The organism is Actinoplanes sp. NPDC051346 (assembly GCF_040682215.1).
In the GTDB taxonomy this organism is placed as follows: Bacteria; Actinomycetota; Actinomycetes; order Mycobacteriales; family Micromonosporaceae; genus Actinoplanes.
The window spans coordinates 1-57,157 of record NZ_JBFBAJ010000021.1; the positions used below are offsets into that span (position 1 = coordinate 1).

52 protein-coding genes, 1 tRNA gene, 1 rRNA gene and 2 pseudogenes (1 of these 56 cut by a window edge) are annotated in these 57,157 nt (G+C 68.7%); 35 read left to right on the top strand and 21 right to left on the bottom strand.

Going from position 1 to position 57,157, the window contains the following annotated elements; all coding sequences use genetic code 11:
• Positions 1–88, top strand: a 5S ribosomal RNA gene (gene rrf, locus AB0M36_RS34520); the annotation flags it as partial.
• Positions 89–154: 66 nt separating this feature from the next.
• Here the strand turns inward: rrf and AB0M36_RS34525 are convergent.
• Positions 155–2,179 carry a hypothetical protein gene (locus AB0M36_RS34525; protein ID WP_364166421.1) on the bottom strand — a complete coding sequence of 675 codons (2,025 nt, stop codon included), beginning with the start codon at positions 2,177–2,179 and terminating at the stop codon, positions 155–157.
• Between AB0M36_RS34525 and AB0M36_RS34530 the strand changes: the two genes are divergently transcribed.
• The gene (locus AB0M36_RS34530; protein ID WP_364166607.1) at positions 2,138–3,160 is read left to right on the top strand and encodes a Replicase polyprotein 1ab; all 1,023 of its coding nucleotides are present in this window, start codon (positions 2,138–2,140) and stop codon (positions 3,158–3,160) included. The genes AB0M36_RS34525 and AB0M36_RS34530 overlap by 42 nt on opposite strands.
• Positions 3,157–4,155 carry an HAD-IIA family hydrolase gene (locus AB0M36_RS34535; RefSeq protein ID WP_364166423.1) on the top strand — a complete coding sequence of 333 codons (999 nt, stop codon included), beginning with the start codon at positions 3,157–3,159 and terminating at the stop codon, positions 4,153–4,155. The genes AB0M36_RS34530 and AB0M36_RS34535 overlap by 4 nt, the downstream gene beginning before the upstream one ends.
• 23 nt (positions 4,156–4,178) lie before the next feature.
• Here the strand turns inward: AB0M36_RS34535 and AB0M36_RS34540 are convergent, their stop codons facing one another.
• Positions 4,179–4,514, bottom strand: coding sequence for an SCP2 sterol-binding domain-containing protein (locus AB0M36_RS34540; protein WP_364166425.1), 336 nt, complete (start codon positions 4,512–4,514; stop codon positions 4,179–4,181).
• A 118-nt stretch (positions 4,515–4,632) separates the two neighbouring features.
• Between AB0M36_RS34540 and AB0M36_RS34545 the strand changes: the two are divergent.
• The 18 genes and pseudogenes from AB0M36_RS34545 to AB0M36_RS34630 form a co-directional block, all read left to right on the top strand.
• A pseudogene (locus AB0M36_RS34545) lies at positions 4,633–5,070 on the top strand (hypothetical protein); the annotation flags it as partial.
• A 452-nt stretch (positions 5,071–5,522) separates the two neighbouring features.
• Positions 5,523–5,855, top strand: a complete 333-nt coding sequence (locus AB0M36_RS34550) for a hypothetical protein (RefSeq protein WP_364166427.1) — start codon at positions 5,523–5,525, stop codon at positions 5,853–5,855.
• 28 nt (positions 5,856–5,883) lie between these two features.
• The gene (locus AB0M36_RS34555) at positions 5,884–6,738 is read left to right on the top strand and encodes a TlyA family RNA methyltransferase (RefSeq protein ID WP_364166428.1); all 855 of its coding nucleotides are present in this window, start codon (positions 5,884–5,886) and stop codon (positions 6,736–6,738) included.
• Positions 6,735–7,622 carry an NAD kinase gene (locus tag AB0M36_RS34560; RefSeq protein ID WP_364166430.1) on the top strand — a complete coding sequence of 296 codons (888 nt, stop codon included), beginning with the start codon at positions 6,735–6,737 and terminating at the stop codon, positions 7,620–7,622. Before AB0M36_RS34555 ends, AB0M36_RS34560 begins: the two co-directional genes overlap by 4 nt.
• Before the next feature lie 52 nt (positions 7,623–7,674).
• The gene (recN, locus tag AB0M36_RS34565) at positions 7,675–9,423 is read left to right on the top strand and encodes a DNA repair protein RecN (protein ID WP_364166432.1); all 1,749 of its coding nucleotides are present in this window, start codon (positions 7,675–7,677) and stop codon (positions 9,421–9,423) included.
• 74 nt (positions 9,424–9,497) lie between these two features.
• On the top strand, positions 9,498–10,679 hold the full coding sequence (gene steA / locus AB0M36_RS34570; protein ID WP_364166434.1) for a putative cytokinetic ring protein SteA: 1,182 nt from the start codon (positions 9,498–9,500) through the stop codon (positions 10,677–10,679).
• A 36-nt stretch (positions 10,680–10,715) separates the two neighbouring features.
• Positions 10,716–11,642: a copper transporter gene (locus AB0M36_RS34575; RefSeq protein WP_364166436.1), complete on the top strand. Its 927-nt coding sequence runs from the start codon at positions 10,716–10,718 to the stop codon at positions 11,640–11,642.
• A 100-nt stretch (positions 11,643–11,742) separates the two neighbouring features.
• Positions 11,743–12,606 (top strand): hypothetical protein, encoded by an 864-nt coding sequence (locus AB0M36_RS34580; RefSeq protein WP_364166438.1) that lies wholly within the window; start codon positions 11,743–11,745, stop codon positions 12,604–12,606.
• Positions 12,603–14,177, top strand: a complete 1,575-nt coding sequence (locus AB0M36_RS34585; protein WP_364166439.1) for a lipid II flippase MurJ — start codon at positions 12,603–12,605, stop codon at positions 14,175–14,177. Before AB0M36_RS34580 ends, AB0M36_RS34585 begins: the two co-directional genes overlap by 4 nt.
• Positions 14,174–15,304: a glycosyltransferase family 4 protein gene (locus AB0M36_RS34590; RefSeq protein WP_364166441.1), complete on the top strand. Its 1,131-nt coding sequence runs from the start codon at positions 14,174–14,176 to the stop codon at positions 15,302–15,304. Before AB0M36_RS34585 ends, AB0M36_RS34590 begins: the two co-directional genes overlap by 4 nt.
• A gap of 2 nt (positions 15,305–15,306) precedes the next feature.
• On the top strand, positions 15,307–17,562 hold the full coding sequence (locus AB0M36_RS34595; protein ID WP_364166443.1) for a hypothetical protein: 2,256 nt from the start codon (positions 15,307–15,309) through the stop codon (positions 17,560–17,562).
• Positions 17,563–17,693: 131 nt separating this feature from the next.
• Positions 17,694–19,418, top strand: coding sequence for a CTP synthase (locus AB0M36_RS34600; RefSeq protein WP_364166445.1), 1,725 nt, complete (start codon positions 17,694–17,696; stop codon positions 19,416–19,418).
• Entirely contained in the window at positions 19,415–20,014 is a 600-nt protein-coding gene (locus AB0M36_RS34605) for an NUDIX hydrolase (RefSeq protein ID WP_364166447.1), read from the top strand. Before AB0M36_RS34600 ends, AB0M36_RS34605 begins: the two co-directional genes overlap by 4 nt.
• Positions 20,015–20,134: 120 nt before the next feature.
• Positions 20,135–20,446, top strand: coding sequence for a hypothetical protein (locus tag AB0M36_RS34610; RefSeq protein WP_364166449.1), 312 nt, complete (start codon positions 20,135–20,137; stop codon positions 20,444–20,446).
• A 130-nt stretch (positions 20,447–20,576) separates the two neighbouring features.
• Positions 20,577–21,692 carry an alanine dehydrogenase gene (ald, locus tag AB0M36_RS34615; RefSeq protein ID WP_364166451.1) on the top strand — a complete coding sequence of 372 codons (1,116 nt, stop codon included), beginning with the start codon at positions 20,577–20,579 and terminating at the stop codon, positions 21,690–21,692.
• Complete coding sequence (locus tag AB0M36_RS34620; protein ID WP_364166608.1) at positions 21,689–22,618, top strand: site-specific tyrosine recombinase XerD; 930 nt, start codon at positions 21,689–21,691, stop codon at positions 22,616–22,618. The genes ald and AB0M36_RS34620 overlap by 4 nt, the downstream gene beginning before the upstream one ends.
• A gap of 113 nt (positions 22,619–22,731) precedes the next feature.
• Positions 22,732–23,664, top strand: a complete 933-nt coding sequence (locus AB0M36_RS34625; protein WP_364166453.1) for an AAA family ATPase — start codon at positions 22,732–22,734, stop codon at positions 23,662–23,664.
• Position 23,665: 1 nt separating this feature from the next.
• Positions 23,666–24,337, top strand: a complete 672-nt coding sequence (locus tag AB0M36_RS34630) for a hypothetical protein (RefSeq protein ID WP_364166455.1) — start codon at positions 23,666–23,668, stop codon at positions 24,335–24,337.
• 12 nt (positions 24,338–24,349) lie between these two features.
• On the opposite strand, the gene AB0M36_RS34635 is transcribed toward AB0M36_RS34630, so the two are convergent.
• A complete protein-coding gene (locus AB0M36_RS34635) occupies positions 24,350–25,168 on the bottom strand; it encodes a DUF72 domain-containing protein (RefSeq protein ID WP_364166610.1) in 819 nt (272 codons plus the stop codon).
• 442 nt (positions 25,169–25,610) lie between these two features.
• Here AB0M36_RS34635 and AB0M36_RS34640 point away from each other — a divergent pair, with 442 nt between their 5' ends.
• The 6 genes from AB0M36_RS34640 (at position 25,611) to AB0M36_RS34665 (ending at position 31,838) form a co-directional block, all read left to right on the top strand.
• Positions 25,611–26,846: a segregation/condensation protein A gene (locus AB0M36_RS34640; protein WP_364166456.1), complete on the top strand. Its 1,236-nt coding sequence runs from the start codon at positions 25,611–25,613 to the stop codon at positions 26,844–26,846.
• A 560-nt stretch (positions 26,847–27,406) separates the two neighbouring features.
• Complete coding sequence (scpB, locus tag AB0M36_RS34645) at positions 27,407–28,210, top strand: SMC-Scp complex subunit ScpB (RefSeq protein ID WP_364166612.1); 804 nt, start codon at positions 27,407–27,409, stop codon at positions 28,208–28,210.
• Positions 28,179–28,937 (top strand): pseudouridine synthase, encoded by a 759-nt coding sequence (locus tag AB0M36_RS34650; RefSeq protein WP_364166458.1) that lies wholly within the window; start codon positions 28,179–28,181, stop codon positions 28,935–28,937. The genes scpB and AB0M36_RS34650 overlap by 32 nt, the downstream gene beginning before the upstream one ends.
• A gap of 594 nt (positions 28,938–29,531) precedes the next feature.
• Positions 29,532–30,212 carry a (d)CMP kinase gene (cmk, locus tag AB0M36_RS34655; RefSeq protein WP_364166460.1) on the top strand — a complete coding sequence of 227 codons (681 nt, stop codon included), beginning with the start codon at positions 29,532–29,534 and terminating at the stop codon, positions 30,210–30,212.
• 35 nt (positions 30,213–30,247) lie between these two features.
• A complete protein-coding gene (gene der, locus AB0M36_RS34660) occupies positions 30,248–31,633 on the top strand; it encodes a ribosome biogenesis GTPase Der (RefSeq protein ID WP_364166615.1) in 1,386 nt (461 codons plus the stop codon).
• Between the two features lie 131 nt (positions 31,634–31,764).
• Positions 31,765–31,838: transfer RNA gene (locus tag AB0M36_RS34665), tRNA-Pro, on the top strand.
• A gap of 75 nt (positions 31,839–31,913) precedes the next feature.
• Here AB0M36_RS34665 and AB0M36_RS34670 read toward each other — a convergent pair.
• The 15 genes from AB0M36_RS34670 to AB0M36_RS34740 form a co-directional block, all read right to left on the bottom strand.
• The gene (locus tag AB0M36_RS34670) at positions 31,914–33,200 is read right to left on the bottom strand and encodes a tyrosine-type recombinase/integrase (protein ID WP_364166462.1); all 1,287 of its coding nucleotides are present in this window, start codon (positions 33,198–33,200) and stop codon (positions 31,914–31,916) included.
• Positions 33,200–33,406 (bottom strand): DNA-binding protein, encoded by a 207-nt coding sequence (locus tag AB0M36_RS34675; protein WP_364166464.1) that lies wholly within the window; start codon positions 33,404–33,406, stop codon positions 33,200–33,202. The genes AB0M36_RS34670 and AB0M36_RS34675 overlap by 1 nt, the downstream gene beginning before the upstream one ends.
• A gap of 62 nt (positions 33,407–33,468) precedes the next feature.
• Complete coding sequence (locus AB0M36_RS34680) at positions 33,469–35,076, bottom strand: replication initiator (RefSeq protein WP_364166465.1); 1,608 nt, start codon at positions 35,074–35,076, stop codon at positions 33,469–33,471.
• Entirely contained in the window at positions 35,073–35,357 is a 285-nt protein-coding gene (locus tag AB0M36_RS34685) for a hypothetical protein (RefSeq protein WP_364166466.1), read from the bottom strand. Before AB0M36_RS34685 ends, AB0M36_RS34680 begins: the two co-directional genes overlap by 4 nt.
• 98 nt (positions 35,358–35,455) lie before the next feature.
• Positions 35,456–36,346 (bottom strand): hypothetical protein, encoded by an 891-nt coding sequence (locus AB0M36_RS34690; RefSeq protein ID WP_364166467.1) that lies wholly within the window; start codon positions 36,344–36,346, stop codon positions 35,456–35,458.
• Positions 36,343–36,660, bottom strand: coding sequence for a hypothetical protein (locus AB0M36_RS34695; protein ID WP_364166469.1), 318 nt, complete (start codon positions 36,658–36,660; stop codon positions 36,343–36,345). The genes AB0M36_RS34690 and AB0M36_RS34695 overlap by 4 nt, the downstream gene beginning before the upstream one ends.
• Before the next feature lie 17 nt (positions 36,661–36,677).
• Positions 36,678–37,160: a Pycsar system effector family protein gene (locus tag AB0M36_RS34700; RefSeq protein ID WP_364166470.1), complete on the bottom strand. Its 483-nt coding sequence runs from the start codon at positions 37,158–37,160 to the stop codon at positions 36,678–36,680.
• Positions 37,157–37,351 carry a hypothetical protein gene (locus AB0M36_RS34705; RefSeq protein WP_364166472.1) on the bottom strand — a complete coding sequence of 65 codons (195 nt, stop codon included), beginning with the start codon at positions 37,349–37,351 and terminating at the stop codon, positions 37,157–37,159. The genes AB0M36_RS34700 and AB0M36_RS34705 overlap by 4 nt, the downstream gene beginning before the upstream one ends.
• Positions 37,348–37,695, bottom strand: coding sequence for an RRQRL motif-containing zinc-binding protein (locus AB0M36_RS34710; RefSeq protein WP_364166617.1), 348 nt, complete (start codon positions 37,693–37,695; stop codon positions 37,348–37,350). The genes AB0M36_RS34705 and AB0M36_RS34710 overlap by 4 nt, the downstream gene beginning before the upstream one ends.
• Before the next feature lie 767 nt (positions 37,696–38,462).
• Positions 38,463–38,654 carry a hypothetical protein gene (locus AB0M36_RS34715; RefSeq protein WP_364166474.1) on the bottom strand — a complete coding sequence of 64 codons (192 nt, stop codon included), beginning with the start codon at positions 38,652–38,654 and terminating at the stop codon, positions 38,463–38,465.
• Positions 38,651–39,190 carry a hypothetical protein gene (locus AB0M36_RS34720; RefSeq protein ID WP_364166476.1) on the bottom strand — a complete coding sequence of 180 codons (540 nt, stop codon included), beginning with the start codon at positions 39,188–39,190 and terminating at the stop codon, positions 38,651–38,653. The genes AB0M36_RS34715 and AB0M36_RS34720 overlap by 4 nt, the downstream gene beginning before the upstream one ends.
• A 113-nt stretch (positions 39,191–39,303) precedes the next feature.
• Positions 39,304–40,179 carry an FtsK/SpoIIIE domain-containing protein gene (locus AB0M36_RS34725; RefSeq protein WP_364166478.1) on the bottom strand — a complete coding sequence of 292 codons (876 nt, stop codon included), beginning with the start codon at positions 40,177–40,179 and terminating at the stop codon, positions 39,304–39,306.
• Entirely contained in the window at positions 40,176–40,541 is a 366-nt protein-coding gene (locus AB0M36_RS34730; RefSeq protein ID WP_364166480.1) for a hypothetical protein, read from the bottom strand. Before AB0M36_RS34730 ends, AB0M36_RS34725 begins: the two co-directional genes overlap by 4 nt.
• A 108-nt stretch (positions 40,542–40,649) precedes the next feature.
• Positions 40,650–41,591: a hypothetical protein gene (locus AB0M36_RS34735; RefSeq protein ID WP_364166482.1), complete on the bottom strand. Its 942-nt coding sequence runs from the start codon at positions 41,589–41,591 to the stop codon at positions 40,650–40,652.
• Between the two features lie 126 nt (positions 41,592–41,717).
• On the bottom strand, positions 41,718–42,059 hold the full coding sequence (locus tag AB0M36_RS34740; RefSeq protein WP_364166484.1) for a hypothetical protein: 342 nt from the start codon (positions 42,057–42,059) through the stop codon (positions 41,718–41,720).
• Between the two features lie 313 nt (positions 42,060–42,372).
• Here AB0M36_RS34740 and AB0M36_RS34745 point away from each other — a divergent pair, with 313 nt between their 5' ends.
• On the top strand, positions 42,373–43,698 hold the full coding sequence (locus tag AB0M36_RS34745; protein WP_364166486.1) for an XRE family transcriptional regulator: 1,326 nt from the start codon (positions 42,373–42,375) through the stop codon (positions 43,696–43,698).
• Here the strand turns inward: AB0M36_RS34745 and AB0M36_RS34750 are convergent.
• The gene (locus AB0M36_RS34750; RefSeq protein WP_364166488.1) at positions 43,695–44,597 is read right to left on the bottom strand and encodes an aminoglycoside phosphotransferase family protein; all 903 of its coding nucleotides are present in this window, start codon (positions 44,595–44,597) and stop codon (positions 43,695–43,697) included. The two genes, AB0M36_RS34745 and AB0M36_RS34750, sit on opposite strands and share 4 nt — an antisense overlap.
• 423 nt (positions 44,598–45,020) lie before the next feature.
• Here AB0M36_RS34750 and AB0M36_RS34755 point away from each other — a divergent pair, with 423 nt between their 5' ends.
• Positions 45,021–45,818, top strand: a complete 798-nt coding sequence (locus tag AB0M36_RS34755; protein WP_364166489.1) for a GntR family transcriptional regulator — start codon at positions 45,021–45,023, stop codon at positions 45,816–45,818.
• 143 nt (positions 45,819–45,961) lie between these two features.
• On the opposite strand, the gene AB0M36_RS34760 is transcribed toward AB0M36_RS34755, so the two are convergent.
• The gene (locus AB0M36_RS34760) at positions 45,962–48,592 is read right to left on the bottom strand and encodes an NB-ARC domain-containing protein (RefSeq protein ID WP_364166491.1); all 2,631 of its coding nucleotides are present in this window, start codon (positions 48,590–48,592) and stop codon (positions 45,962–45,964) included.
• Between the two features lie 1,865 nt (positions 48,593–50,457).
• Between AB0M36_RS34760 and AB0M36_RS34765 the strand changes: the two genes are divergently transcribed.
• The 4 genes from AB0M36_RS34765 (at position 50,458) to AB0M36_RS34780 (ending at position 54,091) form a co-directional block, all read left to right on the top strand.
• Positions 50,458–50,973 (top strand): phage integrase N-terminal SAM-like domain-containing protein, encoded by a 516-nt coding sequence (locus AB0M36_RS34765; protein ID WP_364166493.1) that lies wholly within the window; start codon positions 50,458–50,460, stop codon positions 50,971–50,973.
• A gap of 295 nt (positions 50,974–51,268) precedes the next feature.
• Positions 51,269–51,607: a hypothetical protein gene (locus tag AB0M36_RS34770; RefSeq protein WP_364166494.1), complete on the top strand. Its 339-nt coding sequence runs from the start codon at positions 51,269–51,271 to the stop codon at positions 51,605–51,607.
• Between the two features lie 661 nt (positions 51,608–52,268).
• Complete coding sequence (locus tag AB0M36_RS34775) at positions 52,269–53,186, top strand: hypothetical protein (protein WP_364166496.1); 918 nt, start codon at positions 52,269–52,271, stop codon at positions 53,184–53,186.
• Complete coding sequence (locus AB0M36_RS34780; protein WP_364166498.1) at positions 53,183–54,091, top strand: hypothetical protein; 909 nt, start codon at positions 53,183–53,185, stop codon at positions 54,089–54,091. Before AB0M36_RS34775 ends, AB0M36_RS34780 begins: the two co-directional genes overlap by 4 nt.
• 834 nt (positions 54,092–54,925) lie before the next feature.
• Here the strand turns inward: AB0M36_RS34780 and AB0M36_RS34785 are convergent.
• Positions 54,926–55,351: a GNAT family N-acetyltransferase gene (locus AB0M36_RS34785; protein WP_364166500.1), complete on the bottom strand. Its 426-nt coding sequence runs from the start codon at positions 55,349–55,351 to the stop codon at positions 54,926–54,928.
• A 485-nt stretch (positions 55,352–55,836) separates the two neighbouring features.
• Here AB0M36_RS34785 and AB0M36_RS34790 point away from each other — a divergent pair, with 485 nt between their 5' ends.
• Entirely contained in the window at positions 55,837–56,889 is a 1,053-nt protein-coding gene (locus tag AB0M36_RS34790) for a hypothetical protein (protein ID WP_364166502.1), read from the top strand.
• 60 nt (positions 56,890–56,949) lie between these two features.
• A pseudogene (locus tag AB0M36_RS34795) lies at positions 56,950–57,157 on the top strand (transposase) (its annotated part continues 74 nt past the right edge of the window); the annotation flags it as partial.

Sequence of the window (57,157 nt, forward strand, 5' to 3'; positions counted from 1 at the left end):
CGGTCTCATTCCGAACCCGGAAGCTAAGCCCTCCAGCGCCGATGGTACTGCACTCGGGAGGGTGTGGGAGAGTAGGACGCCGCCGGACTTAACGTACAGTCGAGGGCCTTCCCCTACGGGGGTTGGCCCTCGACTGCTTTTGCGTGTCCGGTGCCTAGTAGCGTGGTACGGACGCTCCCGCGACCAGCCGTTGTGCGTCGCGGTCCGTGCCCGGACCGACGTGTACCCGTTTGTACCCCTGTATGTGATGTGCTCCGGCGGCCGCCCACAGTGTGACGGCAACGCCGAACTCGGAAGGATTTGACCCGTGAACCCAGGACCGCAGGACGGCGGCAACCGCGACGACGAGGGCCGGCCACGCCGGGATCGCGACGGTGGCTCCGACGGCTACCCCCGCGGTGACCGAGGAGACCGGGGCGCCCCCCGCAGCGACGGCGGCAACCGCGACCGCGGCGGATACCAGGGCGGCGGCGACCGCGGCGGCTTCCGTGGCGGCGACCGCGACCGTGGCGGATTCCGTGGCGGCGACCGCCCCGGTTACCAGGGTGGCGGCGATCGCGGTGGTTTCCGTGGTGGCGACCGTCCGAGTGGCGACCGTGGTGGCTTCCGTGGTGGCGACCGTCCGAGTGGCGACCGTGGTGGCTTCCGTGGCGGTGACCGTCCGGGTTACCAGGGTGGCGGCGACCGTGGTGGTTTCCGTGGTGGCGACCGCGACCGTGGTTCGCAGGGCGACCGTGGCGGATTCCGTGGCGGCGACCGCCCGGGTTACCAGGGTGGCGGCGACCGTGGTGGTTTCCGTGGCGGTGACCGCGACCGTGGTTCGCAGGGCGACCGTGGCGGATTCCGTGGCGGCGACCGCCCGGGTTACCAGGGTGGCGGCGATCGCGGTGGTTTCCGTGGCGGTGACCGCGACCGTGGTTCGCAGGGCGACCGTGGCGGATTCCGTGGTGGCGACCGCCCGGGATATCAGGGTGGCGGCGATCGCGGTGGTTTCCGTGGTGGCGACCGTCCGAGTGGCGACCGTGGTGGCTTCCGTGGCGGTGACCGTCCGGGTTACCAGGGTGGCGGCAACCGGGGTGGTTTCCGTGGTGGCGACCGTCCGAGTGGTGGCGACCGGGGTGGTTTCCGTGGTGGCGACCGTCCGAGTGGTGGCGACCGGGGTGGTTTCCGTGGTGGCGACCGTCCGAGTGGCGACCGTGGTGGTTTCCGTGGTGGCGACCGTCCGAGTGGCGACCGTGGTGGCTTCCGTGGCGGCGACCGCCCGGGTTACCAGGGTGGCGGCGATCGCGGTGGTTTCCGTGGTGGCGACCGTCCGAGCGGCGGCGACCGGGGTGGCTTCCGTGGTGGCGACCGTCCGGGTTACCAGGGTGGCGGCGACCGCGGTGGATTCCGTGGTGGCGACCGGCCTGGATATCAGGGTGGCGACCGTTCGGGTGGCGGCGATCGTGGTGGCTTCCGCGGTGGTGACCGCCCGGGTTACCAGGGTGGCGGCGACCGGGGTGGCTTCCGCGGTGGTGACCGCGACCGTGGTTCGCAGGGCGACCGTGGCGGATTCCGTGGCGGCGACCGCCCGGGTTACCAAGGTGGCGGCGACCGGGGCGGATTCCGCGGTGGCGACCGTCCGAGCGGCGGCGACCGTGGCGGCTTCCGTGGCGGCGACCGTCCGGGTTACCAGGGTGGCGGCGACCGGGGTGGCTTCCGCGGTGGCGACCGGCCCGGAAACCGCAGTGACGGCTTCCGGAGCGATCGGGATCGGCCTTCCGGCGACCGGCCGCAGAGCGACCGGCCGCAGAGCGACCGGCCGCAGAGCGACCGTGGCGCGCGCGACGGTGGCTTCCGCCGCGACGATCGTGGACCCCGTGATGACCGCGCGCCGCGCTACGACCGTGGGCCGCGCGATGACCGTGGGCCGCGTGACGACCGTGGACCGCGTGACGACCGTGGGCCGCGCGATGACCGTGGGCCGCGCGACGATCGCGGATTCCGTGATGATCGTGGGCCGCGTTACGACCGGGGGCCGCGCGACGAGCAGGCCTCCCAGGATCCCCGCCGGGACGAGCAGCCCGTGTTCCAGGCGCCCGACATCCCGGAGGACATCGCGGCCAGCGACCTCGACAAGGAGGTGCGTGCCGAGCTGCTGAGCCTGTCGCGGGATACCGCTGACCGGGTCGCGCGGCACCTTGTCGCCGCGGGGACGATCATTGACGAGGACTCCGAGCTGGCGCTGCAGCACGCGGTTGCCGCGCGGCGGATGGCCTCGCGGATCGCCGTGGTGCGGGAGGCCGTGGGGTTGGCCGCGTACGCCGCCGGGGATTGGACGACCGCGATCGCTGAGCTGCGGACGTACCATCGAATGACGGGGCGGCAGACCCACCTGGCCGAGCTGGCCGACTGTGAGCGTGCCCTGGGGCGCCCGGAACGGGCGATCGATCTCTTCCGTGGCGCCGACCGGGAGACGCTCGACAAGGCCGGCGCGATCGAGCTGCTCATTGTGGCGGCCGGGGCGCGCGGCGACCTTGGCCAGCATGACGCCGCCGTGGCGATGCTTCAGGTCAAGGAGCTGACTTCGGACGACACCGCCGAGTGGGCGGCGCGGCTGCGGTATGCGTACGCCGACGCGTTGCTCGCGGCCGGACGGCGCGAGGAGGCGCGGGAGTGGTTCTCGCGGGCAGCGACCGCCGACGAGGACGACCTGACCGACGCCGCGGAGCGTTTGTTGGAGCTCGACGGCGTCACCATCGAGGGTGACGAGGACGACGAGAGCGACGACGACGAGTCTCCCGCTGACGCCAAGGCCGACGACGAAGACGCCGAGGACGACGTCAACGATGAGGATGACGCCGAGGACGAGGACGAGGACGAGGACGAGGACGCGGACGATCGGGCTGAGGCCGGGCGCGGCGAGGGCGATGGTGGCCGTGCCGATGACGGGGACCGTGACGGTGGGGTGGCCGGTCAGCTCGACGACCTCGATGAGGACGACGACGAGCCCGCGGACCGTGCCGAGGCCGGGACCGACGCCGGGACCGACGCCGACGCCGGGACCGACGCTGGGATCGGCGCGCGCGGGGACGTGGCTGACGGTGACGAGCCCGTGCGCGGCGGCGAGGCGCGCGAGGACCACGACGGCGAGTCGCGGGTGACGGGTGACCGGGCGTGACAGCTGCCCTCGTTGACGGGTATGACCTCGTCGTCTTCGATCTGGACGGCGTGGTCTACCTCATCGACAAGCCGATCGCCGGCGCCGCGGAGGCCGTCGAGCGGTTGCGGGCCGCCGGGACGCCGGTCGCGTACGCGACGAACAACGCGTCGCGGCGGGCGGCCGATGTCGCCGCGTTGCTCAGCGGGATGGGTGTGCCGGCGGTGGCCGACGAGGTGCTGACCTCGGCCGGGGCCGCCGCGGCGATGCTGGCCGCTCGGTTTCCGGCGGGCGCGCCGGTGTTGGTCGTGGGGGCCGACGCGCTGCGCGCCGAGGTGCGCGACGCCGGGCTCGTCCCGGTCGAGCGTGCCGACGAGGGCCCGGTGGCGGTCGTGCAGGGCTACGGCCCCGACGTGGGCTGGAAGGTCCTCGCCGAGGCGTCGCTCGCCGTCCGTGCCGGGGCACTGTGGATGGCGACCAACACCGACCGGACGCTGCCGAGCCCGCGTGGTCCGCTGCCCGGGAACGGTTCGCTGGTGTCGGTGCTGCGTACGGCTCTGGACAGGGAGCCGGACGTGGTCGTGGGTAAGCCCGCTCCGGCCCTCTTCGACACCGCGGCGTCGCTGGCGGGGTCGCGGCGTCCGCTGGTCGTCGGCGACCGGCTCGACACCGACATCGAGGGTGCGGTTCGCGCCGGGGTGGACAGCGTGCTCGTGCTCACCGGGGTGAGTGGGCCGGCCGACCTGCTCGCCGCGCCCGCGTCGCGTCGGCCGACGTATGTGTGCGCCGACCTTTCCGGGCTGTTCGGTTCCGCGGAGGCCGCCCGCATTCCCCACGACGGCGCAGGCGCCGGCGGTGGGGAAGCCGGCGGGTGGCGGCTGGCGGACGGGCGGCTGGAGGGCGCGGGTTCGCCCGTGGACGCGCTGCGGCTGCTGGCCGGGTCGGTGTGGAACGGCGGCGAGCCGCGGGCCGGCTCCGACGAGGCGGCCAAGCTGATCGGGGACTGGCTGGGATAGGCCGGCGCGCGGCGCGCGGCGCGCTACAGCAGCTTGCGGAGCTTGAGCAGGTCGAACGGGTTGGCCTTGACCTGCACCTGCCGCGAGGTGATCGCCCGGGTGACGTCGAGCTTGCCGGTCACCAGGGCGATCAGGTCGTCGCTGGCGGCGGTCAGGGCGATCTTGGCCTTGGGGTCGTCGCCGTCGGCGATGTCGATCAGGCGCCCGCCGGTGAGGCGGCCGTGGAAGGCCGTCTCCAGATCCGGGACCCGGCACGCGAGGGTGCGGTCGAGATCGAGCTTGCCACGGGTTTCGGCGTGGGCGTCGAGCCGGGCCGCAAGCTGATGCAACGCCTGACGGCAGTCGTCCACGCTGGCCACTTCGGCCCTCCTTCCGCGACACCCGATGTCGTTCCGCACGGTACCCGATGGCCGGACCGGGTATGCCCGGTAGCGTGACAGCAGCACGATCGTGGCGCGAGCGCGAGGGGAGAGGCTCATGCAGGACGCATGGCGGGCGTATCTGGAGATGGCGCTCGGCTTGACGGAGGCACCGCGGAAGAAGGCTCAGAAGGTCGCCGGTGAGCTACTGAGCAAGGGTGGCGCGACCGCGGGGCAGTTGCAGGGCCTGGTCGAGGACCTCTTGTCGACGGGTGTGGCCAACCGCGAGGCGCTGACCAACATCGTGCGCTACGAGGTGGACCGGGCCCTCGGGCTCGTCGGCCTCGCCACCGCCGACGAGGTCTCGGACCTGCACGCGCGGGTACGCGACCTCGAGAAGCAGCTGAAGGCCGCCCGGGCGCGCGCCGGTGCTCCCGAGGCCGACGTGACCCTTGCCGAGCCCGGCCCGCTGTCGGTCGTGCCGCCGGCGCAGAAGGCGGTGGTCAAGAAGGCGGTCGCCAAGAAGGCAGTCGCCAAGAAGACGGCGAAACCCGCCACGCCGAACGCGATGCCGGCCGCGGCGAGTCCCGTCGCCCCCGCGCGCAAGGCGGCGAAGAAGGCGGCCCCGGCGGCGGCAGTGCCGACGAAGGGCGCCAAGGCAGCCGGACCCGCGAAGGCGGCGACCGGGCCGACCAAGGGTGTCAAGGCGACGCCAGCGACCGTCGCTCCGGAAAAGGCCGTGCCCGCCAAGGCGACGAAGGTGGCGAAGGCCGCGCGTAAGGCCGCCAAGGCCACCGCGCCCACCACCGAGCCGGCCGGGACCGCCGCCGCACCGACCGCCTCGGTGAAGGCCGCCGCGGCCGAGACCGTGCTCCCGGCGACGAAGACCTCCTCCTCGAGGACCGCCAAGGCCAGCCCGGTCAAGGCCAACCCGAAGACCACTCCCGCGAAGAGCGCGCCGGCCCCGAAGACGACCGGCCCCGACACCGCGACGCCGGAGGTCATGCCGTGACGTATCCCAACCAGCAGCCCCCGCGCCCCGGCCCGCCGCCCGGCGGGTTCCGGCCCGCGCCGCCGCCCGGCGGGGGATTCCGGCCCGCGCCGCCCGCCGCCGGCGGGTTCCGTCCGGCGCCGCCGCCGGGACAGCACGCGGCTCCGCCGCCGCGGGTGGAGGTGACCCCGGGGATGCTCGACGGCTCCGAGACGACCGGCCACCCCGCCGTCGACGCGGTGCTGCGGTCGCTCGCCAACGCCGCCGCGCTGGCTCCGGCCGACCAGATCGCCGAGTACGAGGCCGCGCATCAGGTGCTCCAGGAGACGCTGGCGAGCATCGACCGCTGATGAGCCGTACCCATAAGGTTGTGCGCTGATGGCCCGCCGCGCGCGTCTCGACGCTGAGCTCGTTCGCCGCAAGCTGGCCCGGTCCCGGGAGCAGGCCGCCGCGCTCGTCGCGGCCGGGCGGGTCCAGGTCCGCGGCAGCGTGGCGGCCAAGGTCGCCACGATGATCGATCCCGCGGATCCGGTGGTGGTCACCGGCGAGGATCCCGCCGACGAGTACGTCTCCCGGGGCAGCCACAAGCTGTCCGGGGCGCTGAAGGCTTTCCCGGAGCTGGTGGTGCGGGGCCGTCGCTGCCTCGACGCCGGCGCCTCCACCGGTGGGTTCACCGACGTGCTCCTGCGTGCCGGTGCCGCGCGTGTCTACGCGGTCGACGTCGGGTACGGCCAGCTCGCGTGGCCGCTGCGTACCGACGACCGGGTGACGGTGATGGAACGGACCAACGTCCGGACGTTGGTCCCTGAGATGCTCGGCGGCCCGGTGGCCCTGACCGTGGCCGACCTGTCCTTCATCTCGCTGCGGCTGGTGTTGCCCGCGTTGAGCGCGTGCACCGCCGCTGACGGCGATCTGGCGTTGATGGTCAAACCGCAATTCGAGGTCGGCAAGGAGCGGGTCGGTTCCGGCGGGGTGGTGCGCGATCCCCTGCTGCGGGCGGAGGCGGTGCTCGACGTGGCCGCGGCCGCCGCCGAGCTGGGCCTGGGCGTCGCGTCCGTGGCCGCCAGCCCGCTGCCGGGGCCGAGCGGCAATGTGGAGTTCTTCGTGTGGTTCCGTCGGGGCGCCCCGGCCGCGGATGCCGACCGGGTGCACGCGGTGGTCGCTGCCGGCCCCGCCGGCGCGGTAACCTCCGGCGGGCCGGCGCCCGAATCGCCTGAGTTGGAGGACTCATGAGCCGCTCCGCACTGCTGGTGACCCACACCGGCCGGCGGCAGAGCACCCAGCACGCCCAGGCCGTCGCGCGGGACCTTGTCGCCGCCGGGTTCGAGGTGCGGGTCATCGCCGAGGAGGTGGACGACCTCGAGCTGCCGCCCGGTGTCACGCCGGTCGACGACCCCTCCGCGGCCGAGGGCGTCGAGATCGTCTTCGCCCTCGGCGGGGACGGCACCTTTCTGCGCGCCGCCGAGTTGGCGCGCCCGGCGAAGGCGCCGCTGCTCGGCATCAACCTGGGCAAGGTGGGCTTTCTCGCCGAGGCCGAGCTGCAGAACATCGACCAGACCGTGCGGGACATCGTCGACGGCGATTACACCGTGGACGAACGGCTCACCCTCGATGTCCGCGCCGAGTACGACGGCCGCCTGATCGCCGACTCCTGGGCGCTCAACGAGGTGAGTGTCGAGAAGGGCCAGCGCGCGCAGATGCTCGAGCTGCTCGTCGACGTCGACGGGCGCCCGCTGTCGCGGTACGGCTGCGACGGTGTCGTGTGTGCCACACCGACCGGGTCGACCGCGTATGCGTTCTCCGCCGGGGGACCGGTGGTGTGGCCCGAGGTGGAGGCGCTGCTGCTCGTGCCGATCAGTGCGCACGCCCTGTTCAGCCGGCCGATCGTCACCGCGCCCACCTCGACGTTCGTGATCACCGTGGATCCGTACACGTCGTTCGCGGTGCTGTGCTGCGACGGGCGGCGTACCTGGGATCTGCCTCCGGGTGCGCAGGTCACGGTGGAACGGGGGCAGCTTCCGGTGCGGCTGGCGCGGCTGCGGCCGCGACCGTTCACGGACACTCTTGTGGCCAAGTTCCACCTGCCTGTGGAGGGTTGGCGCGGTAATCGACGCTGATCAGCGAGACCGCGTTGGGCAATTGTCGGTGGGCACCGATACTGTTCGGCCTGTGCTGGAGGAACTGCGGATCACCGGCCTCGGCGTCATCGACGACACGACGCTGAGGCTCACCACGGGCATGAACGCCATCACCGGTGAGACCGGCGCGGGCAAGACGATGGTGGTGACCGGGCTCGGGCTGCTCTTCGGCGGCCGGGCCGACGCCGGGCGGGTCCGCGCGGACCCGGGCCGGGCGGTCGTCGAGGGCCGGCTGCGGCTTCAGGGGCGCCTGGCCGGTGCGGTGCAGGCGCGCATCGTCGAAGCGGGTGCGGAGGTCGACGACGACGGCTCGGTGCTGCTGAGCCGCACCGTGACGATCGAGGGCCGCTCCCGGGCGCACGTCGGCGGGCGCGGCATGCCGGTGTCGATGCTCGGCGAGGTGGGTGAGCAGGTCGTCGCGGTGCACGGCCAGTCCGACCAGCTGCGTCTGCTGCGCCCGGCCGAGCAGCGCGCCGCCCTGGACCGCTACGCCGGCCCCGAGCACGAGAAGCTGCTGGAGACCTACCGCCAGGCGTGGACGCAGTGGCGGGGCGTGGTGGACGACCTGGCCGACCGCCGGCGCAACGCCCGCGAGCGCAGCCAGGAGGCCGACCTGCTCAAGCTGGGCCTGGACGAGATCAGCCGGGTCGACCCGCAGGTGGGTGAGGACGACGAGCTGCGCGCCGAGGTGCAGCGCCTCGAGCACGCCGAGGGGCTGCGCACGGCCGCGGCCCTGGCCGCGCAGGCGTTGGCCAGTGGCGTCGAGGCGGCCGATGAGACGCCGGACGCCGTCCAACTGCTGGGCACCGCCCGGCGCACGCTGGAGGCGCAGGCCTCGGTGGACCCGGTGCTGGGTGAGCTCGCGGCGCGGGTGGAGGAGGCGGCCACCCTGGTCGACGACGTCTCCGCCGAGCTGTCCGCCTATCTCGGCCGGCTCGACGCCGATCCGGCCCGGCTCGAGGCCATCTATGAGCGACGGGCCGCGCTGCGGGGGCTCACCCGTAAATACGCCGACGACGTCGACGGCGTCATCGCCTGGGCCGAGCACGCCCGTTCCCGGCTGGCGGCGCTCGACACCTCCGACGACCTGCTCGAGGAGCTGGACCGCGAGCGGCTGCGGCTCGCCGGGCACGTCGCCGAGCTCGCCGGCCGGCTGACCGCCGCCCGGACCGAGGCGGCCGGGCGGTTCGCCGGACAGGTCAGCGTCGAGCTCACCGGGCTGGCGATGCCGCACGCGCGGGTGGAGATCGCGGTGCTGCCGCGCGGCGCCGGGCGCGACGAGCCCGTCATCGAGGGCCTGGCGGCCGGGCCGGACGGTGCCGACGAGATCGAGCTCCGCCTGATCGCGCATCCCGGCGCGCCGGCGCTGCCGCTGCAGAAGGGCGCCTCCGGCGGCGAGCTGTCGCGGGTCATGCTGGCGATCGAGGTGGTGTTCGCCGGGGCGGGCGGCCCGCCGACGCTGGTCTTCGACGAGGTCGACGCCGGCGTGGGCGGTCAGGCGGCCGTGGAGATCGGGCGCAGGCTGGCCCGGCTCGCCCGCACCCACCAGGTGCTGGTGGTCACCCACCTGCCGCAGGTGGCCGCGTTCGCCGACCGGCACCTGGTCGTCGCCAAGGACACCGGCGGTGCGATCACGACCAGCGGCGTCAGGATCGTCGAGGAGACCGAGCGGGCCCGCGAGCTCGCCCGGATGCTCGCCGGCCTGCCCGATTCCGACCTGGGCATCGCGCATGCCGAGGAGCTGTTGGCCGTCGCCGATAAGGAGAAGCGCGGCGGGTGATTTGCCCCTTTCCGGGGGTGACCTTGTGCATGTCGCGTGCGGGTCGGTCGATCCGACGTGTCAGGATGGCCGGGATGCGACTTCCCACCTTGCGCCGGACCCGGAGCGTCGAACCCGGGGCTGTAGCCGGCACCGCTCGTCTCGACCGCCGGACCAAGCGTCTGGTCGGCCGGTTGCGTCCCGGCGACATCGCGATCATCGACCACGTCGACATCGACCGGGTCGCCGCCGATTCGCTCGTGGCCGTCGGCGTCGCGGCCGTGCTCAACGTCAAGCCGTCGATCTCCGGGCGCTATCCGAACCTGGGCCCCGAGGTGCTGATCCAGGCCGGGATCGTGCTCATCGACAACCTGGGCGAGGAGATCTTCGACCGGATCAGCGAGGGTGACGTGGTCAGCCTCGACAACGACACGGTGCTGCTGGGCGGCGAGGCGGTGGCCACCGGCCTGCGGCAGGACGCCGAGTCCGTCGCCAAGGCGATGGCCGACGCCCGTGAGGGTCTGTCGGTGCAGCTCGAGGCGTTCGCGGCGAACACGATGGAATACCTCAAGCAGGAGCGCGACCTGCTGCTCGACGGCGTCGGGGTGCCCGACGTCGAGACCCTCATCGCCGGGCGGCACGTGCTCATTGTCGTGCGCGGCTACGACTACAAGGCCGACCTCGATGTGCTGCGGCCGTACATTCGGGAATTCAAGCCGGTTCTGATCGGTGTCGACGGCGGCGCCGACGCGCTGGTCGAGTCCGGCTACACCCCCGACATGATCATCGGTGACATGGACTCGGTCACCGACGACGTGCTGCGCTGCGGCGCCGAGGTCATCGTGCACGCCTACCCGGACGGGCGCGCGCCCGGCCTGGCCCGGGTGCACGGGCTCGGCGTGCAGGCCACCACGTTCCCGGCGGCGGCCACCAGCGAGGACCTCGCCATGCTGCTCGCCGACGAGAAGGGCGCCTCGCTGATCGTCGCCGTCGGCACGCACGCCAACCTCGTCGAGTTCCTCGACAAGGGGCGCGGGGGCATGGCCTCGACCTTCCTGACCCGGCTCAAGGTCGGCGGAAAGCTCGTCGACGCCAAGGGGGTCAGCCGCCTCTACAAGCAGAACATCTCCGGTTCGTCGCTGCTGCTGCTCGTGCTGTCCGCGATCGCGGCGATGGCCTCGGCGGTGGCGGTATCGACCGTCGGCAAGGCCTACCTCTCCGTGATGGCCGAGTGGTGGGACAATCTTGTCTTCAAGTTGGGGCAGCTCTTCTCGTGATCCTCTGATCGGCGATACGGACCAAGAGGCTTTGGCGTGATCAATTTCCGGTACCACGTGGTGTCGCTCACCGCGGTCTTCCTCGCGCTCGCCATCGGGGTGGTCGTGGGCACCGCCGCGCTGAACGGGCCGATAGCCGACAAGCTTCAGGACCAGGTCGACGGGCTCAGCAAGGACAACAGTAACTACCGCGCGAAGGCCAACTCGTTCCAGGAGGAGCTCAACCGCAGCGAGGAGTTCGTCACCGAGCTGGCTCCGGCGCTGCTCACCGGCAAACTCACCGGCCGCAAGATCGTCGTCGTGGTGCTGCCCAGCGGCAAGGACTACGCCGAGGGTGTGACCAAGATGCTGACGGTCGCCGGCGCGACGATCACCGGCCGGGTGACGGTGCAGGACAAGTTCCTCGACCCGGCGAACGGCTTCGAGCTGTCCGACCTGGCCGTGAAGGCGTCCCGCCCGACCGTGTCCATCGACGGGCTGCCGCTCAACGTCGACGGCGTGGAGACCTCCAGCGCCCTGCTCGCCCGGGCGCTGCTGCTGAAGACTCCCGACCCCGTTGCCGAGCAGGATCTGACGGTGGTGCTGTCCGCGTACACGACTCCGGGTTATCTGGGTGCGGGAGAAGACCTGGTGCCGGGGGCGGAGGCCACCGTGGTGGTGTCGGGCCCGCCGCCGGTCGACCGGGACGCGGGCAAGAAGAACAAGAACGCGGTCACCCTGGCCACCCAGTTCTCCAAGAACCGGCCGCTGGTGGTGGCCGGCACCAACATCGGGGAGGGCAACCTCGTCTCCGAGGTGCGCGCCGACGCGACGCTGGTCAAGACGGTCTCCACGGTGGACAACGCGAGCACCGCGCAGGGCCAGCTGGCGACCGCGCTGGCCGTCGTCGAGCGGCTCGCCGCCGGCAAGGTCGGCCAGTACGGCCTGGACGGCGTCTCCCGGGTCCCCAAGGCAGCGAGCTGACGGCCCGCCGCCGAGTCGCGGGCGGGTTCCGGGCGGGCAAGTCCTAGACTCAGCGGTCGGCCGCCGTGGGCGCGGCCCCGCCAGTCAGGAGAGCAGACGCATGGCCAGCAGGATGACCTCGTCCGGCCTCGGTGCGCTCGCCGCCCGGGTCGCGCTGGCCTGGATCCGCCGCGATCCGCGCTCGGGCGAACTGGACCGCACCAACTTCCACGGCCGCACGGTCTCCCTGGCCGGCGGTCCGGCGTTGGCGGCCGGGGCCACCGTCGGCGCCGTGGCGGGCGCGCCGAGCGCGGTCGCCGCCGCGGCCGCGATAACCGCCGGTGTGACCGGCGGAGCGGTCGGCTTCTACGACGACATCGTCGGCAACCGCCCCGAGCAGAAGTCCGCGAAGGGCTTCCAGGGGCACCTCGGCGCGCTGCGCGAGGGGCGGATCACCAGCGGGCTCGTCAAGATCGCCGGCGTGGGCGCGGCCGGGCTGGCCGCCGCCGCCCTGCTCGCCCGTGACCCAGGCGTGCGCGCCCATCCGGCCCGCCGGCGTGCCGGGGCGGTGCGCCGGACGGCCGACGTGCTGCTGGGCGCCGGGGTCGTCGCGGGCACGGCGAACCTGCTCAACCTGCTCGACCTGCGCCCCGGCCGGGCGATCAAGGCCGCCACCGTCATCGGCACGCCGCTGGTGGCCGGGCGCGGCGGAGCCCTGACCGCCGGCACGCTCGGCGCGAGCGCGGCGCTGCTGCCCGCCGACCTCGGCGAGGAGATCATGCTTGGAGACGCGGGCGCGAACGCCCTCGGCGCCCTGCTCGGTGTGGCGCTGGCCACCCGGACCGGACCGGCCGGTCGCGCACTGGCCCTCGCCGTGCTCGCCGCGCTGACCGCGGCCAGCGAGAAGGTCAGCTTCACCCGGGTCATCCAGGACACGCCGGGGCTGCGCGAGTTCGACGCGCTCGGCCGCCGTCCGGCTTCGTGACCTCGTCCCGCGTCCGCGCGGGGGTGGCCGGCGCCGCCGCCCTCATCACCGTCCTGACGATCGCCTCGCGGATCGCGGGCTTCGGGCGGACCCTCGTCTTCCTGCAGGCGGTCGGCACGGACGGGCTGGCGAACGTCTACAACGCCGCCAACACCATTCCCAACATCGTCTTCGAGCTCGTCGCGGGCGGCGCCCTGGCCGGGTTGGTGGTGCCGCTGGTCGCCGCCGCGGCCGACGCCGGTGACCGCGAGCGGGTCGGTGCCATCGCCTCCGCGCTGCTCACCTGGGTCCTGACCCTGATGGTGCCACTGGCGGTCGTGATCGCGCTGTGCGCCGGCCCGATCGCGGGGCTGCTCGACATCCCCGCCGGCGACCAGGTCATCGCCGCCCGGATGCTGCGGATCTTCGCGCCGCAGCTGCCGCTCTACGGCATCGGCATCGTGCTCACCGGCGTGCTCCAGGCGCACCACCGCTTCGCCTGGCCGGTCATCGCGCCGCTGCTGTCGAGCGTCACCGTGATGGTCGCGTACCTCAGCTATGCCCTCGTCGACGGGCCGCGCAGCGGCACCGGCGGGCTGAGCCCGACCGGTGAGCTGATCCTCGCCGGCGGCACCACCCTGGGCGTCGTCGTGCTCGCCTCGTGCCTGCTCATTCCCCTGCGCCGACTGCGGTTGCGGCTGCGGCCCACCTACGGTTTCCCCGGGAATGAGGGGCGGCAGGCGATCCGGCTCGGCTGGGCCGGGGCGGTCACCGTCGGCTCCCAGCAGCTCATGGTGCTGGCGGTGCTCGCGGTCGCCACCAAGGGGCCGCTGACCACGTTCATGGCCGCGCAGACCGTGTTCCTGCTGCCGTGGGCGGTGCTGGCCGTGCCGCTGGCCACCGCCGTCTACACGCGCCTGGTCACGGCCTTCGCCCGCCGGGACGAGGACGCCTACGCCGCGGCGCTGGCGCCGGCCACGCGCTCGGTGGTCCTGCTCGCCTGCCTCGGCGCGGCCGCGCTGGGTGCCCTGGCCTGGCCGGCCGCCCACCTCATCCGCGCGCCGGGTGCCGCGACCGGCATCGTCGCGTTCGCGCCGGGCCTGCTCGGCTATGCCCTGTTCGCCATACTCTCCCGAGCGCTGTACGCCCGCGGCGCGACACGCGCCGCCGCCGGGGCCACCGCCGCCGGATGGGGCCTCGCCGCCGTCGCCGTGGTCGCGCTCTCCGCCGTCCTCGAACCCCGGTGGCAGCTCGCCGGCCTCGGCGCCGCCAACGCCGCCGGCATGTCCGTCATCGGACTGCTGCTGGTGCTGGGCGTCCGCCGCCACGCCGGCCGACAGGCGCTTTCCGGACTGCCCCGCGTGAGCGCGGTGGGTATCGTGGCGGCGGTCGTCGCCGGCTTCGCCGGATGGGGCGCCACCGAGGGTGTGCGACACGCGCTCGGCGGCACCCCGGCAGTGTGGGGCAGCATCCTGCAGGGCATGCTGGGCGGGGTCGTGGTCGCGGTCGTGTTCGCCGCGGTGGTCTATCCGCTCGACCGCCGCGACCTCCGATCGCTGGTCTCGAAATTCACCGGGAGGGATCGCACGTGACGGACGCGGCGCAGGCGTCACCGTGGCAGGGCACGGTCGCGCTGGTGCTGGGCTCCAGCACCGGCGGGGTCGGCCAGCACGTCTCCTCGCTCGTGCGCGGGCTGCTCGCGAACGGTTGTCAGGTTCTGGTCTGCGGACCCGCCGCCACCGACGAGCATTTCGGCTTCGCCGCGGCCGGGGCCGAGTTCGTCCAGGTCGAGATCCCGGCGAACCCGGGTCCGCAGGATTCCGGCGCGATCCGCGCGCTGCGTCGGGCGTTGACCGGCCGCGAGGTCGGCGTCGTGCACGCGCACGGCCTGCGGGCCGCCTTCGTCGCCGCCCTGGCCCGCCCGACGGCCCCGCTGGTCGTCACCTGGCACAACGCCGTTCTGGCCCGCGGCCTGCGTGGCAGCGCCTCCGCCCTGGTCGAGCGGATCGTCGCCCGTTCCGCCGCCCTGACTTTGGGCGCGTCGGAGGATCTGGTCGCGCGCGCGGAGTCGCTCGGCGCGCGCCCCGCCCGGCTGGGCGCGGTCGCCGCCCCGACGATGGGCGCGCCCAAGCGCAGCCGCGCCGCGGTCCGCGCCGAGTTCCGCGTCGCCCCCGACGTGCCGCTGATCGTCTCCGTGGGCCGGCTGCATCCGCAGAAGCGCTACGACCTGCTGCTAGAGGCCGCCGCCCGCTGGCGTGAGCTCGATCCCGCCCCGGTGACCGTGATCGCCGGCAGCGGCCCCAGCTACATGCTGCTCGCCCAGCGCGCCTCCGAGCTGCGCGTCAAGGTTCACCTGCTCGGGCACCGCACCGACGTGCCCGACCTGCTCGGCGCCGCCGACCTCGCGGTGATCACCAGCGACTGGGAGGCCCGGCAGCTGTTCGCCCAGGAGGCACTGCACGCGGGCCTGCCCCTGGTCACCACCGCGGTGGGAGGACTGCCCGGCCTGGTCGGCGACGCCGCCGAGCTCATCGCGCCCGGCGACGTGGACGCGCTCGACCGGGCCGTGCGGGAGATGCTCGCCGATCCGGCGAAACGGGCCGACTACGCCGAGCGCGCGCGTCGACAGGCCGCCAGCTGGCCGACGGAGCAGGACACCGTCGTCGACGTGCTCCGGGCGTACGCGGCGGTCACCGGAGTTCCGGCGGGCCAGGGGTGAGAGTGCTGCGCCGTCTGCTCGCCGCGGTGCGCCGAGGCGGCCGACCGGACTCGGCGCCCCCGTCGCGGTCACGGCGCGGGCGGGCCTGGGTGCCGTACCTGCTGGTGGTGCTGGCGGCGGCGGCGAGCCTGGCCGGGCTGACCGTGGGCCCCCGGGCCGGGGCGCCCGGAGACACCGCCGACTACGTGATCGTCGCCGGGGCGGCGGGACTGCGCTGGGACGACCTCGACCCGCGGCGGACACCGACGCTGTGGCGGGAGGCGACCCAGGGATCCGTCGGCTGGCTGTCCGTACGCTCGGCGCACCACGCCACCTGCCCCTCCGACGGCTGGCTGACCCTGGGCGCGGGCAACTACGCGGTCTGGAACGCGCGGCGCGTCGCTGGCCAGTGCCCGACCGTGGCGCCCACATTGGAGCAGCCCGACGGCATCGGCGCCAACCTGCCCGAACTCGGCGGTGTGGTGCGGGCCAACGCCGAACGCCAGCCGTACGGCGCGGTGCCCGGCGCGCTCGCCGAGTCGGTGCGCTGCACTGTCGCCGTCGGCCCCGGCGCGGCGGTCGCCGCCGCCCGCCCGTACGGCCGCGTCGACCGGTACGCCGCGGAGCTGCCCGACGACCCGCGGGGCCTGTTCACCCAGTGCGTGGTGAGCATGGTCGACCTGGGCTCCATCACGGGTTCCGGCGCGGCGCGCGAGCAACAGGTCGCCGCCGCCGACGCCACCCTGGCCCGCGTGGTGGCCGCCCGCCCGCAACGGTCCCTGCTGGTGATCGCGGGCGTCTCGGACACCGACACCGCCTCGCGGCTGCACGTGGCCATCGCCGAGGGGCCCGGCTGGCAGGGCGGCTGGCTGACCTCCGCCGGCACCGGCCGCGACGGCTACCTGCAGCTCGTCGACCTGGCTCCCACGATTCTCACGGCGCTCGGCCGGCCGGTGCCGGAGAAGCTGTTCAACGGGCGTACGGCGACCACGGTGTGGGGCCGTCCGGCGTCACCGGACGACGCGATGCTCGGCGACCACGACGCGAACCGGCGGGCCGGCGTCCAGTCGGGCATCGCCGACATCTTCTTTACCGGGCTGGCCGCCGTGCAGGTCGCGATCTTCCTGCTGGTGGTGCCGTTGATGATGCGGGCCCGGCGGCATGCCGGCCCGACCGGCCCGGCGTCGCCGCCGCGGATGCTGGTGCTCGCGGTGGAGGTGCTGCTGATCGCCGCCGCGCTGGTGATTCCGGCCGCGCTGCTGGCCGACGCGCTCCCATGGTGGCGGGCCGGGCGGCCCGGCATCGCGTTCACGCTGCTCACTGGCGTGGTGACGGCCCTCGGCACGGCCGCCGTGCGGTTCGCCCCGCGATATCAGCGCACGCTGTGGCCGATGGGCCTGGTCGCGGCGTCGGCGGCGGTGGTCGTCGGCGTGGACCTGCTGACCGGCTCGCGGCTGCAGCTCAACGGCGTGGCCGGCTATTCGGCGATCGAGGGCGCCCGCTATGCGGGCCTCGGCAGTGTCGGGCTCGGCGTGTTCGTGGCGGGCGCGCTGGCCGTCGCCGCCTGCGCGGCCCAGTGGGTACGCAGGCCCTGGCGTCCCGTGATCGTCGTGCTGGTCGGCGGCGTCACCGTGATCATGGTGGGCAGCCCGTACCTCGGCGCGGACCCGGTCGGTGCGATCGCCGTGACCGCCGGGGTGTGCGTGGCGGCCGCGATCAGCACCGGCGGCTGGCTCACCTTTCCGCGCTTCGCCTGGGCGACCGTCGCCGGCCTCGCCGTCACCATCGGCTTCGCCGTGCTCGACCTGCGCCGCCCGTCGCAGGAACAGGGCAGCCTCGGGAAGTTCCTGACGGCGCTGCTCGACGGCACGGCCGGCCCGGCCATCCAGCGCGCGGCGACGTCCAGCGGCCACGCCCTGGACAGCCCGCTGACGATCCTGGCCCTGGTCGGTGCCCTCATGCTGGCCTTCAGCCAGTTCTCGCCGTGGGGCGGGCTCAACCGGGTCTTCGGCCTGCATCCGGCGCTGCGGGCCGCGCTGGCCGGCACCACGGTGACCGTCGTGCTCGCCGGGATATTCGGGGGTGCGGCCTTCGCGGTCGCCGGTGCGGCCGCCGCCGTCGCCGTCCCGCTCTTCGTCCTCACCACGCTGCGGGTGCTGGAGCACGCCGCCGACCGGACCCGCCCGGAGGGTGAGACCGACGGCCCCGGAGGACCGGGACTGTCGATGCGCCGCGACCGGGCGGACAAAACCGGCACTGAGGGCGCGACCGTACCCTGACACGCGCGCCGAGCAGCCCGAACGTGCGAGCGCCGAGGTAGGTGTTACTGTGAAATCCCGTGGATGGCGCGATCGTCGAGGACGATCGAGCCGGTCTGCACGACCGAACTGACCGACCACGGGAGCAGGCCTTGGCACCAACAGTGCGCGAGACGCGGCACATCTTCGTCACCGGGGGCGTCGCCTCCTCGCTGGGCAAGGGCCTCACCGCCTCCAGCCTCGGTAATCTGCTGACCGCGCGCGGCCTGCGGGTCGTCATGCAGAAGCTGGACCCCTACCTCAACGTCGACCCCGGCACGATGAACCCGTTCCAGCACGGCGAGGTCTTCGTGACCGAGGACGGGGCCGAGACCGACCTGGACGTCGGCCACTACGAGCGGTTCCTGGACCGGGCGCTGTCCGCGAAGGCGAACGTCACCACCGGCCAGATCTACTCGGCCGTCATCGCCAAGGAGCGCCGCGGCGAATATCTCGGCGACACCGTGCAGGTCATCCCGCACGTGACCAACGAGATCAAGGAGCGCATCTTCGCGATGGCCGCGCCCGACGAGTTCGGCCGCATCCCGGACGTCGTCATCACCGAGGTCGGCGGCACAGTCGGCGACATGGAGTCGCTGCCGTTCCTCGAGGCGATCCGCCAGGTGCGCCACGAGATCGGCCGCGACCATGTCTTCTACCTGCACGTTTCGTTGGTGCCGTACCTCGCGCCGTCGGGCGAGCTGAAGACCAAGCCGACCCAGCACTCGGTCGCCACGCTGCGCAACATCGGTATCCAGCCCGACGCGCTGGTCTGCCGCAGCGACCGGGAGATCCCCGACAAGCTCAAGCACAAGCTCTCGCTGTACTGCGACGTCGACCGCGAGGCCGTCGTCGCCGCACCGGACGCGCCGAGCATCTACGACATTCCCAAGGTGCTGCACCGCGAGGGCCTCGACGCGTACGTGGTGCGCCGCCTGGGCCTGTCGTTCCGCGACGTCGACTGGTCCACCTGGGACGACCTGCTGGAGCGGGTGCACCACCCGCGGCGCACCATCACCGTGGCGCTGGTCGGCAAGTACGTCGACCTGCCGGACGCGTACCTGTCAGTGAGCGAGGCGATCCGCGCGGCGGGCTTCGCCAACACGGCCAAGGTGCAGCTGCGCTGGGTCCCCAGCGACGACTGCGACACCATGGCCGGCGCCGCCTCCGCCCTCAAGGGCGTCGACGGCATCTGCATCCCCGGCGGCTTCGGCATCCGCGGCATCGAGGGAAAGATCAATACTTCCCGGTACGCGCGGGAGAACGGCATCCCGATCCTCGGCCTCTGCCTGGGGCTGCAGTGCATGACCATCGACGCCGCCCGCAACCTTGCCGGCCTCGCGGGCGCCAACTCGCTCGAGTTCGACGAGGGCGCGAAGCACCCGGTGATCTCCACCATGGCGGACCAGGAGGACATCGTCGCGGGCAAGGGCGACCTGGGCGGCACCATGCGGCTGGGTGCCTACCCTGCGGCGCTGACGGAGGGCTCGGTCGTGGCCGAGGCGTACGCCAGCACCGAGATCTCCGAGCGGCACCGCCACCGGTACGAGGTCAACAACGCGTACCGTGACCGGCTCTCCAAGGCGGGGCTGCGGTTCTCCGGCACCTCGCCGGACGGCCGGCTGGTCGAGTTCATCGAGCTCGACCGCGAGACGCACCCGTTCTTCGTGGCCACCCAGGCCCACCCCGAGCTCAAGAGCCGCCCGACGCGGGCGCACCCGCTGTTCGCGGCGTTCGTCAAGGCCGCCGTCGAGTACGCGGCCGCCGACGAACTGCCGGTCGAGGTGGCGGCGTCGGTCGAGCCGGACGGCGACAAGACGGCGATGGCATCCTCGTGAGCGCCTTCGCCCACGAGACGAAGTCGCGGGTCGAGCGGTATTCGGGGCCGATCTTCTCGGTCTACACCGACGAGGTGACCATGTCGGGCGGCGGCACCGCCCACCGGGACGTGGTGGTCAACAAGAACGCGGTCGGTGTGGTCGCGCTCGACGAGGTCGGCCGGGTGGTGCTGATCAAGCAGTACCGGCACCCGGTCGGCGAGAAGCTCTGGGAGCTTCCGGCGGGCCTGCGTGACGTCGCGGGCGAGGACCTGGCGGTCACGGCCGGGCGCGAGCTCGCCGAGGAGGCCGACATCACGGCCGCCCGCTTCGACCTGCTCGTCGACCTGCACACCTCGCCGGGCTTCAGCGCGGAGACGATCCGGATCTTCCTGGCCCGGGAGTTGTCGCCCGTGCCGGAAGAGGAGCGCCACGCCCGCAAGGACGAGGAGGCCGACATCGAGATCTGCTGGGTGGATCTCGACGAGGCGGTCGCCATGGTGCTGCGCGGTGAGATCACCAACGCCGCGGCGGTGGGCGGCCTGCTCAGCGCGGCCCGTGCCCGCGACGACGGCTGGGCCACGCTGCGCCCGGCCGAGACCCCGCCCCTGCCCTGACCCCACACGAACGGGCCGTCCGAGCCCGGGCGGTCCGTTCGTGAAGGTCCTGTGGAGGAACCGGGCAGGTTCCGTCGGGGGAGGCGGTGCCCCGAGCCGGCGGCTGCCACCATGCACGGCGTGGATATTCTGATCTTGATCGCCACGGTCCTCGCCCTCGGCTCCGGAGCGGTGACCTTCCTCGTCGTGCGCCCCGACTTTCGCCCCGGCCGGGCGGTGACGATCAGCGTCGGCACCGGCCTGGTCGTCGGTCTGGGCTTTTTCGCGATCATCTACCTGGTCGTCGGCGCGTTCCTCGCCGCCGTCGTGACATATCTGGTCGTGCGGCGGGTGACGGGTGTGACCGCGGCGGCCGTTGCCGGCGCAGCCGTCCTCCTCGCGGCGGGACTGGCCTCAGCCGCGCTGCTCTACGCCTCGCTGACCACTATGTAAAACCTCTTCTTGATCTTCGAGCTGCGAATCGGCAGTATCTTCCGTTTGGTGGGACGGTAGTCTGCGAGAGCAGCCCGTCTCGGGTATGAGCCATCGATGTCTCTCCCTGCGGAAAGGACGGTGTCGACTCGTGAAGGTCGGCATTCCGAGCGAAGTAAAGAACAACGAGTTCCGGGTGGCGATCACCCCGGCGGGTGTCTTCGAGTTCACCCGCGCGGGCCACCAGGTCTTCGTGCAGGCCGGCGCGGGCGCCGGATCCTCGATCGCCGACGACGATTTCGTCGCCGCCGGTGCCACGATCCTGGCCACCGCCGACGACGTGTGGGGCACGGCCGACCTCGTTCTCAAGGTCAAGGAGCCGATCGCCGAGGAATACTCGCGCATGCGCGAGGGGCAGGTGCTCTTCACCTACCTGCACCTGGCGGCCTCGAAGGAGTGCACCGACGCGCTCCTCGACCGCAAGGTCACCGGTATCGCGTACGAGACCGTCGAGCTGCCCGACCGCTCGCTGCCGCTGCTGGCGCCGATGTCGGAGGTCGCCGGTCGGCTCGCGCCGCAGGTCGGCTCCTACCACCTCATGCGCTCCGGCGGCGGCCGTGGCGTGCTCATGGGCGGCGTTCCGGGCGTCTACCAGGCCAAGGTCGTGGTCATCGGCGCCGGCGTCTCGGGCATGAACGCGGCGGCGATCGCTCTCGGCATGCAGGCCGAGGTGCTGGTGCTGGACAAGAACATCGCCCGCCTGCGCGCCGCCGACGCCGACTACCGCGGTCACCTGCAGACGATCGCCTCGAACGCGTACGAGATCGAGAAGGCCGTCATCGACGCCGACCTGGTGATCGGTGCGGTGCTGGTCCCCGGCGCCAAGGCCCCGAACCTGATCTCCAACGACCTCGTCTCGCGGATGAAGCCGGGCAGCGTGCTCGTCGACATCGCCATCGACCAGGGCGGCTGCTTCGAGGACTCGCGTCCCACCACGCACGCCGACCCGGTCTACAAGGTGCACGAGTCGATGTTCTACTGCGTGGCGAACATGCCCGGCGCGGTGCCGCACACCAGCACGTACGCGCTGACCAACGTCACTCTGCCGTACGCGCTGGAGCTGGCCAACCGGGGCTGGCGCGACGCCGTCAAGGCCGACCCGGCACTGGCTCTGGGCCTCAACACCCACGCCGGGCACGTCACCTACGGCCCGGTCGCCGACGCCCACGGCATGCAGGCGCTGTCCCTGACCGAGGCGCTGAGCTGAGCTCACCCGCCCTAGGGCAGGCCGTGCGGACCTACCTCGACCACCTCACGGTCGAGCGCGGCCTGTCCCGCAACACCCTCGCCTCCTACCGGCGGGATCTGGACCGCTATCTGGAGTCGCTGACCGCGGCCGGCATCACCGAGCTGGCCGCGGTCACTCCCGCCGACCTCACCCGGCACCTGCTGCTGCTGCGCGAGGGGACCGAGGAACACCCGGCGCTGTCGGCGTCCTCCGCGGCCCGGGCGGTCAGCGCCGTCCGCGGCCTGCACCGCTTCGCCGCCCGCGAGGGCCTCGCCCCGCACGACGTGAGCCGGGACGTGAAGCCGCCCGCCCCGCCGAAGCGGCTGCCGAAAGCCCTCGACGTCGACCAGGTGACCCGGCTTCTCGACGCGGTCACCGGCGACGAACCGCTAGCCCTGCGCGACCGGGCCCTCCTGGAATTCCTCTATGGCACCGGCGCTCGCATTTCCGAAGCCGTCAGCCTGGCCGTGGACGATGTTGGCCCCTCGGTGGTCACGTTGCACGGCAAAGGTGGTCGCACCCGGCTCGTGCCGCTCGGGTCCTATGCGCGCGCGGCGCTCGACGCCTATCTCGTGCGCGGGCGCCCGACCCTCATCGCCGCGGGCAAGGGAACCCCGGCGGTGTTCCTCAACGCCCGTGGGGGAGTGCTGTCGCGGCAGAGCGCCTGGGCGATCCTGCGCCGCGCGGCGGCCGCCGCCGGGCTGCCGGTGGAGGGCGCGCACGCCGTGTCGCCGCACACCCTGCGCCACTCGTACGCCACCCACCTGCTCGACGGCGGCGCGGACGTCAGAGTCGTCCAGGAGCTGCTCGGACACGCCTCGGTGACCACCACGCAGGTCTACACCCTGGTGACAGTGGACCGATTGCGCGAGGTGTACGCCACCGCACACCCGCGCGCTCGTTAGGCGTTGGGCCACCAGTGGACGACACGCCGTGCGGGTGACCCCGGATCGACGGCCTCCGTGGCGTACAGTCGGGCATCGGCTCCGGCTGCGGGTCGAGAGGGGGCTACAGGGGCATGGCGGGAAACGGCGAACGCGCAGAGGCTTGGACCTCGGCCCTGCGGGAACAGCAGGGTTCCCTCGACCTGGGCGCCGACCTCGGTCCGGCCGACCCGACGGCCTACACCATGCGTCGCCCCATCCCCGAGCCGATGCCGACCGACCGGCACGGCCCGGCGCGGATCATCGCCCTCGCCAACCAGAAGGGCGGCGTCGGCAAGACCACGACGACGATCAACCTCGGTGCCGCCCTCGCCGAGTACGGCCGCAAGGTCCTGCTCGTCGACTTCGACCCGCAGGGCGCCTGCTCGGTCGGCCTGGGCGTCAACCCGCACAACCTCGACCTGAGCGTCTACAACCTGCTGATGCAGGACGACGTGACCGCCGAGGACGTGATCATCAAGTCCGACGTGGCCGGACTGCACCTGCTGCCCGCCAACATCGACCTCTCCGCGGCCGAGATCCAGCTGGTCAACGAGGTCGCCCGCGAGATGGCCCTCGCCCGGGTGCTGCGCAGCGTGCGCAAGGAATACGACTTCATCCTCATCGACTGCCAGCCCTCGCTGGGCCTGCTCGCGATCAACGCGCTGACCATCGCCCACGGCGTGCTGATCCCGCTCGAGTGCGAGTTCTTCAGCCTGCGCGGCGTCGCCCTGCTGCTCGACACCATCGACAAGGTCCGCGAGCGGCTCAACTTCGACCTCGAACTCGAGGGCATCCTCGCGACCATGTACGACAGCCGCACCACCCACTGCCGCCAGGTGCTGCAGCGGGTCGTGGAGGCCTTCGGCGACAAGGTCTACCAGACGGTGATCACCAAGACGGTGAAGTTCCCCGAGTCCACCGTCGCCGGTGCGCCGATCACCACCCTGGACCCCGCGTCGTCGGGCGCGCGCAACTATCGCCAGCTCGCTCGCGAGGTCATCGCCGCCAAGGCGGAACGAGGCTAGATTGCTCTTCGCCCTCGGCGAACCGGTGGCCTTCGCCGCGCTGGTCGTCGCCTTCCTGCTCGCGCTCCTGCTGCGCGCCTTCGCGATCCGGCTCACCGCCCGAATGCTCGGTCTCACCGAACGCGGCGAACCGATCGGCCCGCGCCCCCGCGACGACATCGACCCCTTCGGCGCGGTCGCGGCGGCCATCGGCGGCATGGGCTGGGGCAAGATCGCCAGCGTCGACGAGATCCCGCGCTGGCGCGGCCGTGGCCGCGCCGCCGCGGTCTTCCTCTCCGGCCCACTGCTCTGCATCGTCGTGGCCCAGCTCTTCTTCGCCGCGTACGCCTACAGCACGCCGGAAAACCTGCTCGGCATCCTCCACCCGTCGTACCTGCTGCGCGGCGGCGTGGCCCTACCCTTCGGCGAGCAGGTGCTGCTGTGCCTGGGCACCGGCCTGCTGACCTTCGGCCTGCTCGCGCTGATCCCCCTGCCGCCGCTGGACGGTTTCGGGGTGATGTGGTCCATCCCGAAACACGCGGGCCCCGGCCTGCAGTGGATCCGACTGTGGTTCGAGGACAAGAACATCGGCGTCCTCCTGCTGCTGGTCTGCTGCTTCTTCCCGTTCAGTTATCCCCTGCTGCTGGGCCTGCTCGACCTGTTGGGCGTGCTCTTCCTGCGGCTCTGGGGCTGAGCGGCAGCACCCTCAGAACAGGGTCAACGGCTCCACGGGTGTGGGCCGCGGCAGCGCCGCCAACCCCGGAACCCGAGCCCGCACCTCGTCATGGAACCGGCGTGCGAGCGCGGGCGCGTCGGCGTTGTCCGGGGTATGGACGAAAACGGTCGGCGACCGACCCTCCAGCAGCCATTCGGCGACGATGTCGACCCACCGCCGCCACCCCTCGACCGTACGGTCGGTGGCGTCGCGGCCCAGATAGCGCACGATCGGGCGGTCGGTGAGCGCGACCGTCCGCAGTGGCATCCGCGGCTTCTTCGTCCAGGCGTCGCGTTCGGCGTCGCTGGTCGGCGGGCCGCCGAAGAACGCGGTGGTGTCGAACGGAATCCACTCGGCGTCCACGGTGCCGAGCGCCTCCTCGAGCGCGCGCGGTGCGTCGAAGAACGCACGGTGACGCACCTCCACGGCGTACCGATGGGAAGCGGGAAGTCGGCGCAGAAAGCCGGACAGCACCGGCAGATCGTCCGGGGAGAACGAGCCCGGAAGTTGAATCCACAGGGCGTGCGCGCGGGGGCCGAGCGGCTCGATCGCCTGCAGGAAGGCGCGCAGCTCCTCGTCGGCGCCGCTGAGCCGGCGGTCGTGGGTGATGACGCGGGGCAGCTTGACGACGAAGCGGAAATCGGGACCGGTCTGCTGGGCCCAACCGGCGACGGTGTCCCGGGCCGGCGTCGCGTAGAAGGTCGTGTTGCCCTCGACCGCGTCACACCAGCCGGAGTAGGAACGTAGGCGCTCGTGGGAAGGCTGCGGATGCGGCAGAAAGCGACCCTGCCAGGACTTCAGGCTCCACATCGCGCACCCGACGTGCAGACGCACCACTCCACCTCCGTCCTTCCCTCCGGCGATCCATCGACCATATCTTGACGCCATTTGTCCGACGATCCGCGTGGGCTTGATCAGTTACCGGTTGGTCGCCGTGGCGTTTGACCCACAAGAGGCTGTTCGCGAAGGTTATGGGGGTCGTGCAGTGAGCCGGGAACAGCTTGTCGGACCCGTGGTCTACGGTCAGCACGTGCCTGAAGAGCCTGCTCTCTCCACGCCCGGCGAACCGGGCGGCCCCGGTCCGGCGTCGACCGGCTCTCCGACCGTGGACGTTTCGGCCGGCTCTTCGGCCGTGGACGCTCTGACGGCCGGTTCTTCGGCCGTGGACGCTCTGACGGCCGGTTCTTCGGCCGTGGATGGTTCGGCGGTCGTGCCTTTCGACGGGGATGCTTCGGCGGCTGGGTCTTCGACCGTGGACGCTTCGGCGGCTGCCGCGGGGGAGGCCGACACCGGCAAGTTCACCGTGCGGCTGACGAACTTCACCGGACCGTTCGACCTGTTGCTGCAGCTCATCGGCAAGCACAAGCTCGACGTCACCGAGGTGGCGCTGCACCAGGTGACCGACGACTTCATCGCCTACATCAGGGCGATGGGCGACGACTGGGACCTCGGCGAGGCCAGCGAGTTCCTCCTGATCGCGGCCACCCTCCTCGACCTCAAGGCAGCCCGGCTGCTGCCCGCCGCCGAGGTCGAGGACGAGGAGGACCTCGCCCTGCTCGAGGCCCGCGACCTGCTCTTCTCGCGGCTCCTGCAGTACAAGGCCTTCAAAGAGGCCGCCGCCCACCTCGCCGAGCTGGAAAGCACCGGAGCGCGACGCTGGCCGCGCGCGGTCTCCCTGGAGCTGCGCTACTCCGAGGCCCTGCCCGAGTTGGTGCTCGGCATCGGCCCGGAACGCATGTTCAAGCTGGCGCTGAAGCAGTTCACGCCCAAGCCGGGGCCGCCCGAGGTCTCGATCGCCCACATCCACCAGGTGCGCGTCAGCGTGCGCGAGCACGCCAACCTGATCCGCGATCGCCTGCGCCGCGCCGGCTTGTCGACCTTCAGCCTGCTCGTCGCCGACTGCGAGAACACCCTGGAAGTGGTGGCCAGATTCCTGGCGTTGCTCGAGCTCTACCGCGAAGGCCTGGTCGACTTCGAGCAGCCGGTCTCCCTCGACGAGCTGACGATCAGATGGATCGGCGGCTCCGACGCCGAGGGCGAGCTCGACATCGACGACTACGAAGGCACCCCTCCCGAGCCGGACACCGCCGCGACCGAGCCCGACACTGACGCCCGGGTGGCCGTGGACGACGGTGACGCCTCGGCGGCCGTGGACGACGGTGACGCCTGGGCGGTCGCGGGCGACGGTGACTCCCCGGTGGCTGCGGACGACGGTGACGCCTGGGCGGTCGCGGGCGACGGTGACTCCCCGGTGGCTGCGGACGACGGTGACGCCTGGGCGGTCGCGGGCGACGGTGACGCCTCGGCGGCCGTGGACGACGGTGACGCCTGGGCGGTCGCGGGCGACGGTGACTCCCCGGTGGCTGCGGACGACGGTGACGCCCGGGTGGCCGCGGGCGACGGTGACTTCCTTGACGAAGACGGTGACCAGGACGGTCCGGGGGCGGAAGCCGGGCCGGAAGCTCCATCGGAAGAGGACAAGCAATGACGGACGAGCGCCCCGACTCCCTCGCCGCGCAGGCGGCCTCGTGGGTTCCGCCCTGGGAACGCGCGCCGCGCCCGCCGGACCCCGCCTATGCCGCCGCCCATCGCGGTGAGGACGGCCCGGACGATGAGTTGTCCGCGACCGACCTCGCGGAGGGGGACGGCGAGGAGTTATCCACGGCTGACCGCGCGGAGGATGGTGGCGAGGAGTTGTCCGCGGCCGACCTCTCGGAGGGCGACGGCGAGCGGTTGTCCGCAGCTGACCTCGCGGAGGGGGACGGCGAGGAGTTTTCCGCAGCTGACCCCGCGGAGGATGGCGGCGGGCAGCCGCCTGTGCCGTTGCTGTCGGAGGATGACGAGCAGACGTCCGAGGCGGTGCTGGCGGCGGAGGGCGAGGATCCAGGACCGGCGATCGTCGATACGTCCCACGAGATGCTCGGCGAGGCTTCTCTGGCGCCGGTCGATTCTGACGCCGCGTCGCAGGTGGTCGATGTTGAGGCCGTGCCGCAACTGGTCGGTTCTGATGCTGCGTCGCGGCCGGTCGGTTCTGACGCCGCGTCGCAGGTGGTCGATGCTGAGGCCGTGCCGCAGCCGGTCGACGCGGGGGTTGGGTCGGAGCTGACTGACGCTGGGGTGGGTGCGGAGGTTGCGGGGCCGGAGCTGATCGACGGTGGGGTGGGGGCCGAGGCGGATGGGGAGCCGGTGGGCGTCAGCGCGCCGAGTTCTGGGATTCCCGCTCAGGGCCGGCGTGGTCGGCGAGGGGGTGCTGCTTCTGGGGAGGAGTCACCCCGTACCGAAGAAGAAGTAGAGCTCAAGCCGCTCGATGACGGTGAGTTGCGGGCGGCCCTTGAGGCGATCTTGCTCGTGGTCGACGAGCCGGTCGCGGAGATGCAGCTGGCGCAGATCGTGGAGCAGCCTACGGAGCGGGTCGCCGGCATGCTGGAGGATATTTCGGCGCGTTACACGGCGGCGGGGCACGGGTTTGATCTGCGGCGGGCGGCGGGTGGGTGGCGGCTTTACACGCGGCCGGAGTATGCACCGTACGTGGAGCGGTTCGTGCTCGATGGGCAGTCCGTGCGGCTCACACAGGCGGCCCTGGAAACGCTGGCTGTAGTCGCGTATAAGCAGCCTGTAACGCGGTCGCGCATCTCGGCTATCCGCGGTGTGAACTGTGATGGCGTGATGCGTACCCTGGTGACGCGCGGCCTCATCGAGGAATGCGGCACCGAGGGCGAGACCGGGGCATTCCTGTATCGGACCACGGCGCTGTTCCTCGAGAAGCTCGGCCTCAACTCGGTCGACCAGCTGCCGCCGCTGGCTCCGTTCCTGCCCGACGATGTGGAAGAAGTGCTCGATGCCTCAGGCTGACCCGGAAAACTCCGTCCGGCTGCAGAAGGTCCTCGCGACCGCCGGAGTCGGATCCCGGCGTGCCTGCGAAGACCTGATCTTTCGCCGGCGCGTGACCGTCGACGGCCGGGTGGCCAAGCTCGGCGACAAGGTCGACCCGGCGACCTCGGAGATCCACGTCGACGGGGCGCGGATCGTCACCAACACCAAGCTCGTCTACCTGGCCATGAACAAGCCGCGGGGCGTCGTCTCCAGCATGGACGACGAGAAGGGGCGCAACGAGCTCGCCGACTTCCTCGGCACGTTCGAACAGCGCATCTTCCACGTCGGCCGGCTCGACGCGGACAGCGAGGGCCTGCTCCTGCTCACCAACGACGGGGCGCTCGCGCACAAGCTCATGCACCCGTCGTACGGGGTGGCCAAGACCTATCTGGCCGAGGTCGCCGGCCCGCTGCCGCGCAACGTCGGCCGCCGGTTGCTCGGGGGAATCGAGCTCGAGGACGGGCCGGCGAAACTTGACGCGTTCAAGCTGGTCGACGCGGTGGGCAAGACCGCGCAGGTGGAGCTCACGCTGCACGAGGGGCGCAAGCACATCGTGCGGCGGATGATGGAAGAGGTCGGGCATCCGGTGTCGCGACTGATCCGTACGGCGGTCGGTCCGATCCGGCTCGGCGACATGCGGCCCGGTGGCTTCCGGCACCTGTCGAACGCCGAGGTCGGCGCCCTGTTCAAGGCCGTCGGAGACTAGTCGGCGGCTGGTTCGGGCGGCTCCCGCTCGGGCGGCGCCTCCGGCTCGGGCGGCTCCGGCTCGGGCGGCGCCTCCGGCTCGGGCGGCTCCGGCTCGGGCGGCGCCTCCGGTTCGGGCGGCGCCTCCGGTTCGGGCGGCGCCTCCGGCTCGGCGCGGGACCCGGCGGCCGGTTCGGGCGGCGCCTCCGGCTCGGCGGGGCCGCTGCCCTGATCGATCGCGTGGCCGCGTTCGCTGGGCTGGCGGTGATCGTGCCGAGTCGGCTTTGATCACCCGGTGGGCCGGATTGGGGTCGTGCTCGGGGTTGCGGGTGGGGTGTGTGGTGACCGGCACAGTGTGATCGTGGTCGCGCTCGGTTGATCGCTGGGCTGTGTGCGGGGGCACCTGAGGTAGTCGGTGGGGCGCGGCGTGGTCGGGCTGCCACTCGGCCGCGGTGGGTGCGGGTGACGCTGCCGGCCACTCGGTTTGCGGTGGGGTGCGCCTGGCGCCGTACTTTCAAGAAGCGCTTGTTTTCTCCCGGCCGACGTCGGACGCGATCCTGTCGGAGGCACCGGGCACAATGGGGAAGGTTGTCTTCCCCCGACGTTGGAGGTAACGGTGGCGCAAGTAGTACGGCCCGAGCGATGCGTGGTGGCCGTCGACGGCCCGTCGGGGTCGGGCAAATCCACCGTTTCCCGGCGTCTCGCCGCGGCGATCGACGGGGTCTACCTCGACACCGGCGCGATGTACCGGGCGATCACCTGGTCCGTGCTCCAGTCGGGCGTCGATCTCGCCGACACCGACTCCGTGATCAAGGTGGCGCAGGAGACCGACCTCGCCATCGGCACGGATCCGCTCGCGCCGCACTTCGAGGCTAACGGCGTCGACGTCGACGCGGCCATCCGCGGGCCCGAGGTCACCGGCGCGGTCTCGGCCGTCGCCGCGATCCCGGAGGTACGGGTCATGCTCGTGCAATTCCAGCAGGACATCATCTCGGCCGCGCCCCGCATCGTTGTCGAGGGCCGGGACATCGCCTCCGTTGTGGCACCCGACGCCGACCTCAAGGTCTACCTGACCGCGTCGGCGGCCGCGCGCGCCCAGCGCCGCAGTGCCGAGGACGCCACGGAAGTCGCGGCGACCGAGGCCGACCTGGCCCGCCGCGACAAGCTCGACTCCTCCCGGGCCACCGACCCGCTGCGGCAGGCCGCCGACGCGACGGAACTCGACACCACCGGCATGGGGATCGACGACGTCGTGAACCGGCTCCTCGACATGCTCAACAGCAAGGTGAGTTCGTGAACGACTTTCCCGTCGACCTCTCCGAGTTCGACGACGTGACCTTCTCCGACGGCTCGTCCGCGGACCCTGACGAACCCGTCGGCCCCCAGCCCGTCGTGGCGGTCGTCGGCCGGCCCAACGTCGGCAAATCCACCCTGGTCAACCGCATCATCGGCCGTCGCCAGGCGGTCGTCGAGGACGTGCCCGGCGTCACCCGCGACCGCGTTCCCTACGACGCCCAGTGGAACGGCCGCCGCTTCACGGTGGTCGACACCGGCGGCTGGGAACCGGACGCCCGCGACCGCGCCGCCGCGATCGCCGCCCAGGCCGAGATCGCCGTCCAGACCGCCGACGTCGTGGTCTTCGTGGTCGACGCCACCATCGGCTCCACCGACATGGACGAGAAGGCGGTAAGGATGCTGCGCCGCAGCGCCAAGCCGGTCATCCTCGTGGCGAACAAGGCCGACAACCAGGCCGTCGAGCTCGAAGCCACGTCGCTGTGGTCGCTCGGCCTCGGCGAGCCGCACCCGATCTCGGCCCTGCACGGCCGCGGCTCCGGCGACCTGCTGGACGCCATCCTCAACGCCATGCCGCCCGCCCCACCGATCATCGAGGGCGGACCCCGGGGCCCCCGCCGCGTCGCGCTGGTCGGCCGCCCCAACGTGGGCAAGTCGTCCCTGCTCAACCGCGTCGCCCGCGAAGAACGCGCGGTCGTCGACTCGGTAGCCGGCACCACCGTCGACCCCGTCGACAGCCTGGTGCAGATGGACGGCGAAACCTGGCAGTTCGTCGACACCGCCGGCCTGCGCAAACGCGTCAACCAGGCATCCGGCACCGAATACTACGCATCCCTGCGCACCGCCGGCGCCGTCGAAGCGGCCGAGGTCGCCGTCGTCCTCCTCGACGCCGCCGAGGTCATCAGCGAGCAGGACCAGCGGGTGTTGACCCAGGTCGTCGACGCGGGCCGGGCACTGGTCATCGCCTTCAACAAGTGGGACCTGGTCGACGAGGACCGCCGGTTCTACCTCGACAAGGAAATCGACCGCGAACTCAAGCGCATCCCCTGGGCGATCCGAGTCAACATCTCCGCCAAAACGGGCCGAGCGGTCGACAAACTCGCCCCAGCACTCCGCCGCGCCCTGGCCAGCTGGGAAAAGCGCATCCCGACAGGCGCGCTCAACCAGTGGCTGACGGCCCTGACCCAGGCCACGCCCCACCCGGTGCGGGGAGGCCGAGCCCCCCGCGTCCTGTTCGCGACCCAGGCGGGAGTGGCGCCGCCCCGGTTCGTGCTGTTCACTACGGGGCCGTTCGACGCGGGATATCAGCGGTTCATCGAGCGGAAGCTTCGTGAGGAGTTCGGGTTCGAGGGGAGCCCGGTCGAGGTGTCGGTGCGGCCTAGGAAGAAGCTCGGGCCCGGTGGGCGCGGCAAGGCGCACGGCTGATCTGGGGGTTTGGCTTGTCCCTTCCTGGTTGCTGCTGGGCCTGGGCCGTCCGGCATGCCGGTGCAAACCGGGTTGAGGGGCTGGGGTAGGGTAGTGGTGTTGCCGCGCGCTGGGTTTCCGGGGCGTGGGATCGGGCTGTAGCGCAGCTTGGTAGCGCACTTGACTGGGGGTCAAGGGGTCGCAGGTTCAAATCCTGTCAGCCCGACGCAGATGGAAGGCCATTCGGGATCTCCCGGGTGGCCTTTTCTGATCTTGTACAGCAGCAAAGTACCGCAACGGCTTATTGATCAAGGCGCTCTCCCAGCCTGCGCAGTGCCTCGCGGGTGGCGGCGGGGGACACCTGGCTGTAGATCTCCATGGTGATCGAGAAGTCGGCGTGGCGCAGGATCGCCATGGCGATCCGGGGATGCACGTCCAGGTCGACTAGCAACGAGCCGCAGGTGCGCCGAGCGTCGTGCACGGTGATCCTCTTGAGTCCTGTTCGGGTTATTCGCCCATCGTAAGAGCGGTTGAAATTGCGCGGCTCGACGGGAAGGCCGTATCGGGTGGTGAAGACCATTCCGGTGTCGTGCCAGGCGTCGCCGGCCTTCTTCCGGGCGGCTTCCTGCTGGATCTGGCGGAGGCGAAGCGCGGTTACGCAGATAGCCGGCAGGGGGAGCGGGGCGTCTGATTCTTCGGTCTTCGTTGCCCGATGTAGCAGCTTTCCGCGTACTCGTTGAAGTTGCTTGTCGATGGTGATGACGATGTTGTGGTCGTCCCGGCATTGCACGCAGTATGTGGTTCCGTGCGGGGTGCAAGGCTTGTCCCAGCCATCCCATTGGATGTGCTCCCAAGTGAGTCCGAGGACTTCACCCTTGCGGAGGCCGAGTACCAGGACCATCACGAAGGCCGCATAGAGCGGATCCGCATCGGCGCGGGCGCTTTCTAGGAAGGTGCGTGCTTCCTCGCTGGCCCAGGTGCCACCTTTGCGTTTGCGCAACGGTGGCAACTTGAGGTGAGCGGCGACATTCTTCGTCACGATTTCCTCGATGACTGCCTGCGACATCATCGACCGCAGGACGGCGCGGATGCCCTTGACGGTGCGCTGGGACGGGATCGCTCGGCAGCACCGGCCTCGGGCACAACAGCGCTGTTTGGGGGGAGCCCGACGTTGGTCTTTCCCTTGTTCGCAGCACTGGCAGGTCTTCGCGACCTTGTTGATCCACGTCTGTGTCTCTCGGATAGAAAGTTTCCCGTCGATCTTCTTGGTGCCGAGCCCGGGAACGATGTAGAGCCGGGACAACGTTTCGTAGGTGGCGTAAGTCAACGGCGCGAGGTTCGGTTCCACGATCTCGGCGAGCCAGTAGGCGTTGTAGGACGCCACCGTGGGTGCTTTCGTGACGACGGGACCTTGTTTCGCGAGCTGGTGGAGATCGATCCACTTGTCGTGGACGATGTCGCGGGTCTTGCCGTAGACGTACTTTCGAGTGCGGGTGCCGTCGGGTTTGTCGACCCAGACGTATGCGGCGTAGCCGTTGCGGTAGGGGTAGATCGAGCCTTCACCGTTGTCGCGCTTCTTGGCCGGCATCAGGCGGCCTCCTGACGGTCGACCTGAGCCTGCACGTATTCGTCGATCCACTGCGGGAGAACACGGCGGTACTTGCCGTCCTTGATCGACCGCAGTTCACCGGTGGCGATCTTCATCTTCACCTTGGACAGACCGAAGCCGAGGATTGCTGCAACTTCGGCAGGGGAGTGCCACTTCGGGGTGAAGTCGCTGTTCTGTCGGACCATGATTCCTCCTTCACGATTCGTAGGTTGATGGCGCGCCGGCACGGGGCCGTCGAGGTGGTTCCTCAGAAGCGCTGTGGAGTTATCAAGGAACGGTTGATTTGACACGTACGTGTCAGGCGGCGACGGGCAGTATCGCCCGGGTGGTGGTCGTCGGCGTAGTCGCGGGCGTGGGCTCGGGCGCGGGCGGCGTCGGCGGCGGAGTTGGCGAGCAGGGCGTCGCCGGTGGTGATCCAGCCTGTGGCTTCGTAGCCGAGGCGGCAGACGATCAGGTCGGCTTGTTGGTCGTCCCACAGGTGGGGGAAGCCTTGAGTGCGGCGCCAGATGGTGCGTTCCAGGCGTTTGAAGGCGTAGGTGACGGAGAAGCCTCGGCTTTTGGTGGTGACGTGGCCGCCGTGGCCGTATTGGTGGGCGTAGCGGCGCAGCCGGTGCCAGCCGTCGGCGCTGCCGAGGTCCCAGCAGGCTTGGATGAGGCGGCCGAGGTGGGTGTCCGGGGTAGCGTGCAGCTCGATGGTGAGGTCGTCGATGCGGCGGTAGATCTGCCCGGTGGCTTCGGTGCTTTTGGTGACGTACTTGGCGAGGTAGGCGGTGAGTTTGGCCATGTTCGCGTCGCCGCCGGGGGCGTTGATGGGTGTCAGGTCGAGGCCTTTGTGACCCCAGGCGATGCGCCAGCCGTTGCCGCCGTGGGCGGGGTGGCCGGCGCTGGTGTAGGAGGTTTTGCGGAACGCGGTTTCCAGGACGTTGGCGAACATGGTGCGGGTGACGGACCGGCCGGCGGGCACGATCGCGTTGGGGCAGTCGGGGTGGTAGCCGTCGAGGCGGATGATCGCGTGGTAGTGGATGACGCCTCGGGCCTGGAATTCGTGGACCTTGACGTAGCGGCGGCGCAGGGTGACACCAAGCCTGCGGCCGAGGCGTTGGAGTTCGCGGTCGGCTTCCTGGATGGTGCGTCGCCACAGTTCGGGGGCTTCGTGGTTCCAGACGACTTGGGCGTGGTGGTCGTAGCAGTCCAGGCACAGCGGCGTCCCCAACAGCGCGTCGGTGGTCTTGTGCCGGTTGGTGCAGCGGATCTCGACGCCGTGCGGGCAGGTCTTGCCGAAGGGTCGGCACAGGTTGGCGCGGCAGGTGCACCGGTCCTTGCTGCGGCAGTCCTTGGCGTGGGTCTTCACGACCCGGTGGTGTACGGGGCCGAAGGAGGGTGCGGTGGCGGTGAGGAAGACGGCCAGGTGTTGGTCGAGTGGGGGTAGGCCGTAGCGGCCGCCTTCGAGTCCGGCGCGGATGATCTGGTAGGTGTCGCGCCGGTACACCTCGGCACACGACGGGCAGACGGAGGCGCGGCGGTTGCCGCACGGGGTGTAGATCGCGCCGTCGGGCATGGTGTCGGTGTCGATGGTGTGCATGAGCGTGCCGTCGGGGTTGTTCACGTCGATCGCGCCCGTGAGCCGGATCGGGCGGGTGCACGCGGCGGCCGCGCTGACGTGGCTGAGCCATTCGGGGAAGTCGCCGGAGCGCACCCGCTGTCGGGCGGTGATGACTTGGGCGGGGTTGAAGCCGAGGGCCGCGTCCGGGTGCGTGGCCGGGGTGGTGGGGGTGGTCCAGGGCCAGTTCTCGGCGTTCTCTCCCGCACCCACAACAGTGGTGGTGGGTGTGAGAGGCAGCGTCGAGTGGGTCATGCCGCCGCTCCGGCGGTGGCGCCGACGGCGCCGGTATAGGTGGCGGTGGTCCGTCGCTTGATGATCGTGTTGCGGCAGGCGTCGCACTGCCGCGCGGCGGGTTCGTGGCGTCCGCAGTCGATGACGGCAGTGGTCGCGCCGCTGCGCACGGTGATCGGTGACCGGCACGGCTGTCGGGGAAGAACGGCGACGATCGTTCGGCGGGTGTCGTAGGGGTGGGGCTCGGGGTTGGCCGGGCAGGTGTGGGTGCGGTGGTGCACGTCGACCAGGTAGGTCGTCATCGGCGGGTCTCCTTCCACTGGTGGCGGGGTGGCGGTCTCGGCGTTCTCCCCCGGACCCACAGCAGAGGCTGTGGGTGCGAGAGGCAGCGTCGAGCTGGTCATGCGGAAACGTCGACGGTGCTGCCGTTGTGCGGCTTCGTGGTGGCCGCCGTGGGCGCGTTGGTGAGTTGGGTCAGGATGTCGGTCGCGATCGGGGTCGGGACCCGCAGTCGCACAGCGAGTTGGTTGGCCTTGATGTCTTCGCCGTGGGTGGCGCGGTGCGAGACGGCGATGGTGCGCGCGTTAGCCAGCAACGGCGCCGGGAACCGCTCGACCGGGGCAGCGGGTGCCGTAGCGGTAGCCGGGGCGGGTACGGCCGGGGCAGGCTCCGTGGCTGCTGGTGTGCGGGTCTTCTTGGCCAATGTCCGTGTCGTCTTGCGTGCCGCCGACGCGTTCTTGTCGGGTGTCGTGGCCCTGGTCTTTCGAAGTGCGGCGGCCGGGCGGACCTCTGCGCGCGGAATGTCAGCAGACGAGGCGGGCGAGGTGGCCGGCGTGTGCGCCGTGACCGGGTTGCGGATGGGCCGAGGTGGTGCGGTGGCGGCGAAAACGAGCTTGGACAGGGCGAAGAAGGCCAGCGCGGGCAACGCGGAGACCATCCAGCCGAACACGCCGGGCTTGGCCACGGCGAGCTGCGCGGTGAGCGAGACACCGATCGCGGCAACGAGGAGCAGCATCGGGTACCGCACGGACGCCGACGGGTGCAGGCGGCGGCGACGGCCGATCTCGATGAGCGAAGCGGTCGGGATGAGTTCGCTGATGACAGCGTTGGCCCAGCCGAACCAGTCCGCGGTTCCGGCCGGCGAGTTGGCGATGGTGAAGTCGTGGACGTGGTGGAAGGACGCGGCGCCGGCCATGAGGCCGACGAGCAGCACGATGAGAAGCAGGGTGACGTCTTGCAGACGGTCGACGCGGGTGAGCGTCGGGGTGGTGGATGTGGGTGGGTGGGTCATGAGGGCCGCCCTGGTCGGGGCGAGGGCCGGCGACGCGGGGGCTGCGACGCCGAGTGGTGTTGCGGCTTCGGGGTTGGGTGGTGCGGCTGGGGAGCCGGGATGGGCTGCGGTGTGGCAGCCGGGTGGGTGGGGGTGGCGTAGAGGGAGAAGCCGAGAATTTTGACATTGTCGCGGAAGCCCTGCTGGGCGAGGAAGCCGTAGAGCGACTTGAGGTCATCGGAGCTGGCGATGGGGTCCGGGGTGGTGATGTCGGCGGAGCCGACGGCGAAGCCGGACACGCCGGCGAAGCTGAAGGAGACGTAGTAGCGAGGCATGGCGGGGTCCTTTCGGGTCAGAGGAAGGCCGCGAGGGCGGCGGTGATGGCGGCGGTGGCGAGAGCGGCGCGCATGAAGTCGGTAGCGAGGCGCACGAGCAGGTACTTGCGGCGCAGGGACCGCGAGAGCGACAGCAGTCGGAGGGCGTGGTAGGCCGCGTGTTCGCGGTCAGTTTTGGCAAGGTCGGTGAGCAGAGCGGTGGTGGTGGGTGTGTTGGCCCAGCGGATGAAACCGTGGTTGCCGCGCAGCGCGGGGCGCACGGCGGTGATGAGGAGGACGACGGCGGCCGCGATGAACGCGACCGTGATGACGGCGCCGGTGGTGACCGGGGTCGTGAAGCGGGTTTTGGCGATGACGGCGACGCCGACACCGACGGTGGTCAGCGCTCCGGCCAGGAGCATGGAGGCTTTGGTGTCGACGCGGCCCATCTGGGCGTTGACGTCGCACAAAGCTTCGGTCAGGGCAGGGATCGAGGCAGTGGTGTCGGGGGTGGTGGTCACAGCAGACCTCCGGGAAAGTCGAGGGAGACGACGGGGTTCGGGTCGGACCAGCCGCAGACGTCGCAGTCGTAGTAGCCGCAGTGCATGCAGCACTGGGAGCGGTCCTGGTCTTTGGGCATGAGGTCGGTGCAGGAGGAGTCGCCGCAGAGGCACGGCGTGGTCGGGGCTGGGGTGGGGGTCGGGTCGGTCATGAGGCACCTCCGGGGGTGCAGTCGAGGCAGGCGCCGGTCCGGCGCGGGATTTGGTAGGGCTTGAGCTGGGTGCAGGCGGGGCAGACCCGCTTGGCGCGGTTCGCGCGCTCCAGGGCGGCGAGTTGGGCCGGGGTGGCGGTGCGTTTCGGCACGGCGAGGTCGATGCGGTACAGGTAGGCGACGCGCTTGCCGCGACGCCACATCAGTTGCGCCACAACGGATTGACCGCCGGGGCGCAGATTCTGGGCGTGGAGCTGGCGCCGGGTGGCGAGCCCGTCGGGGGCGAACCGGTACGGGTAGGTGGGGATGCCGTAGCGCTCGCCGGTGGGGTCGTAGAACACCATCGGGTCCTCCAGATCGGAGTCGGCCGGCGCGGGGTCGGCCAGGGTGTCGCCGTGGGTGCAGGCCGGGCCGAACGTGGGGTGCGCGTAGGTGTCGCGGTCGACGTACTCGGGCAGGAATGCGGTGTTGCAGTCGGCGCAGACGATCGGGCCACCGTCCTGGAAGGCGGTGAGGGAGAGCCGGATTTTGCGCGGGCACGCGCATTCAGCGCTGACGCCGTTGTTGTTGTTCGTGCGTTGCTTGCCGTCGCCGGTGGGTTCGGGGTGACGGAAGGCGCGTAGCGCCGCGCCGAGCGTGGTGATGGTGGCCGCGTAGTCGGCGGCAGCCGTGTCGGTGAGGGTGCAGGGCGAGTAGCCGAGCTTGTCGTCCTTTTCGGCGGTGAGGCCGAGTTCGGCGGCGAGGGTGGCGAACTTCTTGTTGTGCCACCGTCCTTGGCGGGAGGTGTCTTGGATGTTGCGGGTGTCGGCGAGGCCGTGGGTGGCCTCGTGCAGCAAGGTGGTGAACACCTCGGCGGCGGGGCGTTTGAGTCCTTCGCCGGAGACGAGGACTTCGGGCAGTTGGGTGTCGCCGGATTGCCAGCGCAGCGAGGCGAAGTGGCCCCACTTCAGCGATTGGCTGCCTTTGGCGGGCGAGCCGGAGCCGACGATCAGGACGGCGTCGGGGACTTCGGGATGCCGGGTACGGATCGCCGCCCAGGCGTCTTCGAGGGCGGACAGCAGGCCGGCGGTGGAGAACGGTTGACACGTACGTGTCAGGTCAGCGGTGAGGGTCATCGGGTACCTCGCGGGGCGCGTCCGGTCAGGGCGATGAGCTCGATGCCGTCCGGCACCGGCGTGGTGTCGGGGAGATCGGTGTCGGGTGTGCGGCAGTAGCCGAAGCCCAGGTCGGCGGGCTCGGGGGTGAGGATGTGGTGGCAGCGGTCGCAGCGCTGCTCGTGCCGGGTCACGGTGGGCGCGGTCATCGCGCACACAGCCAGGCCAGGAAGCCCTCACGGGTCGGGTGCTCTTCGCGCCAGGCGCAGATGTCGTCGTAGGTTTCGATGTCGTCTTCGCTGGCGTGCTGCCAGGCGTACTCGTCGGCGGCGGCGCGCAGGGTGGCGATGACGTGCTCGGCGGTTTGGCCTTCGGCGTCGTTCCAGCCGAACGGGTCGGGGCGGTCGCTGGTGAACTCGTCGGTCCAGTCGTCGTTCAGCGGTTCCGTGGTCTGGTTGAGGTAGCCGATCAGGTAGTCCGCGGCGAGCTGGTAGTCCCGGAACTGCGGGTGGCGGATGTTCTCGCTCGGGATGAGGGCGCATTCGCCGTAGGCGGCCATGCCGAGGGCGCCGTCGGCGCAGGCCGACGGGAACGGGTTGGCGAGGTCCGGGCCGTAGTAGGCCTTTTGGATCCAGCCGTGGGTTTCGAGGTAGTCGGCGGCTCCGCGCAGGATGTCAGCCGGGGTGACAGCGGCAGGGCTGTCGGTGTCGGCGGCGGTGCCGGTCGGGTTTTGGGTACGGTTCATGGCGCCACGTCCTTTCGTGGGCGGTGGTGGCCGACGAGCCGAGTTCGCTTTCCTAGGGCTGGTCTCGGTTCGTCGGCTGTTCCTATGGGGTCGTGCAGGTGATGCCTCTCTTGTCAGGCGGCCGCGCGCAGTTCTGTGGCGGCGGTCGTCTTGGCGGTGCGGCGGGTCCAGGCGGCGTAGTCGGCGACGCGGATGATGTCGTCGTTGCTCATGTACGCGGCCTTGATCAGGGTGGGGATGCCGCCTTCGGCGATGAGGTAGCCGCAGCCCTGGTTGTTCGGGTCGACGGTGTTGGACGAGTAGCCGCGTGAGGCCCAGCCGTGGCCCAGCACGATGTCGCTAGAGACGTCGGTGGTGCAGCGGCCGGCGAAGCGCCAGGCGAACAGGTCCCGCAGCGAGGTCGGGATGATGTCGGAGCTGGGGCGTTGGGTGGCGGCGGCGACGATGATGCCGACCGCTCGTCCTCGGGCGACCAGGTCACGCAGTAGGGCGGAGAACTGTTCCTGGGTCTTCTTGTCGCCGGCGGTGGCGGAGAAGAACGCGATCTCGTCGATGGCGATGAGGATGGCGCCGAACACGTCGGCGGGCAGCATCTTCTGCCGGCGCACGGACTTGAGGAACGTGTACCGGTTGTCCATCACGGTTTGCAGCCGCTGGAGGGTGAGGATGGCCAGGTCGAGGTCGGGGCCGACGAACACGTCGGCGCAGTCTTCCCATAGGCCGAGTTCGACCTGTTTGCCGTCCAGTAGGCACAGGCTGACGTCGCCGCAGAGCGCGGCGCTGCCGACGATGGTGTTGAGCAGGCTGGACTTTCCGGCGCCGGGTTCACCGCCGATGAGGATGTTGCGGTAGATCAGCGACAGGTAGGCGGGGTGGCCGTACTCGTCGATGCCGAGAAACGTCGGGTCGAAGACGGACATGCCCGTGCCGACCGGGATGGTGGATGCGGCACGCAGGCTGGTCGAATCGGTGGTGGCGACGGTGTTCATCGGTGCTCCTCGGGCGAATAGGCGAAACCGATCGAAGGGATGGACTGAGTCGACTGCTCAGCGCCGACCATCGCGGTGCGCGCCGTCCTGGTGAGGTCGGCGCCGATGAGGGCGGCGACGATGTCGACGTCGGTGCGGTCGTAGTGGGTGCGCACGCCGGACAGCGACAGGCCGGAAGCGTCGGCGAGGTCGGCCAGGCGGTAGGGGCAGGGTCGGACGTGCTCACGGGCGTAAGCCAGCAGGAGGCGGATTCGCTCGGCGGCGCGGTCGCGGTCGCGGCGGGCGTCGGCGAGGTGGTCAAGCAGCAAGGCGGGGTCGTTGTGGACAGCGAACAGAGACCGCGTAGGCGAAGTGATGGTCATCAGTGGCTCCGATCGGAAGGTGTCCGGCGCGGCACTGGTGACCTGGGGTCGGGGTCACGCCGGAGCTCACGGCTGGGGGTGGTTGACACGTATGTGTCAGCGGGCGGGTTAGGCGTAGTCGGACGGGTCGACGTCGGTGAACAGCGGCTTCGGGGTGCTCGGGTTCCGCGGGTTGCGGGGCCGGTGTCCGGTGTTGTCGTCGCTGGCGCGGGCGTTGCGCGGGGGTGGGACGTCGGCGAGGTTCACGCCGGCCGGCGGGACCATCGCGGATGCCGATGTGGTGGCCGGCATGGTGGCCGGGACACGGTCCGGCAGCCGGGACTTGACGGTGTGGACCAGGGGTTCGCGACGGGTGATGTCGATCCGGATGAACGCCGCGTACTTGCGGGAAGCGGGGCTGACGCGGGCGTCTTTCGCCCAGCAGGCGACCGCGAGTTTCGCTACCTGGCCGGGCTGTTCCAGGTCGTGGAGGGACAGGCCGGGGCGCAACCACAGCCAGACCCGTTCGCCGGCCGGGGTGGGTCGGGCGAGCAGGATGAACGGCAGCGTGCCGTGGCGGTTGTGGGCGACGAACGCGGCGAAGCACATTCGTAGCCGGTGCCTGACGGTGAGGCACCAGAAGCCGGACTTGATGGCCCGGCGGGTCGGACCGTAGGCGGATGGGCCGCCGACGATGACGGCGAGGATGAGCAGGGATGCCCAGATCGCGGTGGCGGACATTAGCCACGTCCAGCCGTAGACCAGGAAGAGGCCGAGCAGGATTTCGGGCAGCCAGTGCCAGATCATCCGCAGCACCGGCCAGATGATGATCAGCACAGCCACGGCGACGCCGGACACGGCGCCGAGCAGGATGCCGAGCAGGCCGCCCAGGATCGGGTGCATGGAGTGGGCGGCGACGGTGCCGGCCAGTACGCCGACGATGACGGCGGTGATCCAGAACGCGATGATGGCCTTGCGGCGCTGGTGGTAGCGGGTCGGGGCCTCGATGACCGTGACGGCCTGCCCCCGAGTGTGTGAGCCGAACAGGCGCCGGCCGTTAGACTTGGACACGACGATTCCTCCCTACAACAAGGGCTGGATGAGTTCGCACAGGTGCGGGGCCGCACTCGGACGCCAATCTTTGGCGGCCCCGCGTCCTGAAGTAGTGGGCTCTAGGAGCCAGACAGGTTCAGGGGATCAAGCGGCCTTGAACGCCGGAGCGGTCACCACTTCCAGGCCCGAGGCCTTGAACGCGACACCGTTGCGGGCTTTGCCGTTCTGCTCCGACACCCACGGCAACGCCTCCAGGTCATGCGGGACAACCTGGTCGCCGTCCTCCGCAGCCGGCTTCTCCGCCGACACGATCGTGACGTTGAGCTGACCGGACCACTTACGGCCGATCGCGCGACCACGGCCGAACATCGGTGCCGTCCACATCGGCAGACCGGTCTCCCGGTCCCGCTTCTGCACACCATCCGGGTCGAGCTTCGGCATGATCTCGTCCGCCATCTCAAAGATGACGTTGGTGGTGTCCAGCATCAGACGAGGCTGAGTGCTGATACGAGGCTGATTCATCACTGACTCCTCTTGTTCGTGACGGCGCGGGTCTCAGCGCCCGGGTCGCAGGGCGGTCGCCCCAGAATCACAGTACAAACTAGGTTTGTACTTGGCAAGCTCCGTACGTCGATGACATTGAGTACGATCGCTTGCACAACCCCAGGTTGCCGCCGAACGACTCCTCAGGGGAGGGCGCACTTGGGGGCGCACTCGTGCACACGCAGTTGCAGTGACGGGAGGTGCCGCGTTGCCACAGCGCAACGAGCAGCTAGCCCAGGTCCTCAGAGAGGCCGCGATGTCCCACAAGGCGTTTGCGCGGGCGGTGCGTGAGGCGTCCGCCCGCCATGGACAACCGCTCAAATGCGGCCACACCTCGGTGAGTCGCTGGCTGAGCGGCATGCGTCCGCGCGGTCTAGTCCCGATGTACATCGCCGAAGCGTTGAGCGTCCGCCTGTCACGAAGCGTCACACTGGCAGAGATCGGTTTCCCCTCTGCGGAAGTGTTACCCGACGACTTTGGGACGACCTACGAAGACTCCGTTGACGTCACCACAGAGACCCTGGCTCAACTTTGGCGCGCGGATGTGGCGGACGATCCGCAGATTCTCCGCGCGCCCGCACACGGGACTGCGGGCATCGCAGCGGCACTGTCTTGGCTTGTCCGAGGTCAATCCGCTAGTCCGCGAGCAACGACGGCGGGACGACGGGTAGGACTGCCTGACATCGAGGCGTTCCGAGCTACCGTCAGCGCCTTTTCGAACCTCGACAACGCCTACGGAGGCGGCCAGGCGCGAAAGGCACTGGTCCAGTTCCTCGGCGCTGAAGGCACGGCGCTGCTCAGAGGCGCCTACTCCGAACCGGTCGGGCGCCAGCTCCACGCGGCAGTCTCCGAGGCCACGCTTCTAGCCGCTTGGACTGCCTATGACGCAGGAGTTCATGGCGTTGCCCAGCGCTACTTCATCCAGGCTCTCCGCCTTGCTCAGGGAGCCGGTGATGCCTTGCTCGCTGGCAGCGTGCTCGACGCGATGAGCCACCAAGCGACCTTCCTGCGACGGCACCGAGAGGCGGTCGACCTCGCACGCGCAGCGCGGACGGGCACCCAAGGCAAGGCGACAGCCACTTTGAACGCCCACTTCTACGCTATGGAGGCTCGCGCCCTGGCATGCGGAGGCGATGCGAAAGGCAGCCTATCCGCACTTTCCGAAGCGTCTCGGCTGTTCGAGCAGCGACGACCGGAGGACGACCCGGCTTGGATCGGGTACTTCGACGTGGCCGAGCTGAACGCGGAGTTCAGCCACTGCCTGCGGGACCTCGGCCGTCACCGAGAGGCCGCGATGTACGCGAGCGAATCGCTGACAGCCGCCGGAACGTCGACGCGAAGTGACTTCTTCGTATCGATGGTCCTCGCGGCTGGGCATGCGGGCCAAGGCGACCCGGAATCGGCCTTCCGCGCGGCGGGCGAAGCATTGACTGCCGGGCTGTCGTTGAAGTCCGCCCGGTGTCTGGATTACCTGCGCAACTTCCGATCCCTCATCGTCCCGTTCGAGAACTGCACGGCGGCAAAGGAGTTCATCGAGTCCTTCGCCGAAAACGAGATGTGGGTTTCGTCAGCCCAGGGTTAGAGCGGCTTCCAGCTCCGACGACTGCCATCCGTACGCAGCGTTTCGATTCGCTTCGTGAACTCCTGCCGGGCCGAGTCGCTTGATGTCACGTTCTGCGAGAGCCAGGTAACCATCGAGAGTTCACGAGTGTCGGCCAGCACCTTGTAGCCGTCCCACCTCATGACGTCCACGCCGTACGTGTCGACAAATGCGCGGTACTCCCCGTCCGTGTGCCACCCGTAACGCTCGAAGAACATCGCGGTCAGCAGCAGGTCCCACTCTCGCGGTCCGTAAGCGAACCCGTCGAGGTCCGACAGCACAACGTCATCGGTCCAGGTCCGCAGGACGTTACCGACGCTGGCGTCCCCATGTACCACCCCGACGCCTAGCGGGAATTCCAGCCGTTCGTACGCCGTGGAGAGTTCGAGGACCCGCCGAAGCAGGAACTCCCGATCCGCCTCGTCCAGCGCTACCGCTGCACGGATCCGCGATTCGAGACGGTCGAACGGCTTCAGCTCGGGAAGCGTGATGTTCCTGGGTGCACTCAGTTCGTGGAGCGCCCGAAGAAGTTGGCCCAACTCAGAAGTCGTCCCGTACGCCTCGCGATCTGACACCGACTCCCAGAAAGTGACGACGTGCTCCCCGACCACAACGGGCTGAGCCACCTCAAGAGCGATGACAGCGGGGACCCCCGCACCGGCGAGCCACTTCGAGACCGCGATCTCATTCACGGCTACGGGCAGCAGGTCGAGCGAGCGTGAGACTCGCGCGACGATGGTCCGATTGTTGAGCCAGTAGACCGCTGCGGACCCGATGCGGATCAACTCAGCATTATCGAGGCAGAGATCAAGCCGGGAGGCGGCAGCGGCCAGGGAGACGTCAGCAGTGGTCTTGTCGAAGGACGGTGCCGCTGTTGCCAAGATCCGGACGCTCCTACTCCTCGTTGTCGTCGCTTTCCGTGTTCCTGGTCGGAGGCCGGCCACCAACGCCGGGACGGGGGCGTGAGGCATGCCATTCGATGATGGTGGAGGGCTTCCATCCATGAGTCCTGCCGAGCTTCGTGTCCGGTTCTGGCATCTGCCCGCGGTTGCGATAGCCGCTCACGGTCGCCACCTGCACACCGAGGTACGCAGCCACGTCGGAGGTCGTCCACCACTCCGCCGTCACATCAGCTGCACTCACAGAAGGAGCCTACCGTCAGCCCCCTTCCGTGCGGAAAGCCACACGTGCGCGCCTCTTGACCTGCATCTTCGCGCTAGAGTGACTGCTAGGTCACTGATAGATTCTTCGACATGTCTTCGCCTGGCTCTCGCTTGAGCCGATCAGAGGCACTACACCTTCAGGTGGCGCGCAGCATCCGCAACGACATCGAAACCGGCGTGTTGCGCGACGGGAATGTGCTCCCCTCGACACGTGATCTTGCCGAGCAGTGGGGGGTCAGCGTCTTCACCATCACCGAGGCGATGAAGCTGCTCGCTGACGAGGGCGTCGTCATCAGCAAACCTCGGTCGAAGCGAGTCGTTTCCGCGCCCGATCAGACACGGCGGTCGGAGATACGCACCCCTAAGCCACACGTCCTGCTGATCGGAGGCTATGCCGGCAGCGGCAAAACGGAACTGGGTCGCATGCTAGCCCGTCTGACCGGTTGGCCCTTCCTCGACATTGACACGCTGACACGTCCCGTAGTAGAAGCTGCGCTACAGACAATCGGCTTGCCGCCTAACGACCGCGAGTCCGACGGCTATCACACCCTAATTCGTCCTCGCGAATACGAGGCGCTATTCGCCGCATTGCTGGACAACGTCGGATGCGGCAATAGCGCCATCGTGACAGCGCAATTCTTGCGGGAGTTCGACAACGTGTCCTGGATCCGCCGCACCGAAGCCTCGCTCAAGAGCTTGGATGCCAAAACCACCTTCGTGTGGGTCCGCTGCGACGTCGAATTGATGCAGGGGAACATCCGCCGTCGCGGAGCAGTCAGAGACAGCGCGAAACTCGCGGACTGGCCTGCATACTCAGGCTCGATCGACGTCGACTTCCGGCCGCCTGTCCCTCACCAACTTGTGAACAACTGCACGTTGGGTGAGCCGCTACAGGACCAAGCCAGCAAGCTGCTCAAGGCGATCCTCATCGGCAACTAGCTACAACTAGGCAGCAGATCGCCGGTGCTGAACACCCTGATTTACCGACGAGAGCGCGCCCTGCAATTCCGTGTGTCGCGCCGAACGCACTGGAAGATCCTTTGCCTGCTCCGTATGCGGCTGGTTTTAGCAGACTGAAAGTCCTAGCTCTCTACATCAGACGAAAATCGCCTTTTCAATTTTAGACAATAAACATTCTCGGGCTCTAGCGCTAGACCGGCCGAGACCCACTTATTAGCGGCTGCGGCATCATGGTCATACATGCACAGCCATGCGAGTCGGGATAAATCCGTGGCATCAGCCTCATCGCTGCGTGCTTCCAACAGTGCCCGCAACCTCCTTACCGCTAAGTGCTTTTCATCAGCATCCAGACTGATTTCTTTTCTTGAGAGTAGCCCATTGAGTCGAGCGGCCGCTGTGCTCAGCTCATCGAGCGGCGAAGTAGCCAGCTCGGCAAGCTGAAGTCGAGCATGCATCTCCGCTAGTGAATCTGAGTTGGTGCGGTGTAAAGCGATTACTCGTCGCCATGCGTCTTGGTCATCTGGCCTGGACTCCAGGTATCGGTTGACAGAGTCGATCGCGTCGGAAACTGAACCCATATATTCTTTCTGGAGCTCGGCCAATGTCAACCATGCAGGTGGATACTCGGAAGCGATGTATTCAATAACCGCGATCTCTTGCGTAAGGTCATCACCCTTCTCTGCCCTTTCAGCTATGGCTCGGGCAAGTCGCTCCATTCGCCTCCCAAGGCCTTGACTGAGATCTGTACTCGTCATGGCGCCAAAGCCCTTGATGAGTTCAAGGTCTGCATCGACCGCAATCTTAAGCGGACTCGTCACCAGCTTCCTCTTGCCGAAGAGTGCTGCGGCAAGTGGAACCGACAAGAACTCGCCGCCATCGGTTTCGTCCGAGATATTTTCGACAAGCGACGACTGTTCCAGCTCCGCTAGGCCGCGCTCGAATTCCATTTTTTCGTTGGCCGGACGAAGAAGAACAGCCTCTAAGCCAATCCTTGGAACTAGCGAGCGCCAGCTGCAGAGAGTCAGAAAGATGCGCTGCGATACGGGCGCCAATGCCGCATACGACCTCTCAAATAGGGCATCGAGCATAGCATCCTTGGACGCAACAACTCTCTTCACGCTGATCTTCTTACCTGCGTTGGCAACCTCACCGAGCATTACTTTTGCGATGTAAGGATGTCCGCCGGACTCTTCGAAAAGGTCATCTCTGTAGGACTCGTCCAGCAGACTGCTTATGCCGAGTCGTATGGCGGTCTCACTGATGAGGTCTGCGAACTCCTCCCGCGCCATACCCCTAACCTCGATCGGGTAGTCTGCCTTGAAGTCGCGAGTTCGGGTAGTGATCAGAACTTTGTTTGGAAGTCGGACCGCATTACTCAGAAAGGCGTATAGCTCCGCTTGGCCACGGATTGTTTCGAAGTTGTCAACTACGAATACAAACGGACCATCCATGGAAGTGCCTGAGAGGCAGTCGGTAAGATACGACAGAGCCTCCTTGGACTTAAACTTTTCTCCTGGTCTCATCATGGCGCTGAAGTCCCGCGCGATATCTTCGACGCTAAGAACATCGGCTCTCACCACGCGCGGACCATCCGCCAACAGGTCAATATCCCTAGCACTGAACCAAACAATGGCAAAGATCGAGTCGATTCCGGACATCTGGTGCAAAACTTCGAGGGCTAGGGATGTCTTGCCGATGCCACCACGCCCTTGCAAAGTCACAACCGGATGCCGGTCGTCTGTGAGCCTTGCTTGCAACTCTGCCTCAAGAGCCGCTCGCTTGACGTACCCGTAGCGACGGGGCGGCATGTTCGAAAAGATGCTGCCGACGACATCGAGGTCTGGAGCAGCCGCCGTTTCGCTGGGCGGCAGCGCTTCAACCGGTAGGATGTGAGAAGATCCATCCCGGTCCTGCCTTTCATCTGTTATGTAAGAAAGACTTTCGAAGAGTTGGTTTCGGAAGTTGCCGTTTGGCAGAAAGAAGTCCGTTAGGTCAGGATCCGAAAACAATAGCGACGTCAGACGCGGGTCCCCGATAAAAACATAGGCTCCATCAGGGAGCGACTGATCGCGCTCCTTCTTCAAATATGCGAAAAATTCTTGATCTCCGCCGAAGCCGCTAACTCTGTACTTGCCCGACAAGTTCCTCTTCAGATAAGCCCAAGAACGCTGAAACGCAGGAGCGTTGGAGAGTAAAAGCGCCACGGATTTTTGCAACTCAACGCAAGCAGCTGAGAGGCGGTCAGCCTTCGTGGCGCCGTGACCGCGAGTCCGATTGCGAAGCCATACGAAGTTGCGGACCCACATCCGTAAATTCACACGTCGGCCGTTTACATCATCAGCCTTCGAGTCGATCTCCAAGCAAGCCCTCTGCAAACTATCGACCGTGGCGCGCTGCCAACCTGCGTCTTCCGGACCAAAATTGGCCGTCAGGGCACGTTGGGAGTCTTGTACCAGCCTAGTCAGATGCTGGCTTGCGGTGCCGGACACAGCCTCATCGAGCACATTGGCCCACTCGCCAATACCGTCTGCGCGAACGATTCGATACTCTAATGCATATCTATGATGCTCCCTGTCGTCAACCATGCCTGCAAGCAGTTCGATCACAAGGACTTTTACGAGCATCTCTCCGAGATACATGAGCTCGAAGAAGTATGTCCCGTCCGAGTCCTCGCGGGCAACGGCGAGGCGTTCCAACATTCTTTTGGCTGGCATGAAGGCAGTCGGCACGGCCTCAAGATCGACGTCAGACATAAGGATCCCTCACATTTGCTTGGCGTCGGAACAAGGAGACGCAACCAATCAATCTGACGCCTAGGGCAGCGTAATATTATCCAGAGGGCACGGCAAAGTGGAACGGTGGTTTGGTGCACCGGTAGTGACAGGGCTAGTCACGCGGCCTGACTTACCGATGGGGTTATGGTGGTTTCGAACTCGAAAGCTGCGGATGCGCACTCAGCTCGGCTGGCGGCCTCCTGCAGCGTGTGCTGCTGATGCTCCCGATCTCCCCCGTCAGCGTCGCGTGCACTGATTTGCCGCCGATAAGGCGCGTTCCACCGTCGCACATCACGTGGCGACGACTGTCGCTCTTAAGCCGAACGGTGGACACCGGCAGAGTGCCAGGCAGAGTGCCAGGCTGCCGGGCTTTTGTGAGGAGTTTCTGTACGGGTTTAAACGGCCCGCTTCGCAGGCCGGTCGCGCCGCCCAGCAGGGCCGGGCCGGAGGCCCGCCGCCGACGCCTTAGGACTGCGTCCACGGCGTCGTCGGTTCCAGCCCTGCGGCAGGCGCGAAACATGAAGAAGCCCCGGGCCGCCGAGATAGCCGGCAGATCCGGGGCTTACGGCTTGCGGACGCCTCCGGCGGGGCGCTCAGGCGCTCCGGGATGGGGGTGCCATCCCGTCACCCTTCGTCCAGGCGAAGCCGAGCACACAGGGCCTGCCTGGTCCAGGTCGTTCAGACGTAGGGTGCTCCACCTGGACCAGGCAGGCCCTGTGTGCTCCACGGTGTGTGGACGAAGGCCGACGGGATGGCGGGAGAGGATGAGATGTCGAACGAAGTCAGATGGTTAACCCACACGCTTGGGTTTATTTTTCCGTAGCGATCGCCGGAGGGGCCTAGGGAAGATGGCAGCGCGCCCGACATCGTCTCGAACAACCTTGATCGAGACGGTTCCATGGACCGTAGTAACGTCGATGTGCGCCAATTCACCGAGATCTCGCCCAAAGTCTTCGCCAAACAGCATTCGCCACGTGGCCGAGTCATGTGCGCGAAGGCGGTGGGGGAGTGCCGGTCCGTCATCCTGGTCGAATCGATTCGCGCACGGCGTCAGCGAGGCTTGACCCGGAACCTCTATATTGGTCCAGACGGTTAGGTCCGTGAGCGTTATTTCAGCCCTTCGTCTGTTCTTCGCCGTTACCAAAAGTACTGCGCCTTCACCCCCCCTTACCACCTCCACGGGGAGTAGGTGAGCTTCGACTTCGGCTCTGGCGCCACCGCTGCGCCAGGCGAGGATCGCAACGATTAGCGACGCAGTCGAGACCAGGGCTGCGTATGTCGCGATGATGGATGTCACCATGCCAGCATCGTGACACGCTGCTGGCGTAGCGCTTCGAGGGTAGCCGAACAAGGCATGCCGGCCACTCGCAGAGAGCGGAGGTACCGCAGCCGAGTACAGCAACTGACCAGACCAGATGAATCCGCAAGGGAGCATCAGCAGCCGATCAGCCTCGTTGAACACTCGAAGATGCCGCATTGCGTTGCGCTGGGGGTCAAGGGGTCGCAGGTTCAAATCCTGTCAGCCCGACTTTCTGGAACGTCTTCGCAGGTCAGAAGCCTGCGGAGACGTTCTTTTTATTGCTCTTGATCGATGCTTTAGGGGTTTGGTGCCCTTTGCTCACCAAGATCGTAAGCCTGTGAAGTTCTGGAGTTGGACCTGTTTTCCCAGCTCAACACGGCTCTAATGCGGGCGTGGGGCTGGTTCGCAGACTCCTTGACTCGGCTGCTCCTGAGGGAGACGGGCGTTATTTCCGCAGGTCAGAGGGCATGCGTCAGGTCGGTTCGGTGCCATGGTGCGAGCACGCCGCTCGTTGGAACCCTCGACGCGGCTGGGGGTTCTGGCCATGACCTTGCTCGATCTCGACAGACTATGCACGGATTTGGGAACCGGCGATTGGGCCGGATTCTTGCGGGACTGGGACCGCAGTCTTCGGGCCGCGAACCATCCGGAGACAACCCGGTACAACTACCTCTTGGCGGTCGCTCAGCTTGCCAGATTCCTGGTCTACGATTCGCCGGATCCTCGTACCGCGGAAGCGTCGAAGAGCCCGACCCTTGTGACGAAGGCTCATGTTGAGCTATTCCAGGTCTGGATGATCGAAACCCGCTCTGCGTCGACTGCGCTGAACAAGCACAAAGGACTTCAGCGGTTCTTCCGATACCTGGTGGAGGAAGGCGAACTCGGCGTATCGCCGATGGGGCGGGTGAGGCAGCCGAAGACTCCCCAGAAGCTCGTTCCGATCATGGGCGACGACGACACGAAGAAGCTGCTCGACAGCACCAAGGGCAAGACCTTCGCGGCGCTGCAAGGCGATCCCACAATCTCCGTTCGCTTCCCGTGGCGGCCGTACGCCGTCTGAACGGCGCTCTGCAGTGACGATACCCCCTGCCTTGGACAGCGGCTCGTGCCGTCATCAATGCCGTCAACATCGAAGAAATCACCGCCGACTACCGAAAGGCACGGCACCGACGCACTGTCATGCCGCGAGTCGCGTGCCACGGGCGCTACCGCCCACCTGGCACGGGCCGGCTGCCGGAAAATCGGAGCCTTAGCGGCTGGAAGTCTGAGGCCGGGCGGCCGGATGCGCCTCTCTCAATACCGACTTGACCGCCCAGACGTCCGGCCTAGCCGCCATGCTTCTGCAAAAATGAGCCATGGAGAACTACGAAATCGCCGTCCTCCGGAACGCTTTCCTGCGACCCGGGATGGTGGGCCTCGATGGCTCGTTCAGGGAGTACGCTGCCTTCATCTCAGGCTTCTATATGGGACTCCGGAAGAATTTTTCGGAAGGTTTCAGTGAATGGATCGCCTACAGATCGGACGCGGGCGGGTGGAACCTCGTATGGCCCGTATTGGTACTGAGAGAGGCTGGCTTGAAGTCATGGAACGAGAACCAATGGCACGCCTTGGGGCGCGAGGATGATGCGCGCGCTGTTGCAACTCTGATCGTTCTTCTCCAGGAATTCCTCGACGTCGACCTCGGTCGCCGATAGTCCTGAAGGATTGCACTCTCATGCCGCCGATCGTGCGCGCCGGCTCCGCCGCAGCGTCACGCTCCGCGTCGCCGCCTCGGCGTGCTGAGCACCCGCTCGTGGCCGGGCCGCGGTCCTAGGGCAATGAAACAAGTAGCCGAAATGAGTAAGTTCGATCTGACCGCGCTTATCGACGATGAGCCTTGCTCGAAGAAGACGTAGGACCATCGCAGGGGCCTTGTCGCCGCTTCTCGTGAGCTTGAGCTGAACCTGGGCGCGTAGCTAAGGCGAATGCTTCATGCCCGGCGGGCACGAGTCGTCGAGCGGACGGCCCCTACCCGGTGTCGGACTCGCCGAGACCGAAGGAACCTTGTTGGCCGCCGTCGCCGTTCGGGTTAAGCCGATCCGGAGGCCGTGTTGCCCCGCAGGCGGGAAAATGCGTTGCCGGGTCGACCGTATGGGGGACCGGGCGCCGGTGATCAATTGGGTTCACCAGGACTCTTCTGGGACCATCGTCCTCGTTGGTCACCTTCCGGACGATCGGCCGAGTCGCTCGCATGGACCGTAAGAACTGTCACTGCCATACTGTTGACTCGATCTCGTCGAAATCGATCTCTTCTCAGAGGACGAGTGGGGTGGGCAATGGTCGGGCTCATACCGCGAAGCAATACGAGAGATATTCATGATGGGTCAGCCATCGCGCTGGTGGCATTCGAAATGGATCAAGGCGGGGTCGATCTTCCTCGGCGTGCTCGGCGCCTTCGCCAATATCATCCAGGTGATCACCGCCGGCAAACCGTCGATCATCGGTTTGTCCCTGCTCGGAATCATCGTTCTGCTGATGCTTTTCCGTCTCGTATACGTGGCGGGCGGGAAATCAGCCAACGGGAAGAATGCGATGCTCGCGGGTGAGCTGCGTGATACGCAGGCGGCAATCGATCAGACGTTCGGGCGGTCGTATCCATACGACGACAACCAGACGGTGGTCTTCCATGTCGGTGAGGCGCCGGATCAGGACCGGGTGGACGAGATCCACACGACCGAGACGGTTGTCGACCATGGGCCGGTGCTCTCGTGGTACGTCTTCGAGGCGTTTAGCCGTGGTCCCGCCCAGGTTCTCAACTGGACCATGATGGACCTCAACGTGACGAGGCGGCCGGACGGCCACAACCAGGCGCCGTCGGCGTACGTGATCAAGCTGCAGGGCACAGCGGTGCCGCGCGCGGTGATCGCCTTCGCGCCCCCGTGGGAGAAAGTCGCCTGGAATGCGACGTACCGGTCGCCGGGCTTCTGGGATCTACTGAGACGTGACGGTCAGTTGTTCCAATGGGCGCCGCCGCGGATCGACCTCGGCGGCGGACGATGGCGAACGCCGATCACGTCCGCGACTCTGATCTTTCGAGTGCCGACAGCGCTGGGCAGGCTTGAATACACCGGTCTTCCGCAAGGGGCGACGTGGCAGTCTGATGCCGCGAACGGCGGGCTGACAGTGGACTACAAGCTGGTGATAACCGATGTCGCCGCCACGTTGCAGCAGGCCGGCGATGCACAACGCCAGCTGGCCTGCCACTTACGCCTGGTGCGCGGAGGGGCGCCGTGAGCCGCGACACGAGGGCGGGGCGATGGCTGACGACGGGCCCGCTGCTCTGGATCATGCTGCTGGTTGTCAGTCTCATGTCGAACATCGCCGTGGCGCTCCCCCCGGTAGCCTTCGCCGTCGCGCTGGCGGGCACCACCGTGATCGGTCTGGTCGCGCTCGTATTGCATCTGCGGCGCATGCTGAGCCGGGTCGAACGCTCCACCGTTGACCTGGGCGTACAGAACGCGAGGGCGAAGGCGCTGGTCCAGGATCTGCTGATCTCCGAGGGGTCGGACCTGTCGAATGTCGCGTCCGGCTACACCGAGGATCTAACGCTCACCGTGCTGGTCGGCAGCGATCACGGTCGCGATCGCATCACCGAGCGGCGGGTGACCAGGCCGATCCAATCGATCGGACATCGCTCGCTCACGCTGGTGCACACCTACGCCGCGGGCGGCGAAGACGGCGCGCTCGCCGAGATCAGGCCACAGGTGGCGGTCGAAGCGGACGGTGTCAGCGGGGAATGGCTCCCGCTCGACGGTCCGGGGAGGGGAGTCGTGGTCTTCAGCCCGCCCCAGTTCGGCGGGGAATTTTGCTGGGAATTGGGTTACGACGTTCCCGACGGATTGTGGGATCCGCTCCGCCGGGTCGGCCTTGATGTCTTCCGGTATGACAATAGAACGGCACCTATTCGTCACTTCGAGGTTCAATTCGTGATCGATTCGCTCGCCCATGCGGTGTTTGTTCGGGAACGTAACAACAGAGGCGAGATAACGAGCACTCATCGGGATCATGACGGGCACTGGAACGTTTATTGGTCAGCCGGGGAGATTGCCGCTAGCGCGCTATTCGAGTGGGACCTGCGGGTGGCTTGGGGTGCTGGTCCGGCCGACAAGCCGTCGGCTGCGACAGGTATCGTGGGTTAGCTCTCAACCGCGCCGCGTTGGGGTATGTTGGAGTCGGGTGGAAGCACGGACATTCCACTGCGTGCGTAATAACGACATCAAGGGAAACAAAGACCATGGCTACTGATTCAGGGCGCGGCGGCGAAGGCGCCGGCAACTGACGACCGCGCGGAATGTAGTCATCCACCGATCGCTACATTCCGCGTTCTGCCAGTTGCAATGCGTTGAAGGCGCCTAGTGCTCCAGTAGTAACATCTGTTCTGAGCCATGGTGACGATGAGGCTCTGCCGGCGATGTGAAGCCGTCACGGTCGGTTGTCAGCTGCTGTCGGCGCCGGATCGGCTTTGGGCTAGCCGTGATCATGGAGCGTAGGCTGCTTGCCCGCCCTACTGCAAGACCCGCTATCCCGCGAGCTGCACCTGATCAGCGCCATCCCTGCCCTGTACTTCGATTCCGACACTGGACTCCTCCGCCCACAACTCGCGGCCTCCAAGCGGCCCTCGGTAGAAGTCGGCAAGCCGCTGCGGGTCGGGACAGTCCAGTGAGCCTGACCGGGTGGGATTCGGTCATAGCGGCACCCTACGGTTGTGCCGCTCATGTGCCGGTCCTCGGGCATCCGGATCTGCCGCCGTTAAGGCGCGGTGCCGACTTGCAGCCTTGGCGGTGCCCCAGGGTCGGTCATTCGCCGACATGGAAGCCATCCTCGGCTCCCGCATCACCGCCGACGGCGTACGCCGCTTCACTGCCGGCAAGCCTGAGACGACGACGAACCCGTTGCCGGCCACGAGGTTCCCACCAGCCGCGACCGACCGTCCTCGTCACCTAGCGAAGTGCTGCGAGTGCGCGATTCGAGCCCTAGCTAAACGGTGGCCGCGTATCGATTTCCATCCAGCGTTCGGGGTGTCCGACCGGCGCGAACCCGGCCTTCGCGTATACCTCGTGTGCGTCGAGCGTTGCCAAGACCACGCGCTTGATGCCATGGCGCGCGGCCCAGTCGACGGTCCAGTTGGCGATCATGGTGCCGAGGCCGCGGCTACGGTGGTCGGGGTCGACGTAGACATCACAGAGCCAGGCGAACGTCGCGCGATCGGACACGATGCGGGCCACCGCGACCTGTCGACTGTCGGGACCGTAGAGACCCACCGGGACCGAGTTGGCGAACGAGCGCTCGACGACCTCGCGAGTGCGGCCCTTGGCCCAGTAGGCATCGGTGCTGATCCAGTGCACGACGCGGTCCAGGTCGAGGTGAGCCGGGTCTTCGCTCAGTCGATAGTCGCTCACTCGTCCATTCTCGCCGCACGGGATCGATCAAGAATGTATCCAATCGCGGACCACTGGCTCTGGTTGATCAGTCGAAGTCGGGCATACACAAAGCTGCCGCCGGATGCGCGGGCTGTCAGGGTCCGTCGCGTCTGCACAAAGCCACAAGGTTTGGGGTGCCCGCTGCCGCCGAAGAGCCGATGCTCGCGCCGTCGGCGAGTGAATCCCGCACCAGGATGGCGCCTGCCACGTCAGCGAGCATGGATCGGCAAGACAGAGCCGTCGCTTTCGGTACGTTCCAGGGGCTCACCTGTTGGCGGCGCTCGCGCCGTGTAGCAACAAGATCAGGTGCGCTCATCTGCCGCCGATCGGGCGCGCCGGCTCCGCTGTAGCGTCACGCTCCGTGTCGCCGTCTCGGCGTGCCGGGCACACGCTCGTGTCGAAGAACGGATGCGGTGCATGGCATTCGAACAGCGCCTCGATCTGACGGTTGCGATGATGGGATCGTGAACGAGCGAGAGCGCCAGCGACAGCTTGAGCAGCTGCATCGCCGCCGGTCAGTGATCGGCCTGCCGATGGTCGCGCTGCGCCACCACGCATACCTGAGCCCGCCTCCCGCAGACCACTGCTGGCGGCGCCAGCCGCGGGCGGTCGGCATTGGCATTGATGATCAAGCAGTCGCGTTATGGGATCATCATGCCGCCAGCGCTCGCCTGCTGACCCACCATGGGGCAGGCGCTAACGACCATGCCGCGGTGATCCTGGGCGGTGCGCGCCCGGCTGACTTCATTCAGCCGCTCCCTGACGGCCACGTACTCCTGGTTGACGCCCGCACCCGGGGCACAGCCGAGAGCGCCGAGGTATGGGACGCCGCAGGCACCTGGGTGCGCAGCGGGCACTGCGGTGACGCTGTCCAGCATGTCCTGGCCACACCGAGCGGCGACTTCTGGATCGGCTACTTCGACGAAGCCGCAGCATCCGGTCGAGGCCTCGGCGGGCACGGCCTGGTGCGCTTCGGCCCCGACATGCAGCCTCGGTGGCGTTACCCCTTCAACACCGACCTGCCCTGCATCGACGACTGCGAGGCTCTGAACGTCCAGGAGGAAAGCGCCTATGCGTCGGTGTACTACGCCAATCACCTCATCAGCGTCCGCGGCTCGCACGGCGTTGACCACGGCAAGACACCACAAGGCGGAACCGCTGCACTGCTCGTGGACGGCGAGCATGCAGTACTGATCGGAGGCTACGGCGCCGACTACGACCTTGTCACGCCCATCACCATCGACGCTCAGGGCGTCCAGGTGGCCGGTGACCAGTCCCGCCTGGTCCTACCCGATGGCATGGAGGTACGAAACGCGCGCTGGACGTGCCGTGGCCCTGAGCTGCACGCCATCATCAATGGCTCGTGGTATCGCGCGAGCCTTAACGACTTCCACCCGCAGCCTGAACGGGCTCGGCACCACCGTCCGGATCTGCCGCAATCAGCTGACTGGGCGCGGCGGGTCAACCGGGCTCAGCAGCGAATCCTCGTGGCGCGGAGTGGGCCTGCCCCGTTTTGACGGACATCCGAGATCAGGGGACCTGGGGTCTCCGGAAGGATGTCCAGCATCATGGAGAGCATGGGTAAGAAGTGGCCTCGGCCTCGCCGGTCGTTCACGGCGGAGTTCAAGGCTGAGATCGTGGAGCTGTGTCGGCGTGGGGACCACACGGTTCGGCAGGTCAGCCAGGACTTCGATCTGACCGAGACCGCGGTTCGTGATTGGGTCAAGCAGGCCGACCTGGACGCGGGTGACCGCGTCGACGGACTGACCAGCGACGAGAAGGCCG

What these genes read in the sequence shown, in the direction of transcription:
- AB0M36_RS34555 (WP_364166428.1), top strand. Translation starts at nt 5,884, where the DNA reads ATGGCCCGCCGCGCGCGTCTCGACGCTGAGCTCGTTCGCCGCAAGCTG.
- AB0M36_RS34560 (WP_364166430.1), top strand. Translation starts at nt 6,735, where the DNA reads ATGAGCCGCTCCGCACTGCTGGTGACCCACACCGGCCGGCGGCAGAGC.
- steA (WP_364166434.1), top strand. Translation starts at nt 9,498, where the DNA reads ATGCGACTTCCCACCTTGCGCCGGACCCGGAGCGTCGAACCCGGGGCT.
- AB0M36_RS34580 (WP_364166438.1), top strand. Translation starts at nt 11,743, where the DNA reads ATGGCCAGCAGGATGACCTCGTCCGGCCTCGGTGCGCTCGCCGCCCGG.
- AB0M36_RS34625 (WP_364166453.1), top strand. Translation starts at nt 22,732, where the DNA reads ATGGCGGGAAACGGCGAACGCGCAGAGGCTTGGACCTCGGCCCTGCGG.
- AB0M36_RS34635 (WP_364166610.1), bottom strand. Translation starts at nt 25,168, where the DNA reads ATGTGGAGCCTGAAGTCCTGGCAGGGTCGCTTTCTGCCGCATCCGCAG.
- AB0M36_RS34650 (WP_364166458.1), top strand. Translation starts at nt 28,179, where the DNA reads ATGTGGAAGAAGTGCTCGATGCCTCAGGCTGACCCGGAAAACTCCGTC.
- AB0M36_RS34670 (WP_364166462.1), bottom strand. Translation starts at nt 33,200, where the DNA reads ATGCCGGCCAAGAAGCGCGACAACGGTGAAGGCTCGATCTACCCCTAC.
- AB0M36_RS34675 (WP_364166464.1), bottom strand. Translation starts at nt 33,406, where the DNA reads ATGGTCCGACAGAACAGCGACTTCACCCCGAAGTGGCACTCCCCTGCC.
- AB0M36_RS34680 (WP_364166465.1), bottom strand. Translation starts at nt 35,076, where the DNA reads ATGACCCACTCGACGCTGCCTCTCACACCCACCACCACTGTTGTGGGT.
- AB0M36_RS34685 (WP_364166466.1), bottom strand. Translation starts at nt 35,357, where the DNA reads ATGACGACCTACCTGGTCGACGTGCACCACCGCACCCACACCTGCCCG.
- AB0M36_RS34690 (WP_364166467.1), bottom strand. Translation starts at nt 36,346, where the DNA reads ATGACCCACCCACCCACATCCACCACCCCGACGCTCACCCGCGTCGAC.
- AB0M36_RS34695 (WP_364166469.1), bottom strand. Translation starts at nt 36,660, where the DNA reads ATGCCTCGCTACTACGTCTCCTTCAGCTTCGCCGGCGTGTCCGGCTTC.
- AB0M36_RS34705 (WP_364166472.1), bottom strand. Translation starts at nt 37,351, where the DNA reads ATGACCGACCCGACCCCCACCCCAGCCCCGACCACGCCGTGCCTCTGC.
- AB0M36_RS34710 (WP_364166617.1), bottom strand. Translation starts at nt 37,695, where the DNA reads ATGGTGTTCTACGACCCCACCGGCGAGCGCTACGGCATCCCCACCTAC.
- AB0M36_RS34715 (WP_364166474.1), bottom strand. Translation starts at nt 38,654, where the DNA reads ATGACCGCGCCCACCGTGACCCGGCACGAGCAGCGCTGCGACCGCTGC.
- AB0M36_RS34720 (WP_364166476.1), bottom strand. Translation starts at nt 39,190, where the DNA reads ATGAACCGTACCCAAAACCCGACCGGCACCGCCGCCGACACCGACAGC.
- AB0M36_RS34725 (WP_364166478.1), bottom strand. Translation starts at nt 40,179, where the DNA reads ATGAACACCGTCGCCACCACCGATTCGACCAGCCTGCGTGCCGCATCC.
- AB0M36_RS34730 (WP_364166480.1), bottom strand. Translation starts at nt 40,541, where the DNA reads ATGACCATCACTTCGCCTACGCGGTCTCTGTTCGCTGTCCACAACGAC.
- AB0M36_RS34740 (WP_364166484.1), bottom strand. Translation starts at nt 42,059, where the DNA reads ATGCTGGACACCACCAACGTCATCTTTGAGATGGCGGACGAGATCATG.
- AB0M36_RS34745 (WP_364166486.1), top strand. Translation starts at nt 42,373, where the DNA reads ATGTCCCACAAGGCGTTTGCGCGGGCGGTGCGTGAGGCGTCCGCCCGC.
- AB0M36_RS34760 (WP_364166491.1), bottom strand. Translation starts at nt 48,592, where the DNA reads ATGTCTGACGTCGATCTTGAGGCCGTGCCGACTGCCTTCATGCCAGCC.
- AB0M36_RS34765 (WP_364166493.1), top strand. Translation starts at nt 50,458, where the DNA reads ATGACCTTGCTCGATCTCGACAGACTATGCACGGATTTGGGAACCGGC.
- AB0M36_RS34770 (WP_364166494.1), top strand. Translation starts at nt 51,269, where the DNA reads ATGGAGAACTACGAAATCGCCGTCCTCCGGAACGCTTTCCTGCGACCC.
- AB0M36_RS34775 (WP_364166496.1), top strand. Translation starts at nt 52,269, where the DNA reads ATGATGGGTCAGCCATCGCGCTGGTGGCATTCGAAATGGATCAAGGCG.